Origin of the sequence: Microvirga arvi, assembly GCF_016892765.1 — a bacterium.
In the GTDB taxonomy this organism is placed as follows: Bacteria; Pseudomonadota; Alphaproteobacteria; order Rhizobiales; family Beijerinckiaceae; genus Microvirga; species Microvirga arvi.
On sequence record NZ_JAFEMD010000003.1, the window covers coordinates 1 to 56,276 of the forward strand.

Below are 56,276 nucleotides of genomic sequence, written 5' to 3' on the forward strand. Positions count from 1 at the left end.
GCCCTGTATGGCTCGCCTCAATCGGAAGCGCTTGCGCTTCCCACCCCACCCCGGCCTGACGGCCGACCCTCCCCCTCAAGGGGAGGGTAAATGATGGACCCCGCCTTCCTCGCCGTTCAGGCTCTCAGCGGCTTGTCCAGCGCCTCCTCGCTCTTCATCACCGCCTGCGGTCTGACGATCGTCTTCGGCGTCACGCGGATCGTGAACTTTGCCCACGGTTCGCTCTACATGATCGGCGCCTACACGGCCGCGACCCTGGTGCCGCGGTTGCTCGAACTCTCCTTCGGGCCCGTCACCTTCTGGGCCGGCATTCTGATCTCGGCCCTCATCGTCGGCCTCATCGGCGTCATCATAGAAGTTCTGCTCCTGCGGCGCATCTACGGCGCGCCGGAGCTGTTTCAGCTGCTTGCCACCTTCGGAATCGTGCTGGTGGTGCAGGATCTCGTGGTGCAGGTCTTCGGCCCCCAGGACATTCTCGGACCACGCGCGCCGGGATTGCGGGCGCCGGTGGAGATTCTCGGACGGCGATTTCCTTCTTATGAGCTCGTGCTGATTGCAGCCGGCCCCATCGTGCTGGGACTGGTGTGGCTTCTCCTGCGCAAGACCCGCTTCGGCGTTCTGGTGCGGGCCGCTACGCAGGACCGGGACATGGTGGCCTCGCTCGGCGTCAACCAGGCGATGCTGTTCACCGGCACGCTCTTTCTCGGCGCGTTCCTCGCAGGCCTCGGCGGCGCGCTCCAGATCCCGCGCGTTTCGGCCAACACGGGCATGGACCTTTCCATCATCGCGGAGGCCTTCGTCGTCACTGTGGTCGGCGGCATGGGCAGCGTGCCGGGGGCTTTTCTGGCTGCGCTCATCATCGGGCAGCTGCAGGCCTTCGGCATCCTGATCTTCCCGAAGAGCACGCTCATCGTCGTCTTCCTGCTCATGGCGGCGGTGCTGGCGATCCGGCCCTACGGCCTCTTCGGCCGCGCCGAAATCGTTGGCGGAACCCATGCGGTGGGCATTGCCAGCCGCCATCCACTGCCGGGTCGCTCCCTCTTCCTGCTCATCGTCATCGCGGTCCTCGCCTGCTTACCGCTGGTGGCGGATGCGTATCTCCTGAAGGTCGCGACCGAGATCCTGATCTTCGCGCTCTTCGCCTTCAGCCTGCAGCTTCTCATCGGTGTCGGCGGGCTCGTGAGCTTCGGCCACGCCGCCTTCTTCGGCCTCGGCGCCTATGGAGCGGCGCTCGCCGTCAAATGGTACGGCGCCTCGATGGAGGCAGCGCTGCCTCTCGGGCTTGCGCTGGCGGCCCTCGGCGCCGGGTTGGTCGGTGCCTTCGTGGTGCGCCTGTCTGGCATCTATCTCGCCATGATGACGCTCGCCGCCGCCCAGATCCTCTATGCGGTCGCGTTCCAGTGGGTGGACGTGACGGGCGGCGACAACGGCATCGTCGGCGTATGGCCCTCGAGCTGGGCCAGCGGCCCGATCCCTTATTATCTTCTGACCGCGGCGCTGACCCTGGTGACGGTGCTGCTCCTCAAGCGCATCATCGATGCGCCCTTCGGCTATGCCTTGCGCGCGGCCCGCGACTCGGAAGCCCGTGCGGAGGCCATCGGCCTGAACGTTCGTCAGCACCGCTGGATCGCCTTCATGATCGCCGGCGCTGCGGCTGGTCTTGCGGGCGGCCTCTACGCCTTTTCGCGCGGCTCGGTCGACCCGAGCCTGCTCGGCATCTCCACCTCGGTGGACGCGCTCACCATGCTGCTGCTGGGCGGCATCCAGACGATGATGGGACCGCTCGTCGGCGCCGCGGTCCTGCATGCCTTGCGTGACTGGATCATGCCGCTCACGCCGCTCTGGCGCCTGATGCTGGGCCTGAGCATCATCGCCATGGTGCTGATTTTCCCGCGTGGCCTTGTGGGAACCCTCCGGGACTGGCGGGAGGCGCGGGCATGACGCTTCTTGCAGTGAACGGCCTGCATAAATCCTTCGGCAGCGTCGTGGCGGCCCGCGACGTGACCTTCACCGTCGAGCGCGGCGAGATGCTGGCCATCATCGGTCCGAACGGCGCCGGCAAATCCACCGTGTTCAACATGGTCGGCGGCCAGCTCAAGCCCGACCGTGGCCAGGTTCTGCTCGATGGACAGGACATCACCCACACCTTGCCGCAGAAGCGCTTCCGCCGCGGCGTCGGCCGCACCTTCCAGGTGGCGCAGACGTTTCTCTCCATGAGCGCAGCCGAGAACGTGCAGATGGCCCTGATCAGCTGCACTCGCCAGAGCACCGGGCTGTGGATTCCGGCCCGGGAGCGTCATCGCGAGAAGGCGGTCGAGCTGCTCTCCCGGGTCGGCATGGCGGAGGCGGCGGATGTGCACTGCTCTGCGCTCGCCTATGGCGACGTGAAGCGGGTGGAACTCGCCATCGCGCTCGCCGGCCAGCCCAAGCTGCTTCTCATGGACGAGCCCACTGCCGGCATGGCCTCGCGCGAACGGGCGGCCTTGATGGGTCTGACTGTCTCCATCGCCGAATCCCAGGGCATCGGCGTTCTCTTCACCGAGCACGACATGGACGTGGTCTTCGGCCATGCGGCCCGTGTGCTGGTTCTCCTGCGCGGCCAGATCATCGCGGCTGGGACCCCGGACGAGATTCGCCAGGACGAGCAGGTCAGGCGCGCCTATCTCGGTGACGAGCGTGCCCTGGACCGTCCGAAAGGGATGAGCCCCGCATGAGTGGAGAACCGCTGCTCGACATCCGGAACCTGCGTGCCTTCTATGGCCGGGCGCAGGTGCTGTTCGGCCTGTCGATCCATCTCTATCCGGGCGAGGTGGTGGCGCTCGTCGGCCGCAACGGGGCCGGCAAGACCACGACCTTGAAGGCCATCATGGGGCTGATCTCGGCGAGCGCCACCCATGCCACCTTCAAGGGACACTCACTCGGCAAGCTCCCGACCTACAGGATCGCCCGCCTGGGGCTTGGCTATGTGCCGGAGGACCGGCGCATCTTCACCGATCTCACGGTCGAGGAGAACCTGGAGACCGGCCGCAGGCCGGCCGGAGCCAATCGCTCCCCCTGGACGCCGGAACGGCTCTTCCGTCTTTTCCCGAACTTGGCCGAGATGCGGGGGCGGCGGGGCAACCAGATGTCCGGCGGCGAGCAGCAGATGCTCGCCATCGCCCGCACCCTCATGGGCAATCCCGACGCGATCCTGCTCGACGAGCCCTCCGAGGGCATCGCCCCGGTGATCGTCCAGCTGATGGCCGAGGCAATCCGGGCCATGAAGGCGGAGGGCGTGGCGGTGCTGCTCTCGGAACAGAACTGGGCCTTTGCCGCAGGCATCAGCGATCGGGCCTGCGTCATCGAACGGGGAGAGATCCGGTTCCAGGGCTCCATGGCCGAGCTGATGGCGGACGAGGCCCTGAGGGCGGAGACGCTGGGGGTCTAGGACTGTCAAACCTCTGGAAACAAACGGAGCCCTTAAACCATTGACGGGGCGGGCCGAAAGGCCGATATGCAGCCCGTCCGGCGCACCCTCCCGCGCCATATCCCAGAATCCACGCAAAGGAATTCCCGCTTCATGGGCGTCATCCATGTGACCGACCGGGCCGGCCAGCGCCACACCCTCGAGGCCATCGAGGGCTGGCGGGTCATGGAGATCATCAGGGATTGGGGCCTGCCCATCGAGGGCCTGTGCGGCGGGGCCTGCGAATGCGCCACCTGCCACGTCTTCGTGGCCGAGGAGTGGCTGGGCAGGCTCTATCCTGCCACGGACGAGGAAGAGGACCAGCTCGACACCGTAGTGACGAAGCCTAATTCCCGCCTGTCCTGCCAGATCCTGTGGACCCCGGAACTCGACGGCCTGGAAGTCACCCTGGCGCCCACGGGGGCGTAATCCTCAACCTGTCACATTGCCAAGACGGAGAGACCGTGCTTTCGAAAGGTCTCTCGAAGGAGCCTGTTCATGACCGACCATATCGAAACCGACGTCGTCATCATCGGTGCCGGGCCCGTGGGCCTGTTCGCCGTGTTCGAGCTGGGTCTCCTCGACATCAAATGCCATCTGATCGACATCCTGCCGAAGGTGGGCGGCCAGTGCGCCGAGCTCTACCCGGAGAAGCCGATCTACGACATCCCGGGCTTTCCGATGGTCACGGGCCAGGGCCTCGTCGACAACCTCATGGCGCAGATCGAGCCGTTCAACCCGACCTTTCACCTCAACGAGATGGTGGAGAGCCTGGAATCCATCGGCACGCCCGAGGCGCCCCTGTTCCGGGTCAAGACCTCCGAGAACGGGACCACGTTCGTCTGCAAGTCGGTGATCATCGCGGCCGGCGGCGGCTCGTTCCAGCCCAAGAAGCCCCCGATCGACAACATCGAGGCCTACGAGGGCACGAGCGTGTTCTACGCCGTGCGCAAGATGGAGATGTTCCGCAACAAGAAGGTGCTCATCGTCGGCGGCGGCGATTCCGCCCTCGACTGGACCGTGAACCTGCAGCCCATCGCCAAGCGCCTCACCCTGCTCCACCGCCGCGATGCCTTCCGGGCCGCGCCCCATACGGTGGAGAAGATGCGCTCGCTGGTCGCCTCCGGCGACATGGACCTGCATCTCGGGCAGGTGAGCGCGCTCAAGGGCGACAATCACGTTCTGGAGGGCGCCGTGATCCGCAAGGACGACGGCTCGGAACACCTAGTCGAATGCGACGTGATGCTGCCCTTCTTCGGGCTCACCATGAAACTCGGTCCCATCGCCGATTGGGGCCTGAACCTGCACGAGAACCTGGTCCCCGTCGATACGGAAAAGTTCGAGACCAACGTTCCCGGCATCTTCGCCATCGGCGACATCAACACCTATCCGGGCAAGCTGAAGCTCATCCTCTCCGGCTTCCACGAAGGCGCGCTGGCGGCGCAGAAGGTGCATCGCTACGTGTACCCCGAGAAGAAGCTCCTGTTCCAATACACGACCTCGTCCACGAGCCTGCAGAAGAAGCTCGGCGTCGCGGCCTGATGCGGCCTCTCACAGACACCACCTCATCCTGAGGAGGATTGCGTGAGCAATCCGTCTCGAAGGAAGGTCCAGAGAGCACTGGAGCCTCCTTCGAGACGCAGACTGACGTCTGCTCCTCAGGATGGGGTTTTTGGATGAGCCCGACGGTGAATGCTTTTGGACCGTCCCGCTTCCCCTTGCGAAGCGGCCCGGTTCCTGAAACTCTTCGGCCCATGACAAACGCCACCGATCTCATCCTCGGCCGCCGCGTGATGACGATGATCGAGGATCTCGCCCAGCACACGGACGAACCCGGCCGCCTCACGCGCCTCTATCTTTCAAAAGCGCATCGCAAGGCTGCCGAAGCCACGCTCCGCCTGATGCAGGAGGCAGGGCTCGACGCTCATATCGATGCGCTCGGCTCGGTCGTCGGCCGCATCGATGGCAGCCATCCTGATGCCCCTGCCCTTCTCATCGGCTCCCACATCGATTCCGTGGTCGATGCGGGCCGCTATGACGGCAATCTCGGCGTGGTGCTCGGCATCGTCGTGGTCGAGGCTCTGCGCCAGCAGGGGCTTGCCCCCGCCTGCCCCATCGAGATCGTCGCCTTCGGGGATGAGGAGAACGTGCGCTTCCCGACCAACCTCTCCACCTCCCAGGCGCTGGCCGGACGCTTCAATCCGGCTTGGCTCGACGGCCGGGACCAGGACGGCATCGCGTTGCGCGATGCGCTGATCGCCTTCGGCGGCGATCCCGAGGGCGCAGCAGGGCTCGCCCGCGACCCGGCGCGCTATCGCGGCTATCTCGAGGTGCATATTGAGCAGGGCCCGCTGCTCGAGGCGAAGGACCTGCCGGTCGGCATCGTCTCCGCCATCAACGGCATCACGAGAGCCCGCTGCAGTGTGACCGGCGAAGCGGGCCATGCGGGCACCGTTCCGATGAGCATGCGCCGCGACGCGCTGGCGGCGGTCGCCGAGATGATCGGCATCGTGGAGCGTGCGGGCTCCACGCGCACCGACACGGTGGCAACGGTCGGCGTCGCCCAGGTGCAGCCCGGCGCCATCAACGTCATTCCGGCGCGCGTCGACTTCACCCTCGATGCGCGCTCGCCGGACGATGCGGTGCGCGAGGCCATGGTGCAGGACATCGTGACTGAATGCCAGGCGGCGGCCCAAAGGCGCGGCGTGGACTTCACCATTGAGCCGTTCATGGAATCGCCGGCGACCCCCATGGACAAGGAACTGATCGCGCGGCTCGAAGGCGCCGTGCGCAGCCTCGGCACGGAGCCGTTTCATCTGTCCTCCGGCGCGGGCCACGACGCGGTCGCGATGGCCATTCTCTGCCCCTCCGCCATGCTGTTCGTGCGCTGCAAGGGCGGCATCAGCCACAACCCGGCGGAGTCGATCACAGTCGAAGATGCGGATGCGGCAGCGCGCGTGCTGATCGAGGCCGTGAACAGGATCGCCGTTTAAGCCCGAATCCGGTCAGCCGCGCCACTCGTCCGCAAGCACGGCCCAGCGCTCGTGATCGCGCCAGTCGCCGTCGATCTTCAGGTAGCGGGGCGAGTAGCCTTCCAGGCGAAAGCCGAGGCGCTTGGCGAGGGCGCGGGAGGGTTCGTTGCCGGGCTGGATGTTGGCCTCCACCCGGTGCAGCCCGAGTTCGCGAAAGGCATGCGTGACCACCAGCCCCACGGCCTCGCTCATCAGGCCGCGTCCGCTCATGCCGACCATGCCGTAATAGCCCATATAGGCGCTCTGGAAGAAGCCGCGCACGATCTCGCTCAGGTTCACGACGCCGACGATCCGCCCGCTCTCCCGCTCGCGAGCGATGAAGCCCATGGAGCGATCCCCGTCGCAGCGATTGAGGTAGCCGAGAAAGCTTGCGTGATCGCGGCAGGGCGACACCCAGGGCTCGTGCAAGGCGATGCTCGCGAGGTTGGCGGTCACCAGCTCGGCGGCGTCGGAGGCATGGACGGGGCGGATCACAACGCGTGACAACATGGGGTTCATTCCGGCTTCAGGAACCATGGCATAGACCTGCCGTTGTCGTCAGCCCCTCCCAACAAAAGGAATGGACATGCGAGCCATCATTCTCCCCGCTTTCGCCCTTGCTCTCGGCGCCGGATTCTTTGCGGCTCCTCAGGAGGCTCACGCGCGTTTCAGCCCCGAGCAGATCCAGGCGCCGTCGCTCGTGGACGATGTGGCCTGCGTGACGCGGCGCGTGCGCAGCGTTCGTCCCAACGGCAGCGTGGTCTATCGCACCGTGCGGCAGTGCGGCGTAAGGCCAGGGTGGGCTGGTCCTAATCGCTGCCGCTGGGTGCAGGAGCGTGTCTATCGCCCGAACGGCAATGTGGTCGTGCGCAACGTCCGCCGGTGCCGCTGATCGGCCTCGACGCCAAGCGCTTCAGGGCCCGGGACACCGGGCCCTTTTCTTTTTACTCCAGCTCGCCGATGACGCTCTCCACGGCCGCGACGACGGCGCCGGAGCGCAAGAGGTCGAGGGCCTGGCGCATCTCGGTGGCATACCAGCGGTCGCCATCGAGGGCCGGCGGGATGACGGCGCGGATCGCCTCCATCGCGGCGCGCGAGCCTTTGCCGAGCGGATGATCCCCGGCGAGCGGCTCCACGAGGGACAGCGCCTGGGCCGCCATCAAGAGTTCGCCCGCCACGATCTGCTCCACGTTCTCCATGATGATGCGCGCCTTGCGCCCGCACCAGGTGGAATTGGAGACATGATCCTCGGCATTGGACTTGCCGGGAATCGAATCGACCGAGCCCGGCGTCGCAAGCCCGCGGTTCTCCATCACCAGCGCCGACATAGAGCATTGCACGGTGGCAAAGCCGGTGTTGAGCCCGCGCTTGCCCGCCAGCAGGTTGCGCGGCAGGCCGTAGGACATGGTGGGATCGATGAGGCGCGCGAGGCGCCGCTCGGAGATGGCGCCGAGATCCGCCATGGCGATGCTCAGGAAATCCATGGCCTGCGCCATGTACTGCCCGTGGAAATGCCCTCCTGAGATCGACACGTAGCCGCCCTGGCCGTCATCGAAGATGAGCGGATTGTCGGTGGCGGAGTTCATCTCCGTACCGACGATGCGCTCCACATATTCCACCGCCTCGACGGCAGGCCCGTGAACCTGCGGCGTGCAGCGCAGCGAATAGACATCCTGGACGCGGGGAGAAGCCGGCTGTCCGGGCTGGCGCGGCTCGTCGGGGAAGACGATGTCGCGGGCTGACTGCGAGCAGCGCCGCGTGCCGTCGAGAACCCGCAGCAGGTTGCGCGCCACGCGCGCCTGACCGGGATGCGGACGCGCCTTGTGCACGCGCGGGTCGAAGGCAGCGAGCTCGCCGCGCATGGCTTCCAGCGAGAGGCACATGGCGATATCGGCGTGCTTGAGCAGGCGGCGTGCGTCGTGGGTCGCGAGAGCGCCGAGCGCGAGCGACGTGGTGGAGCCGTTGATCAGCGCTGAGGCATCCTTCGCGCCGAGCTCGAAATCCGGATCGAAGCCCGCGGCGGCAATCGCCTCGCGCGCCGGCATGACGCGGCCCTGATAGATCATGTCGGCTTCCTCGAACCCGCACACGGCGCCGGCCATGTGCGCGAGCGGCGCGAGATCGCCCGAGGCGCCCACGGAGCCTTTCTGCGGAATCACCGGATGCAGGCCCGCATTGAGGAAGGCGAGCAGACGCTCCACCAGTTCGACCTGCGGGCCGGAATAGTTCGACGCGAAGGCATTGGCGCGCAGCAGCATCATGGCGCGCGTCACATCCTCGGCGAAGGGCTCGCCGATTCCGGTGGCGTGGGCGTACACGGTCTTGCGCTGATAGGCCGCCATGTCGGCAATCAGCACGCGCTGGTCCTTGAACAGGCCGACACCGGTGTTGAAGGCATACATCAGCGGGGCATCGTCATGCATCCAGGTGCGGTCGATGTAGGCCCGCGTCGCCGCGATCCGCTCGCGCGCCTCCGGGGCGAGGGCTGCTTGCGCGAAGGCCCCTTGAGCATCGCGGCGCGCCACGCGCACCACGTCCTGAATGCCGAGAGTGGCCCCGTCGAGCTTGACCGTCATCGCTGTTCCTCACGTTGAAGAAGAAGGGATACCGGGGCTTCCTGCGCGGTGCAACCGCCGCCTTGGGTTGATGTTTCGTGAGCGTCATCCCGGACGGCGTGAGCCGATCCGGGATCGGGCGCAAAACCAAGCGCCGGAACCTCGCCACTGTCATCCCCGCGCAGGCGGGGATCCATAACCACGACAGTTGGAGGAAAGGCGCAGCGGCCTCTGCTTTGCTCGTTCTGCACTGTCAGCGGCTATGGATCCCGGGCTCTGCTGCGCAGCCCCGGGATGACAGCGCTCTCCTCGTCCCGCGATCCCGGATCGCCTGCGGCGTCCGGGATAACGGCTGTGTCTGTCAAAGAGCCAGCGCCTTGGGGCCCGCAGCGTGAGCTGCGAGCCTTGCGGGGAGATCGAGGGTGGCGCGTCGGGCAGCCCGGCTCGATGGTGTGATTGGAAAGTGAGAGCCGGACTGCTCGTCACGCGCGGTTTGTTTCAGCGGACCTGGATCAAGCCAGGATCGGCCACCCGCGATCACAGGGTTGCGAGACCTGCGGCGGGACCGCTCCCTGCCCCACTCTTGCGACGCCTCGCGAGCGCGCCCCTCGAGGGCGGGGATAGGGAATGATATAGCCCAGCTTAGGACAACTGTCAAGAACAAAATGAGAACGCGCCACCTGCCCTCTCCCCTGTGCGGGAGAGGGTGGCCCTCGCGTCAGCGAGGGTCGGGAGAGGGGCGGTGCGAGACCGATGACGTCCCCTCTCCCGGCTCACTTTCGTTCGCCACCCTCCCCCGCAAAGGGGGGAGGGTTCGCGCGCCTCATCCTGCACGCGATCCCGGATTGTTGCTGCGCTGCGTCCAGGACGACGGCGGTGCTCCTTGCTCACAACAAGAAGGCCTCGGCTGCGCCGAGGCCCTTACTTCATATTGAACTGGTCGAAGCCGCAATCACACCCGACCCAACCGCTTCGTGGTCTGCGGGTCGAAGAGGTGGACGTTGGCGGGCTCGACTGCGAGGGCAAGCCTGCGGGTATCGGCGGGGAGCTGGCCGGTGGAGGCCTGCACGATGAATTCGGCGCCGGCCACCTTGCCGTGAAAGAGCTGGGTGGCGCCGAGTTCCTCGACGAAGTCCACATCCATGGAGAGGGAGCTCGTGCCCGTGCCGCCGGCCTGCACGTCCTCGGGCCGCAGGCCCACCTCGATGGCGGAGCCGGGGGTGAGGCCCTCGCGCATGTCGGTGACGGCGATCGACTGGCCGCCGATGGAGACGCGGCCGGGGGCTTCCACCGTTCCGGGCAGGATGTTCATGGGCGGGGAGCCGATGAAGGTAGCCACGAACCGGGTCTCGGGACGGCGATAGACCTCCGAGGGGGTGCCGACCTGCTCGATCTGTCCACCGGACATCACCACGAGCTTGTCGGAAAGCGTCATCGCCTCGACCTGGTCGTGGGTCACGTAGATCGAGGTCACGCCGAGCGCCCGCTGGAGGCGCTTGATCTCGACGCGCATCTGGACGCGCAGCTTGGCGTCGAGGTTGGAGAGCGGCTCGTCGAAGAGGAACACCTGGGGCTTGCGCACGATGGCGCGGCCCATGGCGACGCGCTGGCGTTGGCCGCCGGAGAGCTGGCGCGGCTTGCGGGCGAGGAACGACTCGATCGCGAGGATGCGGGCGGCTTCCTTCACGCGCTTCTCGATCTCGTCCTTCGGCGTGCCGCGGTTCTTCAGGCCATAGGCCATGTTGTCGTAGACGCTCATATGCGGATAGAGCGCGTAGTTCTGGAACACCATGGCGATGTCGCGGTCGGCGGGCTCGACTTGGTTCACAATCCGGTCGCCGATCTTCACCTCGCCGCCGGAGATCGTCTCGAGGCCGGCAATCATGCGCAGCAGCGTGGACTTGCCGCAGCCCGACGGGCCGACCAGCACGCAGAAGGAGCCGTCCTCGATGCCGAGCGACACGCCCTTCACGGCCTCCACATTGCCCGCGTAAACCTTCCTGACCGTATCGAGCGTCACCCCTGCCATCGTACTCTTCCTTTAATCGTGGCCCGCTCTGCTCAAGGCATCGGGCGAAAACAGTTCAAGCTTCTGAGAAGGAGCTCTCGCGGCTTTTCACCGCGAGGGCCGTGCGCAGGTCAGCGCGTCACTTCTCCGTTTCGACGAGACCCTTCACGAAGAGCCTCTGCATGAAGATCACCACCAGCACCGGCGGCAGCATCGCGAGCACCGCGGTGGTCATCGCAATCTGCCATTCGGTGAGCGCATCCGTCGTGGTGATCATCTTCTTGATGCCGATGACGATGGTCTGCATCGAGCTCTTGGTGGTGATCAGCAGCGGCCAGAGATACTGGTTCCAGCCGTAGATGAACTGGATCACGAAAAGCGCCGCGATCGTCGTCATGGAAAGCGGAAGCAGCGTGTCCTTGAAGAAACGGAACGCGCCGGCGCCGTCGATTTTTGAGGCTTCGAGCAGCTCGTCCGGGATCGTCATGAAGAACTGCCGGAAGAGCAGCGTGCCCGTTGCCGAGGCGATGAGAGGCATGACGAGACCGGTATAGGTATCGAGCAGCCCCAGATCCGCGACGATCTTGTAGGTCGGATAGATGCGCACCTCGACCGGAAGCATCAATGTGATGAAGATGATCCAGAACGCGGTCTTGCGGAACGGGAATTTGAAGTACACCACCGCAAAGGCTGATAGGATCGAGATCAGGATCTTCCCGATCGCGATTCCGAGCGCCATGATCATCGAGTTGAACATCATGCCGGCGACGGGCTCGCGCGCATGCACGCCGCCGTAGAACAGCGCCCGCGGATAGTTCACGGCGGCCTGATCCCCCGGCACCAGCGGCATGTTGCCGTTAATGATGGTGGCGGCATCGAAGGTCGAGGCCATGATCGCCAGATAGACCGGGAAAGCCACGATGACGACGCCCAGGGCGAGTGTCAGATAGGCCATGAATTGGGCGAAGGGACGATTCTCGACCATCAGTACTGCACCTTGCGCTCGACATAACGGAACTGGATGGCGGTGAGCGCGATCACGATGATCATCAGGATCACCGACTGGGCGGCCGAGCCGCCGAGATCGCCGCCGAGACGGCCGTCCGCATAGACCTTGTAGACGAGAGTCGTGGTCTGCCCGGCGGGACCGCCGCCCGTCACGGCATCGATGATGCCGAAGGTGTCGAAGAACACGTAGACGATGTTGACCACGAGCAGGAAGAACGTGGTGGGCGACAGAAGTGGGAAGATCACCGTCCAGAAGCGGCGCAGGGGGCCGGCGCCGTCGATGGCGGCCGCCTCGATCACACTCTTCGGGATTGCCTGAAGGCCGGCCAGGAAGAACAGGAAGTTGTAGCTGATCTGCTTCCAGGTGGCGGAGAGAACCAGGAGCGTCATGGCGTGATTGGCATTGAGCATCGGATTCCAGTCGATGCCGACTGCCTTGATCGGCTTCGAGAGCGTGCCCAATGTCGGGTGGAACATGAAGATCCACAACACGCCCGCGATGGCGGGAGCCACCGCATAGGGCCAGATCAGCAAGGTCTTGAAGACATGCCCACCGCGGATGTTCTTGTCTGCCTGGGTGGCCAGAAGCAGCGCGCAGCCGAGCGAGAAGAAGGCGACGAGCGACGAGAAGATCGCCGTCGTGGTCATCGCCCGGTAATATTCGGGCTGCTCGAACAGGCTCACGTAATTCTCAAAGCCGACGAATTCGGACGCGAGGCCGAAGGCGTCTTCCCGTAGGAAGGATTGCCAGATGGCCTGGGAAGCCGGCCAGTAGAAGAAGATGACGGTGATCGCCATCTGCGGAAGGATCAGCAGGAGCGGCAGCGTCCAGCCTGAAATGTGAGCTCGTTTTTCCATCGCTTTTACGGCTGTCCGGGGATGGGGCAGATGCGGCAGCAACCGGTCTGCGAAGGTTATCTATAAGATCATCCCGGACCGCTTATCGAAGCCGTCCGGGATGAAGGTAAGCACAGATCGGTTCAGTTTAGCGGACGGTGCGCTCGAACTGACGCAGGATCTGGTTGGAGCGGTTCACGGCGGAGTCGAGAGCGTCCTTGGCCGACTTCTGGCCGGCGAGAGCAGCCTCGATCTCCTCGGAGACCACGTCACGGATCTGGACCATGTTGCCGAAGCGCAGACCGCGGGAATTCTCGGTCGGCTCCTTGTTGGTCAGCTCGATGAGCGCCGTCTGGAGAGGGGGGTTCTTCTCATAGAAGCCCGAAGCCTTGGTCTTCTCGTAGGCTGCCTTGGTGATCGGGAGATAGCCCGATTCCTGGTGCAGCTTCGCCTGGCGGTCCGTGTCCGACAGGAAGGTGAAGAACTTGGCCACGCCCTTGTACTCGTCAGGCTTCTTGCCGCCCATGACCCAGAGCGAAGCACCGCCGATGATCGAGTTCTGCGGAGCGCCCTGGATGTCCGGATAGTACGGCATCGGCGCATTGGCCCAGTCGAACTTCGCGTTGGCCTTCACGTTGCCGTAGAAGCCCGACGAGGTGAGGAAGATCGCGCATTCGCCGGAGGTGAAGCGGCCTTCCGAGCGGCTGTCGCGGCCGGAATAGTCATAAGTTTTGTCCTTCTGCAGATCGACGAGGTTCTGCAGGTGCTTCACATGGGCCGGAGAGTTGAACTTCATCTCCGTGTCGAAGCCGTCGAGACCGTTGGCCTTGGTGGCCATCGGGATGTTGTGCCAGGCGGAGAACTGCTCGACGTTCGCCCAGGGTGCCCAGGCGTTCGAGAAGCCGCAGGTCTCATGGCCGGCGGCCTTGAGCTTCTTGCCGGCTTCGAACACCTGCGGCCAGGTCTTCGGAATCTCGGTAATGCCGGCCTTCTTCAGCTCGTCCTTGTTGATCCACATGACCATCGAGGAGGAGTTGAACGGCATGGAGAGCATCTCGCCCTTCGCCGTGGAGTAGTAGCCGGTGATCGCCGGGAGATAAGCCTGCGGATCGAACTTCTCGCCTGCTTCCTTCATCATCTCCTGGACCGGCTTGATCGCGCCGCGGGCGCCCATCATGGTCGCCGTGCCGACTTCGAACACCTGCAGGATGTGGGGAGCGTTGCCGGCGCGGAACGCGGCGATGCCGGCGTTCAGGGTATCGGCGTACTGGCCCTTGTAGCTGACGACGACCTTATAGTCTTTCTGGGAAGCGTTGAACTCTTCAGCCAGCTTGTTGACGACGTCGTTGTTGGCACCGGTCATGGCGTGCCACCACTGGATCTCCGTCTGGGCGAAGGCGGAGGTGCTCGTCGCAAGGCCGAGGGCCAGCGCGCCGAGAAGGGACTTCTTCATCATACTTGTCTCTCCCATGTCATCCCGTCCGGGACGTTCTTGTCGTTCATCATCCCTGCGTTAAGCCCGGATGACGTTACTATGACGAAAACATGACAATCATAGCCGGCTTCAAAATGGAAGCCCTTTCATCCAAAAGGCTTAATGCGCGGCACCGGGAACAGGCCGGAGCGCCTCTTCGTTGAGGGAGTATCCCAACGGAAGAGCTCCATGCCCCAGATGATCGCAGCCCTGTTCGGAGATCCCGCCCAGGCCCGTCAGGCCCTCCAGTCCCTGCTCGAGACAGGCATTGCCCAGAGCCGAATCGTTGCCGTCGGCAACCGGGATGCCCGCGAGATCTCCTCCATCTCCGGCTTCCGCAGCCTCGCCGTGCCGGACGATTCCATGGCAGTCCTCCACGACCTGAACCTGCCCGAATCCGACTTGCGGGTGTTCGAGCAGGGCCTTCGCAGGGGGCTGACCCTGATCGCAGCCCGGGTCGACCGGGAGAATGCCGAGGAGGCCGCGCGCGTGCTGGAGATGTTCGACCCTGTCGATCTCGACGGCAGCAGCCGCGAATGGCTCGGATCAGGCGGGTCGGATCAGGCAGGCGTCGATGTGGGTGCGCCGCTCGGCGCCGGGATCACCGGCGGCTCCGGCGGCGGAACGACCAATACGGGCACCCTGCCCGGCATGGGCCTCATGGCGGAAGGCGCGGACGATCTCGGCACTACGGATCTGAGGACGGGCGAGTTCGCGCAAGGCAACCAGGGATCGGGCACGACAACCGGCACCGGCGCGCGCCGCAGCGACGAACGGTCCGACCGGGAAGGCGTCAACGAACTGGCCGTCGACACCCAGCCTTCTCCGGACCAGCCCGGCCTGATGCAGCGCCACATGAACCGGGGCGGCCGGATCTGGGCCTACCGCACGAGCGACGAAGGCGGCCTTTAGATCACATTCCGCTCAAGAAGCGGCCGGTTGGCGAGAACGCGCTCGTAGCCGAGGTCCGCGAGATCGAGCGTGCGGTAGCCGCCGTGGACGATCAGCTCGGCCAGCCCCCGTCCGATGGCCGGAGCCTGCTGCAGGCCGTGGCCCGAAAAGCCGTTGCAGAGGTAGAAGTTCTTCAGCTCGCCCGCCCGGCCGACGATGGCGTTGTGGTCGAGCAGGCACATGTCGTAGGGACCCGACCAGGCGCGACCCGGCCTGATCGCCTCGAAGGCCGGCACACGGTGGGCGAGAGACGGCCAGATGAACTCCTCGAAGAACGCGTGATCGATCTCCTGGCTTGCGGGATCCGCATCGAACCAGTCGGGATCCAGGTCCGCTTCCGGCGAGGCGCCGCAGATGAAGTGGCCCTCGCCTTCCGGACGGACATAGGCGCCCGACGTATCGATGAGCAGCGGGCAGTTCTCCACCGGATCCTTGCAGGCGAAGGTGAAGACATAGCGCCGCTTGGCCTGGACCGGAATGTCGAGCCCCGCCATGGCGGCGAGGGCCCGCCCGCCCGAGCCGGCGCAGTTGACGAGCGTGCCGCAGGCGATCCGCGTGCCGTCCTTGAGACGCACCGCCGTGATGGTGCCGCCGTCCCGCTCGATCTCAGCCACTTCGCCCTTCACGTATTCGGCGCCGAGCGAGCGCGCCTTCTTGCGGAAGGCCTGGAGCAGGCCCCAGCCGTCGAACCAGCCCTCGCCTGAACGACCCCAGGTGCCGGCCGCGAGATCCTCCACGTTGAGCCAGGGAAAGCGGCTTTTGAGCTCGTCCGGCTTCAGGAACAGGATGTCGGCGCCTTCCGCCGCCTGCAGCGCCTGGTTCTCGCGCAGAACCTGCTCGCCGGCGTCCGACGCGCAATAGAGATAGCCGCCCTCCTTCAGCCCGATCTCCGGCCGCTCGCCCTCGACCGCCAGATGATCGCCGATGCCGCGCAGGAACTGGATTCCATAGAGCGAGATGCGGATGTTCACGGCACTCGAATATTGCTGCCGGATCGAGGCGGCTGAGAGGGCCGAGGCCGAGAGCTGATAGGTCGGATCCTTCTCGACCACGATGACGCGCCCCTTGAAGCCGGAATCGGCGAGCAGGTGATAGGCCGCGGAAGAGCCCATGACGGCGCCGCCGACGATCACGATATCGGCTGAATGGGAGGCTGCAGAGGTCATCGTTCGAATTTCGTTGAGAGGATGATGGAAGACTGAGTGCGCTCGACTCCCTCGACCGCACCGATCCTGTCGATGGCGGCGTCCAGGGAGGGAACGTCCTGTGCCTCTACCACCGCCAGGAGATCGAAGACACCCGCGACCGAATGAAGCGCGCGCAACTCAGGCATGCGCTGAAGCGCCGACACGACACCGCCCGACGCCTTCGGCGCCACCACGATGGTCACATGCGCCCGCACCATACGGCTGGTGACCTCCTCCGCGAGCCGCAGGGTGTAGCCGGCGATGACGCCCCGGCGCTCCAGGCTTTCGACCCGCGCCTGCACCGTGGTGCGGGAGAGCTTCAGGCGGCGGGCGGCCTCGGCATGGCCGATCCGGGCGTTATCCCGCAGCAGGGCAATCAAGGCGCGATCCGTGGCATCCAGCATCACAATGACCAGTCACGATGGCAATATGCCGAAAGCTACTCGGCTTTACGTCAGCTTGTCTATGGCGCTTTGCAGCGATTTGCCTTTTTCTCGAGGGATCACAGGGAGGTTTGAATGCACTCGATTCTCGTCATCGGCGCCGGCAAGATCGGCTCTACCATTGTCGATATGCTCCGTGAGACCGGCGATTACAGCGTCACCGTTGCGGACGCCTCCGCCGCCGCCCTTGAAGCGATTGCCAAGGATGGGGTCCGGACGATTCAGCTCGACTTCAGTGACGCGGTCGCCCTGCAGAATGCCCTGAAAGGCCATTACGCGGTCTTAAGCGCCGCCCCCTATCACCTGACCAGCCATGTGGCCAAGGCAGCGCGCCTTGCGGACGTCAACTATTTCGACCTGACCGAGGACGTCGCCACCACCCGCATGGTGAAGGAGTTGTCCGAGGGCGCCACGACCGCCTTCATTCCGCAATGCGGCCTCGCTCCGGGCTTCATCTCCATCGTGGCGCATGACATCGCGAGCCGGTTCGACAAGCTCGACACGGTGCGCCTGCGCGTCGGAGCCCTGCCGCAATATCCCTCGAACGCCCTGTCCTACAATCTCACCTGGAGCACGGACGGCGTCATCAACGAATACATCGAACGCTGCGAGGCGGTGGTCGACGGCAAGATGCGCGAAGTTCCGGCCATGGAGGAGCTCGAAGAGTTCTCCCTCGACGGCACCCGCTACGAGGCCTTCAACACCTCCGGCGGTCTCGGCACCCTGTGCGAGACGCTCGAAGGCAAGGTGCGCAACCTGAACTACAAGACCATCCGCTATCCCGGCCACTGCGCCCTGATGCGGGTGCTGCTCAACGACCTGCAGCTGCGCAACCGCCGCGAGGTCCTGAAGGATATCCTGGAGAACGCCGTGCCGGCCACCATGCAGGACATGGTCATCGTCTTCGTAACCGTCACCGGCGAGCGCGGCGGGCGCTTCGTGCAGGAGACCTATGCCCGCAGCGTCTACGGCCAGAAGGTCGCCGGAACCCAGCGCACTGCGATCCAGGTGACCACCGCCGCCGGCATCTGCGCCATGCTCGACCTGCTCGTCGCGGGCAAGCTGCCGAAACAGGGCTTCGTGCGCCAGGAGGAGATCGATCTCGACACCTTCCTGGCCAACCGCTTCGGCCGCGTCTATGCGGGCGAGCGCCTGGACGAGGGCCACGAGCCGGCGGTCAAGAACATCCGTCTCGACGCGGTGGCATGACGATCAGGACTAGGCTCCCGCTTCCTTCAATGGGAGAACGGCCAAGTTCTTGACCAAACCGAATGATCCTATTCGGGAAAAGCAGTTCCCTGCTTGTCCCGAAATGTTTTAAGACGGTGGCCTGACAGCCGCCGTCGTTTCATTCCAAGGACAAACGACGGCAAAGGGCTTCATGCTGAGCCCTAAGCCCGCATCGAGGGAGATTAGCCATGACCGCGAGCCTGAAACCCGTATCCTCCGCTTCCGTTGCGGACGAGGCCCGCGCCATTCTCGCGCGCCTCGGCGTGCCGGACAGCGCCTTCGCCGCCGGCGGCCGCCCGGCCCGCTCCCCAATCACCGGCGAGGTGATCGCCCATGTGTGCGAGACCACGCCGGAGGAAGCCAAGGCCGCCATCGGCCGCGCCGACGCCGCCTTCAAGGCTTGGCGCAAGATCCCGGCGCCCCGGCGCGGCGAGTTCATCCGGCTGCTGGGCGAGGAGCTGCGCGCCGCCAAGGACGACCTCGGCCGCCTCGTGACCCTGGAAGCCGGCAAGATCGTCTCGGAAGGCCTCGGCGAGGTGCAGGAGATGATCGACATCTGCGACTTCGCGGTCGGCCTCTCCCGTCAGCTCTACGGCCTCACCATCGCCACCGAGCGCGCCGACCACCGCATGATGGAGACCTGGCATCCGCTCGGCGTCTGCGGCGTGATCTCCGCCTTCAACTTCCCCGTAGCCGTGTGGTCGTGGAACGCGGCGCTCGCGCTTGTGTGCGGCGACAGCGTGGTGTGGAAACCCTCCGAGAAGACCCTTCTGAGCGCGCTTGCCACCCATGCCATCGTCGAGCGCACCGCCAAGCGCTTCGGCGGTGTGCCGGAAGGCCTGTGCGAGGTGCTGCTCGGCGGCCGCGAGGTCGGCGAGATTCTTGTGGAAGACACCCGTGTGCCGATTCTCTCCGCCACCGGCTCCACCGCCATGGGCCGTCAGGTCGGCCCGAAGCTCGCCGAGCGCTTCGCCCGCGCGATCCTGGAGCTCGGCGGCAACAACGCCGCCATCGTCGCGCCCTCGGCCGATCTCGATCTTGCCCTGCGCGGCATCGCCTTCGCGGCCATGGGCACGGCCGGCCAGCGCTGCACGACCCTGCGTCGTCTCTTCGTGCATGAGAGCGTCTACGACCAGCTCGTGCCGCGTCTCGTCAAGGTCTATGGCAGCGTGAAGATCGGCGATCCGCGCGCCGAGGGTACGCTGGTCGGTCCGCTGATCGACAAGGCTGCTTTCGATGGCATGGAGCGCGCACTCGATGAGGCCCGCGCCGCCGGCGGCAAGGTCCATGGCGGCGGACGTTTCACAGATGTGGCGAATGAGGGCATCTATGCCCGTCCCGCGCTCGTCGAGATGCCGAGCCAGACCGGCCCGGTGACGCGCGAGACCTTCGCGCCGATCCTCTACGTGATGCGCTACTCGGATTTCGACGAGGTGATCGAACTGCACAACGCGGTTGGCGCCGGCCTCTCCTCCTCGATCTTCACCGTCAACCTGCGCGAGGCCGAGGCCTTCGTGTCGGCCGTGGGCTCCGATTGCGGCATCGCCAACGTGAATATCGGCCCCTCGGGCGCCGAGATCGGCGGAGCCTTCGGCGGGGAGAAGGAAACGGGCGGCGGCCGCGAATCCGGCTCCGATGCCTGGAAGGCGTACATGCGCCGCGCCACCAACACGATCAATTACGGCAACACGCTTCCCCTCGCCCAGGGCGTGAAGTTCGACGTCGACGCCTGATCGTTGCATACTCACTCGACGGAGGGCCTTGGCCCTCCGTTTTGTTATCGGCCCTCTTAACAACGCGAGCCTTCCATGACAGCGCCCTCCCGCACCGGCGGCCAGATCCTCGTCGATCAACTTCTCGTCCATGGAGTCGATCACATCTTCTGCGTTCCGGGCGAGAGCTATCTCGCGGCACTCGATGCGCTGCATGACGCGAGCATCAATGTCACGGTCTGCCGGCAGGAGGGCGGTGCCGCGATGATGGCGGAGGCCTACGGCAAGCTCACGGGCCGCCCCGGCATCTGCTTCGTCACGCGCGGCCCCGGCGCGACGAACGCCTCGCCGGGCATCCACATCGCCAAGCAGGATTCCACGCCGATGATCCTGTTCGTCGGCCAGATCGAGCGCGGCATGCGCGAGCGCGAGGCGTTCCAGGAGCTCGACTACCGCGCCGCCTTCGGGCCGCTGGCCAAATGGGCGACGGAGGTGGACGATCCGGCGCGCTTTCCGGAGATCATATCCCGTGCTTTTCATGTGGCGACGTCGGGACGTCCCGGCCCGGTCGTGATCGCGCTGCCGGAAGACGTGCTCACCGAGATAGCCGCCGTCACTGATGCGCCGCGCTATCAGGTCATCGAGACCCATCCGGGCCTGACGCAGATGGCGGAGCTGCAGAAGCTCCTGCACGGCGCGAAGAAGCCGGTGGCTCTGCTCGGCGGCAGCCGCTGGTCCGAGGTCGCGGTGCAGCGCTTCGTGCGCTTCGCCGAGCGTTTTCAGCTTCCGGTCGCCTGCACTTTCCGCCGCCAGATGCTGTTTCCCGCCGATCACGCCTCCTATATCGGCCATCTCGGCCTCGGCGTGGATCCGAAGCTGCTTGAGCGCATCAAAGAAGCGGACCTCGTTCTGCTTGTCGGTGGACGCCTCTCGGAGGTTCCGAGCCAAGCCTATACGCTGCTCGACATTCCCGCGCCGCAGCAGAAACTGGTGCATGTCCATCCCGATCCGAGCGAGCTCGGCCGGGTCTACTCTCCGCACCTTGCCATCAACGCCTCGCCCATCGCCTTCACGGCAGCGTTGGAGGGTGTGCATCCGCCGGCCTCGCTGCCCTGGAGCGAGAGCACCAGAGAAGCGCATGCGGATTATCTGCACTGGAGCAACCCGGCACAGATCCGCGTTCCCGGCAACCTGCAGATGGGCGAAGTGATGGCACACCTGCGGGAGGCGATGCCCTCCGACACGATCTATTGCAACGGCGCGGGCAACTTCGCCACCTGGGTGAATCGCTTCTGGCCCTTCAAGCACTATGGCACGCAGCTTGCGCCCACCTCGGGCTCCATGGGTTATGGCGTGCCCGCTGCCGTCGGCGCCAAGCGCATTCAACCCGACAGTCCTGTGGTGGTGTTCGCCGGCGACGGCGACTTCCTCATGAACGGGCAGGAATTCGCCACCGCCGTGCAATACGATCTGCCCATCCTGGTGATCCTGCTCGACAACGGCATGTACGGCACGATCCGCATGCACCAGGAGCGCGAATATCCCGGTCGCGTCTCCGCGACGATGCTGCAGAACCCGGATTTCTCCGCCTATGCGCGTGCGTTCGGCGGCTATGGCGAGCGCGTCGAGATGACGGAGGATTTCGCCCCCGCCCTCCAGCGGGCGCTCACATCCGGCAAGCCCGCGATCCTGCACTGCATCCTCGACCCGGAGGCAATCACGCCGTCGATGTCGCTGTCGGCGATCCGCGAGAAGGCGCTGGCGGGGAAGAAGTGATACTGCGCTGACACGAGCGCGTCATCCCGGACGAGCAAAGCGAGATCCGGGATCGGGTGCAGGATGAGGCAATTCCTTGTCCGTCATCCCCAGACTTGTTCCGGGGATCCACGTCTTTGAGTCGCTTAAAACGTGGATGGCCGGGACAAGCCCGGCCATGACGAAGAGAAGTCGGAAAGCGATCCCGGGTTCTGCTGCGCAGCCCCGGGATGACGTTTCTGCGATTTACGCCGCCTTAGCCTCGTCGAGCCGCTGCGCTACAAGCGAACGCAGGCTGCGCAGGTCCTTCACGAAGGAACGGATGCCCTCGGAAAGCTTCTCGGTCGCCATCGCGTCCTCATTGAGCGCAAAGCGGAAGCTCTTTTCGTCCATGCGCGGCAGAGGCTGAATTTTCTCAACGCTCTCAGCCGACAGCTTGCGCGGCAGCTCGCCTTGCGCCTTCGCCAGCTCGTCGAGGAGCGCGGGCGAGATGGTCAGCCGGTCGCAGCCGGCCAGCGCCTCGATCTCACCGATGTTGCGGAAGGAGGCGCCCATCACCACGGTCTTGATCCCTTGCGCCTTGTACGACGCATAGATCTTTCGCACGGAGAGCACGCCCGGATCGGTCTCGCCCGTATAGGGACCGCCGCCCGCCTTCACGTGCCAGTCGAGGATGCGGCCGACGAAGGGCGAGATCAGGAACACGCCCGCTTCCGCGCAGGCCTGGGCCTGCACTTGGCTGAAGAGAAGCGTGAGGTTGCAGTCGATGCCTTCTGTCTGCAGCACTTCCGCCGCGCGGATGCCCTCCCAGGTGGAGGCGATCTTGATCAGGATCTTTTCACGCCCGATGCCGCGCGCCTCGTAAGCCTTGATGATGGCGCGCGCCTTGGCGACGCTCGCCTGCGTGTCGAAGGAGAGGTCCGCATCCACCTCCGTCGAGACGCGGCCCGGCACGATGCCGGCGAGTTCGGCGCCGAAGGCCACCGCCAAGCGGTCGCAGATCGCCGCCACCACGCCCTCGCGGGAGCCGCCCTGGCTCCGGCCCCAGGCCAGGGCCTCTTCGATGAGGTGGCCATAGGCCGGGGTCTCGACCGCCTTCAGGAGCAGGGTCGGGTTGGTGGTGCAGTCCTGGGGTTTCAGGCGGCGCACCGCATCGAGGTCGCCCGTATCGGCGACGACGACCGTCATGGCGCGCAATTGGTCGAGCTTGGAGGGCATCGGGTTCTCCATGGGTTTCGTTTGATATCTGACTTAGTCCCTCAAGGCACCCGCGTGAAGGGCAAAGCCTCAGACAAACAGTCCCCGGTTGGCCCTTACGCGGCTCAGGATGAAGGAATAGACCTCCTCCACCCGCCGTAAGGACCGGACATCCGCATGGGTCACGAGCCAGTAGGTGCGAAGATACGAGACCTCGGGCAGAACCACCTCGAGTTCCGAGAACTGCCGTACCGCGTAGTCGTGCAGGATGCCGATGCCGACCCCCGCGCGCACCGCCTCGGCTTGCGCCATCACGCTGGCGCATTCGAAGCGGCGGGCGGTGTATTTCTCCAGGCCTGAGAAATAATCGAGCACCGGGCTGTAGAGCAGGTCGGCCACATAGGTGACGAGGGTCTGGCCCGTCAGGTCCGACAGCTCCGTCACGGGTCCGTGGCGCTTCAGATAATCCTTCGAGGCGTAGAGCCTGAGGCGGTAATCCGTGAGCTTGCGCGACACGAGGCGTCCCTCCGTCGGCTGCTCCAGGGTGACGGCGATGTCGGCCTCGCGCTTGGAGAGGGAGAAGGTGCGGGGGAGCGCCACGAGCTGCAGGGTGAGGCCGGGATGCCGTTCGGCCAAGGCTCCCAGCTCAGGTGCCAGAAAATACGTGCCGATTCCGTCCGGCGCGCCGATGCGTACAGTGCCCGAGAGCGCGAGATCCGCGCCGCCGAGCTCGCTCGCCACCGCGAGCGCCTGGGTCTCCATGCTCTCCGCGTGCCTGAGCAGCCGCTCGCCGGACTCAGTCAGGGTATACCCTTGCGGGCTGCGCTCGAAAAGCTTGGTCTTGAGCGATGCTTCGAGCGCCGAGATGCGGCGCGAGACGGTGGTGTGGTCCGCCTCCAGCTGGCGGGCGGCCGCCGTCAGCCGGCCGGCGCGGGCAACGGCCAGGAAGAAGCGGAGATCGTCCCAATCGAATGCGCTCATGATATTGGCATTTTCGCACAACGGTGCTTTGGTTTCACCCATAGTCGTGCGATTTCAACAATGATAGAAGAAGGGCACGAAAAACATCCCTTGAGGAGGAGAGACGCCATGCGTGAGGTCGGACATTTCATCGGCGGCAAGCAGGTCCCCGGCAAATCGGGACGCACCACCGAATTCTTCCAGCCCATGACCGGCGAGGTTTTGGGCCGGGTTGCGCTCGCCTCCAAGGACGAGCTGCGTCAGGCGGTGGAGAACGCCAAGGCCGCGCAGCCGGCCTGGGCCGCCACCAACCCGCAGCGCCGCGCCCGCGTGATGATGAAGTTCCTCGAGCTCATCGCCAAGGAGATGGACTCGCTCGCCGAGATGCTGGCCCGCGAGCACGGCAAGACCATCGTCGATGCCAAGGGCGACATCCAGCGCGGCGTCGAGGTGGCGGAATTCTGCACCGGCATCCCGCACCTCTTGAAGGGCGAGTTCACGGAAGGCGCCGGCCCCGGCATCGACATGTATTCGATCCGCCAGCCGCTCGGCGTGGTCGCCGGAATCACGCCGTTCAACTTCCCTGCCATGATCCCGCTGTGGAAGCTCTCGCCGGCTATCGCCTGCGGCAACGCCTTCATCCTGAAGCCCTCCGAGCGCGATCCGGGCGTGCCGATGCGTCTTGCGGAGATCATGATGGAGGCGGGCCTGCCGGCCGGCATCCTCAACGTGGTCAACGGCGACAAGGAAGTGGTGGACGCGATCCTCGACGATCCGGACATCAAGGCGGTGGGCTTCGTCGGCTCCTCGCCGATCGCGCAATACGTCTATTCCCGCGCCACCGCCAACGGCAAGCGCGCCCAGTGCTTCGGCGGCGCGAAGAATCACATGATCATCATGCCCGACGCCGATCTCGACCAGGCGGCGGATGCGCTCATCGGCGCCGGCTACGGTTCGGCGGGCGAGCGCTGCATGGCGATCTCGGTCGCGGTGCCGGTCGGCAAGGCGACCGCCGACGCGCTCATGGACAAGCTGATCCCGCGCGTGGAGACCCTCAAGGTCGGCCCCTCCACCGATCCTTCCGCCGATTTCGGCCCGATGATCACCAGGGCGCATATGGAGAAGGTGCGCTCCTACGTCGATCTCGGCGTCCAGGAAGGGGCGAAGCTCGTGGTCGACGGCCGCGACTTCAAGATGCAGGGCTACGAGAACGGCTACTACATGGGCGGCTGCCTCTTCGACGAGGTGCGCTCCGACATGCGTATCTACAAGGAAGAGATCTTTGGCCCCGTCCTCTCCGTGGTCCGCGCCAAGGACTACGAGGACGCGCTTCGCCTTCCTTCTGACCACGAATACGGCAACGGCGTCGCGATCTACACCCGCGACGGCGACGCCGCCCGCGACTTCGCCTCCCGGGTGAACGTGGGCATGGTCGGCATCAACGTGCCGATCCCGGTGCCGCTCGCCTACTACACCTTCGGCGGCTGGAAGGCCTCCGGCTTCGGCGACCTGAACCAGCACGGCCCCGACGCGGTGCGCTTCTACACCAAGACGAAGACCGTCACGTCCCGCTGGCCATCGGGCATCAAGGAGGGCGCGGAATTCTCCATTCCGACGATGAAATAAGAGAACAAGATCATGGCCGGGGGCTCGCTCCTGGCCATTTCGTTTCTAGATCCAAAGTCGGGGTGCACAATCTCCCCCACCATGACGATTTAGGACCATGACCCAGTTCTCTCTCACAGACGATCAAATCGCCGTCCGCGACATGGCCCTCGCCTTCGCGGCGGACAACCTCGCCCCCCACGCCCTCGAATGGGACGAGACAAAGCATTTTCCCGTGGACGTGATGCGGGAAGCCGCCGCCCTCGGCATGGCCGCGATCTACACCCGCGACGATGTGGGCGGGTCGGGGATGACGCGGCTCGATGCGGCCTTGATTTTCGAGGCCCTCGCTACCGGCTGCCCGGCCGTCTCGGCGTATCTGTCGATCCACAACATGGCGACCTGGATGATCGACCGCTATGGTTCCGAGGAGCAGCGCCAGCGCTATATCCCACGCCTCGTGACCATGGAGCTGATCGCGAGCTATTGCCTGACCGAGCCGGGATCGGGCTCGGATGCGGCGGCGCTCAAGACCAGGGCGGTGCGCGACGGCGATCATTACGTCGTCAACGGCGTCAAGCAGTTCATCTCCGGCGCCGGCACCTCGGACATCTACGTGACCATGGTGCGCACCGGCGAGGAAGGAGCATCCGGCATCTCGACCCTCGTGATCGAGAAGGGCATGCCCGGCGTGTCCTTCGGCGCGCAGGAGAAGAAGATGGGCTGGAACGCGCAGCCCACCGCCGCCGTGATCTTCGAGGACGTGCGCGTGCCGGTCGCCAACCGGCTCTCGGACGAGGGCATGGGCTTCAAGATCGCCATGTCGGGCCTCGACGGCGGGCGAATCAATATCGGCGCCTGTTCGCTCGGTGGCGCGCAATCCGCCCTCGACAAGGCGCTCGCCTACAGCAATGACCGCAAGGCCTTCGGCAAGCGCATCGCCGATTTCCAGGCGCTGCAGTTCAAGCTCGCTGACATGGCGACCGAACTCGAATGCGCGCGCACCTTCCTGTGGCGCGCGGCCTCGGCGCTCGATGCCAAGGCGCTCGATGCGACAAAGCTCTGCGCCATGGCCAAGCGCATGGCCACCGATGTGGGCTTCCAGGTGGCGAACGACGCTCTGCAGCTGCACGGCGGCTACGGTTATCTCGCCGATTACGGCGTCGAGAAAATCGTGCGGGATCTTCGCGTGCACCAGATCCTGGAGGGCACCAACGAGATCATGCGCCTGATCGTGGCGCGCGATCTGGTGGGACGCGGCAATCGATGAGGATGAATGACATGCGCTCCCCAACCGCGCGTGTTTCCCTCCCCCTTGCGGGGAGGGATGAAGGGTGGGGGTCGCAAAGTCAAAACTCAGAGCTGGATTCAGAAAGCCTGAAAGCTGCTACAGCGTTCAACTGGGTGGCTCCCCCACTCAATCGAACTACCCCCACCCCCACCCCTCCCCGCAAGGGGGAGGGGAAAAGGCAGCGAATGATTTGTATGACCCAGGCTCTCAAATCGCTCGGCCTCGGTTTCGGCCTGACCGCCGTCATCTTCGCGCTGTTCCACTTCGCAGGCCCATGGTTCTTCCTGGATGGGCGCCGGTCTTTCCAGATCAACTTCACCGCAGGCGCCGCACTTGGTCTGGGCTTTGGCCTGCTGGTCGATCGCATTCTGCGCTTGTCGCGCAAGAAGGCGATTCACGCCATGGCCTTGGTTGCCGTTCCCGGCATGCTGCTCATGGCGGCCATCGGTTCGCATTTCGCTGTCTTTTTCCCACGGCTCGATCCTGCCCTCGACAAGGTGTTCGGCTCGCTCATGCTGTGGTTCTATGGCTTCGCGCTCGCCGGATCGCTCTGGACCGCGCGCAACGCGTGATAGCAGCCTTCATCGAAGAATCGGTCTAAGCATTGCACGACAAAATGGGAGGATACTCATGACCAGCATCGCCTTCATCGGCCTCGGCAACATGGGCGGCCCCATGGCGGCCAATCTCGTCAAGGCCGGGCACAGGGTCACCGGCTTCGACCTGTCGCCGGCCTCCTGCGATCAGGCGCGCAGCGACGGGGCGAGCATCGCCGCCTCGACCGTCGCAGCCGTCAAGGATGCCGAGATCGTCATCACCATGCTGCCCGCCGGCAAGCACGTGCTCTCGGTCTGGGCCGACATCCTGCCCTCGGTGAAGGAAGGTACGCTCCTCATCGACTGCTCCACCATCGACGTCGAGAGCGCGCGCAAGGCCCATGGCATGGCGCGCGAACAGGCGCGCAACCTCACGAGCCTCGACGCCCCGGTTTCCGGCGGCGTCGGCGGCGCGAAGGGCGCGACGCTGACCTTCATGGCAGGCGGCGCGAGGGAAGCCTTCGACCGCGCCGAGCCGATCCTGTCGAAGATGGGCAAGAAGGTCGTGCATTGCGGCGAGGCCGGCGCGGGCCAGGCGGCGAAGATCTGCAACAACATGATCCTCGGCATCTCGATGATCGGCGTCTCGGAAGCCTTCGTTCTGGCCGAGAAGCTCGGGCTCGCGCATCAGGCGCTGTTCGATGTCGCCTCTACTTCTTCCGGCCAGTGCTGGTCGCTCACCACCTATTGCCCCGTGCCGGGCCCGGTGCCGACATCGCCCGCCAACAACGACTACAAGCCGGGCTTCGCGGCAGCTTTGATGCTGAAGGATTTGAAGCTCGCCCAGGAGGCGGCGCTGGCCTCGGGCGCCTCAACGCCGATGGGCGCGGAGGCCGCACAGCTTTACGCGCTGTTCGCCAATGCCGGCCACGACGGCGACGACTTTTCCGGCATCATCAATTTCATCCGCGGGCAGAAGGGATGATCAATACACCTGCAGAGCATTTCTTTGGCAACACTCTTCCCTCATCCTGAGGAGGTGCGAAGCGCCGTCTCGAAGGAGAGTCCAGAGCACACTGGAGTCTCCTTCGAGACGCAGACTGACGTCTGCTCCTCAGGATGAGGTCCGAGAAGGTCATGCGAACCGGCGCATGAAGCGACGGTCGATGAAATCTTTGAGACGCCAAGCAAGGCGTCCCTCGAAGGCAAGAAACCGGCCGCGCCCGCCGATGGCACGGCCGTCGCCGGTGGCGATCAGCATCAGGTGATCGCGCTGCGGGATGGTGCGCTCCAGGGCTTCGCCCCGGATAGCCCGTCGCAAGTTGCGGGCCAGCACCGGCCCCTGCCGCACAGCGAAGACACCGGCCTTCGGACGCGGATGCGCGACCATGGTCGCACAGTCGCCGGCGGCGAAAACGGCATCGTCGTTCAGGATCTGGAGCGTGGGACGAATGGCGAGGAAGCCGTTTCCGTCCTTGGCCCAGCCCGTCCCGGCAAGCACGGGCGGCGGTGCGCCATGGGTCGACACCAGCACCGCATCGGCCGGTACATGCTGTCCGCTCGCGAGCGTCACCCCGTCCTCGTCGATGCTGACCGCGGAATCCCCGGTGTGGACTGCGATCCTGCGGCGCTTGAGCGCCCGTGCGATGCGTTCGCGCATGCCCGGATTGATGCCGGGCGCCCCGGATTCCCCGATCAGCGAAACATGGAGAGGATCGCTCATCCGCGTCCTGAAAAAGGCCGAGACCGCGAAGGCGAGGCAGATCCCCGCAGCCCCGCCCCCGACGATGGCGAAGCGGCGCGGACCGTCCGGCCCAAGCGCGCGCTCCACGAGCCGGTCCCAGCGCTCCAGCAGGCTGCCGATGGGCTTGACGACGAGCGCATGCTCGGTCGCCCCGGCGATGCCGCTCAGATCCGGCGTGATGCCGATGTCGATGGAAAGGATGTCGTAGGACAGCACCTGACCGCCCTTCAGCCGCACCCGCCGGTTCCCCGCATCGAACCCGACGGCCTCGCCCCGAATCAGCCTTGCGCCGCCGGCGCGGGCGAGGCGTTCCAGATCGATGTGGATCTCGTCTCTCGCATAGGTCCCGGCCAGATGCCCCGGCAGCATGCCCGAATAGGGGGTCAGGGGATCCTTGCTGACCAGGGTGATGTGAAGGCGCGGCTCAGGATTGCGGGCAAAAGCTTCCAGCACCAGGACATGAGCATGTCCCCCGCCGACGAGGAGGAGCTGCTTGCCAGCGTTGTCGGCACCCGGTGTCATGGGGTTGTGCTCTCCCGAGGGGACGCAGAGGAACGGGATGTGTTGCAAGACACCTACAGCTTTTGGTGTTGCCGTCCATTAGGCTCCCCGTCCCTGAATGCAAGAAAGTCGAATGCCAGCCCGCATGGTTCGCTCCGTTTCCCCGACGGCCCATCCTTCCGCTGACGCCGCCGCCGTGCTGCGGCGCATCGGCTATGCGATCCTGTTTTTCGCCGTTCCCCTGGCAGCCCTGTTCACCCGGCGTGCGCTCGTGGTGATGGCGCCTCTCGCGGTCATTCTCCTCGTCCTCGCCTCGGTGCTGGACGGGAGCGCGAAACATGCGCGGGAGAAGCTGCTCGTGCTCGCGACCTCCACCGGCGGCATGGCCGGATTGGTCCTGCTGTTCTGGGCCGCGCTGTCGCTGGTCTGGACTCCCTTTCTGCCAGAGGCTTCGGAGCGCCTGTTCAACATCACGGGCATGGTTCTCATGGGCCTGGGCGGCTATCTCGCCGTTCCCGAGCGGATGCGCGCGGCCAATCTCTATCTTCTCCCGGTCGGCGTGGGACTGGCGGCCCTGATCAGCATTCCCCTGGCAATCCAGGGCGGCAGCCGATTCGACCCGGAGGGCTTGAGCCTCGAGCGCGGCATGCTCATGCTGGCGCTGCTGCTCTGGCCCGCCCTGGCCTGGCTCCATTCGCGCGGAAGAAACCTGGAGGCCGTCGGAGTGGCGCTGGCCGTTGCCGTGGCAGCCCTTCTCACGCGGGGAGGACTGCCCCTCTACGGACTCGTCGCAGGCGCCGTCGTGTTCGTCCTGACCGCCTCCAGCCCCAATCTGGGCCCCCGCCTCACCGGGCTGCTCATAGCCGGTCTCCTGCTGCTGGCACCGCTCCTGCCCTTTCTCCTGAAGCCTCTGGCCGCAGGTCTGCTCGGCGCGAAATCCTCTGTCACCGTCAGCCTCGAAGTCTGGTGCCAGATCATCCTCAACGACCCGCTGCGCCTCCTGACCGGACACGGGCTGGAGACAGCCCTGCGCGGCCGGCTCTTCGGGCTGGTTCCGGCCAACGCTCCCTCCACCCTGCTGTTCGAGATCTGGTACGAACTCGGATTGGTGGGGGCCGTATCGGCAAGCCTACTGCTCTATCGGGCTGTCGTCGGCATCCGGAGCCACCGCGCCACCGTCGCGCCCGGCATCATGGCTGCCTTTGCCTGCGCCTATACGCTCGGCTGCCTCGGCATCGGCACGACGCAGGTCTGGTGGTTCACGGCGCTCGTGGTCCTCGTGCTGATCTTCGTCGCCATCGAGCGTGGGCAGTTCCGCACCACGCGGCCCAAGGCCGTCTTCCGCAGGAAGCCCTGAGCTTTCATAAACGGCCATATTGTAACGGTTGACGGAGTGCCCCCGCCTCTGCTTGGCTGAGAGTTCTTGAAATCTCTGCTCGAGGATTGCTTTATGCCGATCATCAACCGCGTCGCCGACCTTGCCGACGAAGTCACCGCCTGGCGCCGCGACTTTCACGAAAACCCGGAGCTTCTGTTCGACGTTCACCGCACCGCGGGGATCGTGGCGGACAAGCTGAAGAGCTTCGGTTGCGACGAGGTCGTGACGGGCCTCGGCCGGACCGGCGTCGTAGGCGTGATCAGGGGCCGCACGAACAACTCGGGCAAGGTGATCGGCCTGCGCGCCGACATGGATGCGCTTCCCATCGAGGAGGCGACGAACGTTCCCCACAAGTCCAAGGTTCCCGGCAAGATGCATGCCTGCGGCCATGACGGCCACACCGCCATGCTGCTGGGCGCCGCGAAGTATCTGGCCGAGACGCGCAATTTCGATGGCACCGCGGTGGTGATCTTCCAGCCGGCGGAGGAAGGCGGCGGCGGCGGCAACGAGATGGTGAAGGACGGCCTCATGGAGCGCTTCGGCGTGCAGGAGGTCTACGGCATGCACAACATGCCGGGCGTACCCGTCGGCCATTTCGCCATCCGCCCCGGTCCGATGATGGCGGCCGCCGACCGTTTCACGATCACCATCGAAGGCAAGGGCGGCCACGCGGCGCGCCCGCATGACTGCATCGATCCGGTGGTGATCTCCGCCCACGTGATCACGGCCCTGCAGACCATCGCCTCGCGCAACGCCGACCCGCTCGAATCCGTGGTGGTTTCCGTCTGCACCGTGAAGGCGGGCGAGGCCTTCAACGTGATCCCGCAGACGGCGATGCTGCTCGGTACCGTGCGCACCCTCTCCCCGGAGGTGCGCGACCTCGCCGAGAGCCGCATCCGCGCCATCGTCGAGAACGTGTGCGCCGCCTTCGGAGCCAAGGCCGAGATCGACTACGACCGCGGCTATCCGGTCACCATGAACGATCCCGACAAGACCGAGTTCATGGCGGGCGTCGCCCGTGCGGTTGCCGGCGAGACGGCGGTCGACACCACGGTCCCGCCTCTCATGGGCGCGGAGGATTTCTCCTACATGCTGGAGCAGCGGCCGGGCGCCTACATCTTCCTCGGCAACGGCGACACGGCCGGCGTCCATCATCCGGCCTACGACTTCAACGACGAGGCGAGCCCCTACGGCGTCTCGCTCTGGGCGAAGATCGTCGAAACCGGCATGCCGGCGCGATAAGCAATACGCGAAATGGGAAAAGGGATTGAGGCTTCAGGCCTCAATCCTTGTTCGAGCAGGCGAGCATGCCCTCGATATCGATGTAATGCCCCGCCCGGTCGCGCTTGGCGGCGAGGTAGCTGACGTTTTCCGCCGTGGGGCGGCCCAGCACGCGGTGATCCGAGATCACCTCGAGCCCGGCCTTGGCGAGGGCTGCGATCTTCTCGGGGTTGTTGGTCATCAGGCGGACCTTGCCGACGCCGAGCTCTTTGAGCATGACGGCCGCGAAATCGAACCGGCGCTGATCGGCCTCGAAGCCTAAGACTTCATCGGCGTCGTAGGTGTCATACCCTTGAGACTGGAGCTTGTAGGCGCGGATCTTGTTGGCGATGCCGTTCCCGCGCCCTTCCTGATCGAGATAGAGCAGGATGCCACCCTCGGACTGCGCCATGAAGCGCACGGTCTCGCGCAGCTGGTCGCCGCAATCGCATTTGAGGCTGCCAAAGAGATCCCCCGTGAGGCACGCAGAATGCAGCCGCACGGTGACGGGCTTGGAGAGGTCCGGCCTGCCGACGATGATCGCCACCTGATCGCGCAGACCCTCGCCGCCGCGGAACACCACGAACTCGCTCGTCGGCGCGCCATCCAGGGGAACCGGTGCGCGGCTGACGATCTTCAAGTCGGCCGCCTTGGCGCGCCGGTAGCCCCGGAGCGCCTCGCCCGGGACGCGAGCCAGGGAGCCATCGATCGCGATCCCTTCCGCCAGCGGCACCACCAGCACAGCCGGCAGCACGAGGGAGAGGCGGGCAAGTTCCAGCGCCTCCTCATCGAGGCTGTCGACAGAACGGACAGGCGCGTCGATTCGGCCGTCGACCTTAAGCGCCAACGATTCCACGCGGCTGCGATCCACCAGAGGCAGGGCCACGCGCCCCGGAACGTCCCGATCGAGCCCGAGCCGCCGAAGCCTTGCCGCGGGCAGGACGAGATGGGCATGGCCACCGGCAACGGCCCCGATCTCGGCGCTCATCGCCTCGTCCAGATCCTCGACCCCGACCACGAGCGCGCTGCCCGCAAGCCCGTCGATCACGACGGGGCGGGCGCTGCGGAATTCCATGATCGCCCGCTCGACCAGGGTCGTGGCGGGATTGTCGGACAGGCTCAAGGTCAGGCGCATCATCGAAAACTCAGGCAAACAGCCTCACATCTGGCGAAGAATCGAGCGTATTGGGGCCATAGGCCCTTGAAGCCAAGCTTCAGGACTGATTGCACCCTAGCACAGGCATGGCTCGATCCATAATGCCAGAGATGTGACATCTGCCATGCTCGATCAACAGGCCGCGACGCAAAGATCTCTTGGCTCGACGGCATAGTCGGCACGCGCTATCTCTGCGCCTCGATCGGCCACGCTTCCGTAAAGAAAACCCGGATGACGCTCATGCTCCTTTCCCGGCTCCTTGCCCTCGGCTTCCTCGGTCTGACCTCTGCGGTGAGCGCCGCCACTCTCGACGGCCTGGCGGTCGAGGTGACGAACGCAAGCGAGCCGGTGCTCTGCGCGGAAAAGGACAACGTAGCCATCAACTTCGCCTCGCCCGAGGTGAGGCACTTCCAGATCGAGGCCGTGCATCCGGCCTATATGGGCTCGCTGCGCCAGGACCGCTGGGAGCCGGACTGGACGGCCTGCGAGGACATCTCCGAGGAGACCTCGGCCAAGCCGCATCCGACCATGAGCACACTCTACGAGGACGGGAAGGTGCGGATCATGGGACTGTCCTTCACCGAGTTCTGGCGGCCGAGCGACGTGACGGTGACCATCGGCGATAAGGTCGCGCACAAGATCCACCTCCTCCAGCTCCTGAAGAAGCGGGCCGACAAGGCGATCGAAGTGCTCGTGATCTATCCGGGCGACGGATACTGGCGCATCAAGCCGTTGCCGCCTGAGCATCTGGACTGGACCTCCTATGGATCCTCCTTCCTGGTCGGCCCCGTGGAGTTCGACCAGCGCCCCGTCGTGAACCTGAAGGACGTGGCCTTCGACCCGATGAGCATGACCTTCACGCTCACTCTCGCGACCGGCGGCAAGGCGAGTGTCGCGGTCAAGGCTCTCAATGAGGAGCGGATGACACTCGACGTCACGTTCGATCAGGCTGTCTCCGGCGTGCCCTTCGCAGGACTGCGCTCCATGTACGTGACCGAGTTCAATGCGGACGTGGCGCGCCTCGCCGTTCGGGAGGAAGGCGCCCGCTCGTGGCGCGAGGAGCCGATCATGAACTTCCGGGGCGTCAAGGCGACGGATGCGTGGATGGGACGGCTCGTTCCCTCACGCCACAACACCAGCGCCCCGGACATGATGTTCAACCGTTTCCGCGCGACGCCAGCCCCCTCGCGCTAAACCTGGCATTCAGCGCGGATACGAGACGCCCATCGATCAGGATGAGCCCTGCGCCGATGAGGACCATCCCGGCCACATGACGGACCGCGAGCGTCTCGCCGAGGATGAACACGCCGAGCAGAATGGCGCTGACCGGAATGAGGAAGGTCACGAGCCCCACATTCGTCGCTCCCGCCCGCGCCAGCAGGCGGAAGAAGATCAGATAGGCGAAGGCCGTTGAGACGAGGCCGAGCGCAGCCAGGGACAGAACCGTCCCCGTGCTCGGCATGGTCAGGGTCCACGGCCGGTCGACGATGAGCGCCGCCGGCAGCAGCAGCGCGCTCGAGACCGTCACCTGCCCGGCAGCCGTCGCCAGCGGCGGGATGCCCATCGTCTTGAAGCGCCGCCCGAAAACGCCGGAGAAGCCGTAGGACAAGGCCGCACCGAGAACCGCCAGCTGCGCCAGGATGCTGGCATCCCAGGAGGCGAGAGCCGCGGCTCCGATCATCACGGCGACGCCGATGAAGCCCACGACCACGCCCGCAAGCCGCTGCCCGGTGAGGCGCTCGTCGTCGGTGAGGTAATGCGCGACGATGACCGTGAAAAGCGGCGTGGTGGCATTGAGGATGGATGCGAGACCGCTGGCGATGTGGCCCTGCCCCCAGACGATGAGCGTGAAGGGAATGACGTTGTTGAGGATCGACATGCCGAGGAAAGCCGCCCAGGCCTGACGGGTGCGCGGCAGATCCACGCGCATCAGCTTCAGGACGAGCAGCAGGGCGAGAGCGGCCGTCACCACGCGGATCGCCACGATGGTCAGCGGCGGCAATTCACGAACTGCGACGCCGATGAAGAGAAAGGAGCCTCCCCAGATGATGGAGAGGATCGCCAGCAGCGCCCAATCGGACGCCGCCATGGTTTTCTGGATGGAGGCCTGTGTCATTCAATGAATCCGTTTCGGCGCATTGAATGACACGAAGCGGGGCGTCGAGCGACCCGTTTCCTGCGATCAGGAGAGATCGTACCACTCACCGCCGGACTGGCAGGCGATCATGTCGCCGCGGCGCGATTTGCCGCCGCCGCGCCATTCGCGCTGTACCAGGCGGCATTCAAGACCCTTGAAGGCGCCTTTGGCGACGGGCCGGATGGTGACCTTGCCGGAGGAGCCCGTTTGCGGGTTCTGCCATGCGGCGCTGCTTCCGTAAGCTTTCCGGATGACCGACAGAATGGCCTGTGCCTCCGGCGGGCGGTCGGCATCAGGAATGAGCTGGTTAGCGGCGCGCTCTGCCTGCGCCCTTCGCATATCGGCACTGACCTGAGCACCCGTGCTGGCCATCTGGCCTGCTGCAACACCTTGCATCGCCATGTGTGGGATAGAGGTCAGGAGGCTCGATCCTCCTGACAGAACCCCGCTGATCGCTGCCTCCCCAGCGGTCATCCCCATGGTGGCAGCCTGGCTGGCCATTGCCTGACCCATCTGCCTGTCATAAGCGCCCGCGGTATCAGGCTTGTTTGTCTGGCCCGCTGCGATGGCCGAGAGGCGCGGAGCGAATGCAGCGAAGTTGATGGCGTGCGCTCCCCTGGAGGATGGCGCGGTCCTGGGCCTCCCTGACACGGCGGCACGCTCTTCTGCAGGCTCTGCTTCCGAGGGATCATCAGCCATGGAAGAGCCTGTCTGGCTGCAGAGCGCCAGCGCTATTCCAAACACGAACGGAGCTGCAGATTTCAAAAACTTGATTATCGGGAGCTTCAATGTTCCTGCAGCGCTACCAAGCATGAGCCACGACGGTAGAACGGCTGCTGGAATCGAATCCGACCACATTCTTGGAATTGTTTGCCTGGACTTGTTTATCCGGCGCCGATCACGAGAAATCATACCATTCGCCCTTGTTGCGACAGGCCAGCATGTCTCCCTTGCGAACGGTTCCGCCGCCATTCCACTCACGCAGGAACATGCGGCAATCGAGGCCGCCGAACATTTTCTTGTCCATCGCTTTGAAGGTGACTTTTCCGGAGGCTCCGGTCGCCGGATTCTGCCAGGCCATGCTGTTTCCTGCCCCTCCTTCGAGGATTGCCAGCACTGCCTGGGCCTCGAACGGACGATCCGCGTCGGGGACGAGCTGCGTCGCCTTGCGTTGCGCCTCGGCCTTTGCCACATCGGCGCTCGCCTGCGCCCTTGCACTGGCCATCTGGCCCGCCAGCATGGCATTGCCGGCCCCCTGCACGGCCAGACTGTAGGCGGAGCCCGACAGGCTCATACCGCCGGTCAGGGCAGCGTCGATGCCAGCCTGAGCGGCCGACCGGGCCATCTTGGCCGATTGCTTGGCCGTCATCTCCGCGAACCGCTGGTCAATGGGAGCCATATAGTTCGGGCCAGACGTATTGCCGGCGGCGATATCCTTGAGGCGGGGGGCAAGAGCGCTGAAATCGACCCGTGAAGAACCGGATGCGGTCTCGGCGGTTTCAGCCACATCCATGGCAGCGCCCGAAAGCCCTGTCGGGTCCAAACCCGCGGCAACTCCCAGGGCCGTTGAGTCAACCCCTGTCTGGTTGCAGGCCGCCAGCATCAATCCCGCCGCTGCAACTCCAATCCATATCGAGGTTTTACGCATGATTCCCTCAGCCTCACTGACGATACGTAGTATCGTAAAGATCACTCACTGAAAAGGCAGAGATATGACCAGGCGATGCCGCAGTCCGGGAAATGGCCAAGCGGTTAGAAACCTTTCATTTACAATGATGTAAGGAAGTTCGGCGTTTTTACCCGTCCTTCACCGGCGCCGGGCGAGCCTCCTGCTTCCGATCTCGTCCCGCATAGCGTCAGACCATGAACCCGCAGCTGTCCCGTGATTCGTCCGTCAGCCTCCGCCAGCAAGCGGTCAGGTCAAGCTTCTGCGTAATGCCTCACGATCCGCGCCCGGCGCGAAATACCAGCTTCATCTTCGGGCACTCGGATTCGCGCTACCGTCCCCTGCTCAACCAGGAGGAGCGGGACCGGCTGCATATCTGGTCGATGATCGTCGCCCTCTCGACCTCTGCGGCAGGCACGACCCTGCTACTCACCGCCTTCCTGCGCTGACTCAGTTCAGCGGCCAGACCAGCATGATCAGCGGGACGCCAATCACCACCACCAGGACCGACAAGGGCAGGCCGAGCCGCCAGTAATCGCCGAAGCGATAGCCTCCGGGCCCCATGACCAGGGTGTTGCACTGGTGCCCGATGGGCGTGAGGAAATCGCAGGCCGCCCCGATCGCCACCGCCATGAGGAAGGCATCCGGCCGGAAGCCGAGCTGAGTGGCGAAGCTCGCCGCGATGGGGGCCATCACGAGCACCGTCGCGGCATTGTTGAGGAACGGCGTCACCGCCATGGCAGCCACCATGATGAGCACGAGGGCGCCTGTCGGCGGCAGCATGTTGGCGGCCGATGAGAGCCAGCCGGCGATCAAGTCCGTGCCGCCGGTCGTGCGGATCGATTCGCTCACCGGAATCAGGGCGCCGAGCATCACGATGATCGGCCACTCGATGGTCTCGTAGGCCTCGCGCAGGGTGAGCGAGCCGAACAGCACGAGCAGGATGCCGGCCCCGAAGAAGGCGATGGCGACGGGCAGGATGTTGAGGGCGACGAGCACCATGGTAACCGCCAGGATCGCGGCTGGCAGGAGGCTCCGGCGCGCGCTGCCGAGGCGGATTTCACGCGCAGCTAGGGGCAGGCAGCCGAGATCGCGTAAGGTGTCGGGCAGCCGCTTGAAATTGCCCTGGAGCACGATCACGTCACCGGTCCGCAGGGTGATGGTGCGAAGCCGCTCCTTGAATCGCTCGCCGCTGCGGCTCACCGCAATGAGATTGACGCCGAAGCGCTCATAGAGACCGATACGCTCCGCCGAGAGCCCGGCCAGGATCGAGTTCGGTCCGACGATCGCCTCGATGGCGCCGATCTCGTCCGTGGCCTCATCTGTCTCGGGCTGCCGATGCTCGCGGCTGAGCTTCAGTCCCGCCCGGACCACGGCGCTTTCGAGCGCATCCGACTCGCCCTCCAGCATCAGGACGTCGTTTTCGCGGATGGTCGCATCCGGAAGGGGGCTCGAGCTGCGGGTCTCGTTGCGGATGATGGCCGCGACCTTCACCTCGCCGTTGGCGAGCCTGTGCAGATCCGCCACCGTCTGACCAATCACGTCGGATTCCGGGGTCACCCGCGCCTCGGTGACGTAATCCTTGATGTCGAGGGCTGCATCGAGGGACGCGGCCCCTTTTCGGCCCTGCGGCAGCAGGCGATAGCCGAAGGCCAGGAAGGCCACGCCCGCGAGCGCGATGCCGATGCCCACAGGCGTGAAGTCGAACATGCCGAAGGGCTCGCCCAGCAACTCCTCCCTCACGCGCGATACGATGATGTTGGGCGAGGTGCCCACCAGGGTCACGATGCCGCCGAGCAGGGAGCCGAAGGCCATCGGCATGAGGAAGCTGGAAGGCGGGGTGTTGGTGCGCCGGGCGATCTGGAAGGCTACCGGGATCATCATCGCCAGCGCGCCGATGTTCTTCACGAAGGCGGAGAGGACCGTCACCACGCCCACCAGCACGACGATCTGGATCTGCGTGGTACGCAGATAGGGGCCGACACGGTTGAGACCCGCCTCGAGAATCCCGGACTTCGCCACCGCGGCGCTGACCAGCAGGGCACTCGCCACGATGATGACGATGTCGTCGCTGAAGCCTTCGAAAGCCTTGTCGGCCGGCACGACGCCGACCAGCACGGCTACCAGGAGAGAGAGGACCGCAACGAGATCGTAGCGGAAGCGACCCCAGACGAAGAGAACCATCATCCCGGTGACGATGGCGAAGGAAAGCATTTGCTGATGGGTCATAAGGGGCGCAAGCGAGAGGAACCGGAGTCCTAACGCGTCACGCTCCTGTTAGTGCCCAGATTACTGCCCGAGGACGAGCGCCCAGTAGCGACCGTAGCGGTTGTTGGCGTCCGCGCGCGCAAGCCCGATCTTGCGGGCCTGGGGCATCAGGAGGTTGCTGTTGTGGCCGGGCGAGGCCTTCCAGCGGCTGATGGCGCCATCGACGGAATCCGAGCCGGCCGAGAGGTTCTCGGCCGAGTAGCCGATGACGCCGTACTCATTCATGCGGCTGACAAAGCTGCCATGGCTGAGACGGCCAGCGGCCGCCACGGCACGGGCCTGATGCTCCGCCGCCTTGTTGAGGGAGGAATCCACCGTCACCGGGCTCAAGCCCTGCGACACGCGATAGGCCGAGATCAACCGCGCGGCGGCCGCCGCATCGGTCGTCGAGCTCGCCAGGACGGCATCCTTGGGGGATAAGGCCGAATCACCCGCGCAGCCGGCCAGCCCCAGCGCGATCAGGGCCGAGATGAAAAGTGCACGCATCGCATTCCCCTTTCGGGCGGCGTTCAAGCGCCGCTCCTCTTGAAAAAAGAGCCTGTGGCGTTCATGTGCTTCGAGCCATGAACCCGATGCCGCTGCATGCCATGTTGCTGCCCGAGGGTCCAGATTCCCCGCCCTCCCGCGTCAGCTGACCGCATGCCCCCGAGCCCCTCCGCCCACGAAGTCGCCATTATCGGCGGCGGCCCTGCCGGTCTGATTGCGGCGGAGATGCTGGCGCGCGCGGGCGCTGCGGTCACCGTCTACGACCGGATGCCGTCGGTGGGCCGCAAGCTGCTCATGGCGGGACGGGGCGGGTTGAACCTGACCCATTCGGAAGAGCTCGAGCGGTTCATGGCCCGCTACGCCGAGGCCCGGCCGCAGCTTGAGCCCCTGATCGAAGCCTTTTCCCCCGCGGACCTTCGCGCCTGGTGCGAGGGATTGGGGCAGGAGACCTTCGTGGGCTCGAGCGGACGCGTCTTCCCGAAAGCCTTCAAGGCCTCGCCGCTGCTGCGCGCCTGGCTTGCGCGGCTGGAAGAGCGCGGCGTCCGCCTCAGTCTGCGTCACCGCTGGCAGGGCTGGGACGAGGAGGGCCGCCTGGTCTTCACCGATGCCACCGGCCAGCCCGTCAGCGTCACGCCGGCCGCCACGATCCTGGCGCTGGGCGGGGCCAGCTGGCCCCGGCTCGGCTCCGACGGGGGCTGGGTGGAGATCCTGTCCCGGCGCGGCATCGCCATCTCCCCCCTGCGCCCGGCCAATATGGGCTTCACCTGCGCCTGGTCCGAGATCATGCGCAGCCGGTTCGCGGGCGAGCCCCTGAAGCGGATCGCCCTCACCTTAAAAGGCGCCACTGTGAAGGGCGAGGCGGTCGTCACGGCGGATGGGATCGAGGGCGGCGCGGTCTATGCCCTCTCGGCGAAGCTGCGGAATGCCATCGAGCAAGAGGGCGGCGCCCTCCTCCGAATCGACCTCAGGCCCGATCTCTCCCTTGAATCCCTGCAGGGGAGGCTCGGAGCGCCGCGAAAAGGACAATCCGCCTCCAATTTCCTACGCAAGAGCGCGGGCTTGAGCCCCGTGGCCATCGCCTTGCTGCGGGAGGCCTCCCCCGCCCTGCCCGCGGAGCCCGAGGCCCTCGCCCGCCTGATCAAGGCTCTGCCCCTGATGCTGACGGGCACGAAATCCCTCGACCGGGCCATTTCCAGCGCTGGCGGCGTGCCGTTTGCGGAAGTCGACGGGCACCTGATGCTGCGCCGGATGCCCGGAATCTTCGTGGCGGGCGAGATGCTGGATTGGGAGGCTCCCACCGGCGGCTACCTGCTCCAGGCCACCTTTGCCACGGGCCTCGCCGCCGCCAAGGGGGTGCTGGACTTCCTGCAGATTCCCGATGCCGCATTGACGGAAGGCCTCTCCTCGGCCACACGGCAGACGTGATCGACCCCGCCAAGATTCTCCACGACGTATTCGGCTTCCCCTCCTTCCGCGAAGGACAGGAGGAGATCGTGCGCGCGGTGCTGGCCGGCGAGGATGTTCTGGCCGTCATGCCCACGGGCGCGGGCAAGTCCCTCTGCTTCCAGCTGCCCACATTGGCGCGAGAAGGGCTGACCCTCGTGGTCTCGCCGCTCATCGCGCTCATGCGCGACCAGGTGGCCGCTCTTCGCCACTTCGGCATCGAGGCCGGAAGCCTCAACTCCGCCAACGACCCTGAGGAGAACCGCCGCGTGGTCGATGCGGTGCGCGATCGCCGCATGCGCATCCTCTACGCCTCGCCGGAGCGCCTCGCCAATACCGGCACCACCGAGTGGCTCGGCCGCGCGGGCGTGAACCTGCTCGCCATCGACGAGGCGCATTGCGTCTCGCAATGGGGCCATGATTTCCGGCCCGAATACGCCATGCTCGGCGAGGTGCGCCAGCGCCTCGGCAATGTGCAGACCATCGCGCTCACCGCCACCGCCGATGTGGCGACGCGCAGCGACATCATGCACCGGCTGTTCGAGCAGGAGCCGCGCCTCTTCATCCACGGCTTCGACCGGCCGAACCTGCGGCTTGCCATGCAGGCGAAGGAAAACTCCAAGCGCCAGCTCTTCTCCTTCCTCGACAAGCACCGGCACGAGAGCGGTATCGTCTACTGCTCGTCACGCGATGCGACTGAGAGGCTGGCGGATTCCTTGAGCCAAGCGGGCTATCGGGCGCTGCCCTACCACGCAGGCATGCATCAGCAGGACCGCTCCAAGAACCAGGACATCTTCCTGCAGGAGGACGGCGTGGTGATGGTGGCCACCGTCGCCTTCGGCATGGGCATCGACAAGCCGGACGTGCGCTTCGTGGCGCACGCGGCCCTGCCGAAATCCATCGAAGCCTATTACCAGGAGATCGGCCGCGCGGGCCGTGACGGCGCGCCCGCCGACACGCTCACACTCTACGGTCTCGACGACATGCGCCTGCGCCGCCTGCAGATTGAGGAGAGCGATGCCGCCGACGAGCAGAAGCGCGTCGAGCGTCAGCGCCTCAATGCGCTCGTCGCCCTGTGCGAAGCCCCGCGCTGCCGGCGCCAGACCCTGCTCGCCTATTTCGGCGAAACCACCGAGCCTTGCGGCAACTGCGATTTGTGCATCGACGGCGTCATGTCTTTCGACGGCACCATCGAAGCGCAAAAGATTCTTTCCGCCATCGTGCGCACGGGCGAGCGCTTCGGCACGGAGCATCTCATCAGCATTCTCGTGGGCGAGGACACGGATTCCATTCGCCGCTTCGGCCACAACAAGCTGAAAACCTTCGGGGTCGGCAATGACCGCTCGAAGCAGGAATGGCGCTCGCTGCTGCGCCAGATTTATGCGGCAGGCCTGATCGGCCTGGAGCTGGCGGAATACGGTCGCTGGACCCTCACCGACAGGGGCGTCGCCGTGCTCAAAGGCCAGGAGCGGATCGAGCTGCGCTCCGACGTGCTCATGAAGCCGGCCGAGCGGCGGCGCCGGCGCGGACGGATGGAAGCAGAGTCGGTCGTGCCGTCCGACGATCCTCTGCTCCTCGACCTCAAGGCCTTGCGCACGCGCCTTGCCAAGGAAGAGGGTGTACCGGCCTACGTGATTTTTTCGGACCGCAGCCTCATCGACATGGCCGTCAAGCGGCCGGTTACCGTGCGCGCCTTCGGCGAGATCCATGGCGTGGGCCAGGCCAAGCTCGACCGTTATGCGGATGCGTTTCTTGAGGTGGTGAAGGCACACGCGGCGTAAGAGCAGGCATATGCCCTGATCCCAGACGCCGCAGGCGATCCGGGATCAGGTACAGGATGAAGCACAATTCTCGTCCAACGATCCCGGGTTCTGCTCCGCAGCCCCGGGATGACGTGAGAAGGTCACACCTCCACCCACCGCCCCTCATGCGCGCTGCGCGCAATCGCATCCACCGTGCGCTCGATGCGGATGCCATCTTCGAAGTCGATTAGATGTGCATGCTCCCCGCTGATGCAGCGGATCAGCTCGCGGCACTCAATAATCTTCAGGTCGTTGAAGCCGAGCCCATGACCCGGGGCCGGAATGAACTTGTCATAGGGCGGATGTTGCGGGCCGGTGAGGATGGTGCGGAAGCCTTGGGTCTCCTTGGGGCCGTCAATCGCGTAGAGCTGCACCTCGTTCATGCGCTCCTGATCATAGACGATGGTGCCTTTCGCGCCGAAGAGCTGCACGGCAATGCGCCCCTTGCGACCCCAGGCGGACCGGTTGAGGGCGATTGCGCCGGAGGCGCCGTTCTCCAGCTCGATCAGGGTGGTGGCGATATCGTAGGTCTCGACCGCGCGGCGCCCGCCGCCGGGCACCGGGCGATCCGCATAAGGCTTCGCCATGTGACCGCAGACGCGGCGCACGCCGCCGAACAGAACCCGGATCAGGCTCAAGGCATGGACGCCGAAATCGTCGAGCGCGCCGTGGCCCGAACTCGCCTCGCTCTTCCAATAGAAGAGCGCCTCCGGGTCGGCCATGAAATCCTCATCCATCTCGAGGCGCACATGGTTGACTTCGCCGATCTCGCCTTCGTCAAGAAGCCGCCGGATCAGGCGGATGATCGGGTTCTGGATGTAGTTGTAGCCGAGCGCCGCCACCTTGCCCGAGGCGCGGGCGGCGGCAAGCATGCGCTCGGCATCCTCCAGCTTCGTCGCCATGGGCTTCTCGCACCACACATGCTTGCCCGCTTCCAGCGCTGCAATCGCCATCTCGGGATGGAAGGCATTCGGCGTCGTGATCGACACCACATTGACGGCCGGGTCGGTGACGAGGGAACGCCAGTCGCCGGTGGCGCGCGCGAAGCCGAGCTCCTGCGCTTTTCGCTCGGCCAAATCCTGCGAGTGCTCAGCCAACACCGCAAGGCGCGGCCGTGCCACATCCCCGAATACGGCCGCGACGGCATTCCAGGCCAGCGCATGGCACTTGCCCATATAGCCGGTGCCGATGAGACCAATGCCCAGTGCGGTCATATCTCGTGCTCCTAATCCGATGAGCGATTCTCAGCCCTCATCCTGAGGAGCAGACGCAGTCTGCGTCTCGAAGGAGGATCCAGAGTGCACGGGAACCTCCTTCGAGACGGTCGCTACGCGACCTCCTCAGGATAAGGGCAGTGAGAATCAAGTTTTTTTAGACCATCCCACCCAGCTCTTCCGATACAGCCTGCAATTCCTTGCCGCCGGCCATCAGATTCTGCAGCTCCTCAATCTGGATCTCAGTCTTGCTGTAGGTCCCCAGCGTCTTGCCGCGATTGAGCACCGTGAAGCGGTCACCGACCGCATAGGCATGGCGCACGTTGTGGGTGATGAAGATCACGCCAAGGCCCTTCTGACGCACCTGATGGATGTATTTCAGCACCATGGAGGTCTGCGCCACGCCGAGCGCCGAGGTGGGCTCGTCGAGGATCAGCACCTTGGCGCCGAAATAGACCGCGCGGGCAATCGCCACGCATTGCCGCTCGCCGCCGGAGAGCGTGCCGACCGCCTGATGCGGATCGCGCACGTCGATACCGATCCTGTGCATCTCCTCGCGCGTGACCTCGTCGCAGCGCTCGAAGTCGACGCGCCGGAAAGGCCAGACGCCCTTCACCGGCTCGCGCCCCATGAAGAAGTTGCGCGTGACCGACATGAGCGGGATCATGGCGAGATCCTGGTACACCGTCGCGATGCCGGCATCGAGCGCATCGCGCGGGCTGGAGAAACTGACCGGCCGTCCCTCGACCAGGAAATCGCCCGAGGTGGGACGATGGACGCCGGCCAACGTCTTGATCAGCGTCGACTTGCCGGCGCCATTGTCGCCAAGCAGACACATGACCTCGCCGCGATTGACGGTGAGCGACACGCCCGAGAGCGCGATCACGGAACCGAAATGCTTGACGAGGTTGCGGATCTCGATGAGCGGAACATTTTTGTCCATCAGCGCTCTCCCGTCACCTTGCGGCGGATGAAGTTGTTGAACAGCACCGCGAGCAGCAGCATGGCGCCGAGGAAGACCTGGAACCAGTCGGAATCGAAGCGGGTGTAGGTGAGGCCGATGGAGACCATGCCGAAGATGATCGCGCCGAAGAACGCGCCGATGGCCGAGCCGTAGCCGCCGGTGAGCAGGCAGCCGCCGATCACCGCCGCAATGATGGCCTCGAACTCCTTCTGGAAGCCGCGCCGCGCGTCGGTCGAGCCGGCATCGAGCACCGTGAGGATCGCCACCAGCGCCGCCGCACAGGCGGTCAGCATGAAGAGCCCGGTCTTCACCCGGTCCACCGGCACGCCGGAATTGCGCGCCGCATTGGGATCGCCCCCTGCCGCGAAGATCCAGTTGCCGACGCGCGTGCGCAGGAGGATCCATGTCGCCAGAAGAGCAAACCCGATGAACCAGACGATCGAGACCGGCATGCCCGTCACCGTCGGCGTTCCGTTCGGGAATTTGGCAATGACGTCATGGGCCGCCAGCCACGAGAAGACGCCCTCGAAGGCAACGCCGGAGAAGAGTTCGCGGATCAGCCCCTCTCCGGCCTGATCGCCGATGCCGCGCATCTGGGTCGAGCCGCCGGTGGCCCATTTCAGACCGACGAGCGAAAGGCCGCGCAGGATGAACAGGAAGGCGAGCGTGACGATGAAGGAGGGCAGCCTCGTGCGGATCACCATCTGCCCGTTCAAGCCGCCGAGCACGGCCGCCACAATGAGCGTTGCGGCGATGGCGAGCAGCAACGGCCAGCCGCTCAGCGTAATGAAGGCGCCGAAAACGAGACCGGTGAAGGCCACCATCGATCCGATGGAGAGATCGAACTCACCGCCGATCATCAGCAAGGCCGCTGCAATGGCGAGGATGCCGAGCTGTGCCGCAGGAGAGAGGATGTTCATGATACCGGCCAGCGTGAACATCGACGCATCGGCGGTGGAAAAGAAGAAGATGGCCACGAGGATCAAGCCGGCGAGGGCGCCAAGTTCTGGACGCCGCATGATCTTCGTAACGAGGGAGACCTCCCGCAGCCGCTCATCCTGGATCTTCTTGACGGTCGGAGCCGGAGACAGATCTGCGGTCGGCTGAGTGGTGTTCACCATGAGCGCCTCCCCGAATGTATGCATGGAAATGAGAAGCCCGCGGACATATGGACCGCGGGCTTTGAGTGTTGGTTAGCGAATGCCCTTGGCGGACAAATCAACCACCTGAGCGGCCTTCTCCTTGGTGATCAGGTTAGGGCCGGAGGCAACGTCGCCACCCGGCATAAGGCCGTACTTGGCGTAGTTGGCCAGAAACACCACCGGCAGATAGCCCTGGAGGTATTGCTGCTGGTCGATGGCGAAAACCGCCTCGCCGGCAGCAACCGACTTGAGGAAGCCCGCCGACATGTCGAAGGTGGCCACGCGGATTGCGCCCGTCTTGCCGGCTTCCTTCACGGCCGCCACCGATGGCTCGCCCGCCGTGCCGGCACCGAGCGCCAGGATGGTATCGATAGAGGCGTCCGCCGCAACCGCTGCCTTCACCTTGGCGCGGATATCCGCCGGATCGTTGGAGACCGGCAGCACCGTCACCTTGCCCCCAAAACCTTCCGTGAAGCCCTTGCAGCGCAGATCGAGGGAGACGTTGCCGACCTCCTGATTCACGCACAGGCCGACCTTGCCGCCCATCTCCTTAAGCTTCGCGCCGGCGATGCGGCCGGCCACGACCTCGTCCTGCCCCACATGGAGCAGCGCGCCGAGCTTCTTCGACACGTCGGACCCGGAGTTCATGGAGATCACCGGAATGCCGGCGGCCACTGCCTTCTGGATCGCGGGGCCGAGCGCCGAGGAATCGGGGATCGAGACGATCAGCCCGGCGGGCTTCTGATTCACGGCTGCATCGATGAGCTGGCTCATGGCGACCATGTCGAAGGTCTCGGGCGCACGATAATCGACCTGCACCTTCATGTCCTGGCCCGCGGCCGCGACGCCGTTCTTCACCACCGACCAGAACGGATCGTTGGCTTGGCCATGGCTGACGACGATGATGCGGGAATTCTGCTGGGCTGAGGCGGGGGCTGCGGTTGCGAGCGTCAGGGCCGCTGCGGCGGCCAGACAAGTAACGAATGCTTTCATAGGCTTCCTCCCAAATGGTTTCTCATTCGATCATCGCGGCAGACTTTGAGGCCGCGACGACAAGAGCGGCCGATGTGCCGCTTGCCTGGGGAGGCAGAGAAAACAAATGATCCGGAGCGCGAATCACCCTTTGGCGGGGCGTTCCCTCTGCCGATCCGATCGTCCGTCGAAACGGAACGTCAGAACCTTTTTTGTTTCACTATTGGAATTTTTATTCCATTTTTGTAGGATCGGGTCAAGGCCCGATCTGGGGTTGGCGCCCGGGCGCATGGAGACTGAGGGCAGCATGACCAATGTGGATGCAGGCGTGACGGTACTCCCTGATGACTACGATGGTCTCAGAACGCTTCTGCTCAACCGCCGCGATGGGATGCCCAAACGCCTGAAGCAGCTTGCCGCCTTCGCCTTGGCACATCCGGAAGACATGGCTTTCGGAACGGTGGCGGGCATTGCCGAGCATGCCGGCGTGCAGCCCTCCACCCTGGTGCGTTTTGCCAAAAGCCTCGGCTATGACGGCTTCTCCCATCTGCAGCAGATCTTTCGCGATCGCCTGCGGGAACGCTTCCCGGATTACCGCGAACGCCTGAAAGGCCTGCGCGATGCGGAGGGGCATCACGTTCACGCCGCGTCCCTGCTCGAAGGCTTCATCACCGCCGCTGCCGTCTCGCTGGAGCGGATGCGCGACTCTGTGCGCCTGGAGGAACTGTCCCGCGCCATCGAGACGCTCGCAAAAGCCGACACGATCTACCTGCTCGGCGCGCGCCGGGTCTTTCCCGTCATCGCCTATTGCGCTTATGCCTTCGGCAAGCTGGGGATGCGGGCCATCCTCATCGACCATGTGGGCCAGCTCGGCCCGGAGCAGCTCGCCACCGCGACGAAGCGCGACGCGGTTCTGGCCATCAGCTTCACCCCCTATGCGCCGGTGACTGCCGACCTTGCGGCAGCGGCGGCGCAGCGCGACGTTCCGGTGGTCGCGATCACCGATTCGGCCTTCAGCCCGCTGGTGACGAGCGCCGATGTGTGGCTCGAAGTGGCCGAAGCCGATTTCGGTGCCTTTCGCTCCCTCTCCGCATCCTTCGCGCTTGCGATGGCGCTCGCTGTCGGCACGGCGGAGAAGCGGGCGGAAGGGTAAGGGCAGGAATCATCCCGGACGGCGGAGCCGATCCGGGATTGGTAGGCTAGAGAAGAGCGCTATCATTCCGGGGCGGCATAGCCGAGCCCGGAATCCATAAACACGACATCTGCGGACAAGGCGAAATGCGTTGCACCGCTCTCTAGACTGTCAGCGGACATGGATTCCCGCCTGCGCGGGAATGACAGTGTTGAGTTTTCCGCATCCTTTACTGCACGCGATCCCGGATCTGCGCTGCGCTCCGTCCGGGATGACGCTTGTGATTACACCCGCACCGGCTTCCCGCTCTGCGCCGACTCGGTCGCCGCATCAGCGAGGCGCTGAGCCATCAGACCGTCGCGGCCGGTGGGGTTGCACGGCGTGCCGTCGCGAACGGCGTTGAGGAACGTGGCAAGCTCGTCGCGATAGGCATCCGCATACCGCTCGAGGAAGAAGTCCTGCACCGGGTCGGCGGTGATGCCCGAGGCGTTCGCCACTTCCACCGTCGTGCGATGGATGTTGCCGGCGCGGATCATGCCCTTCGAGCCGTGCACTTCGATGCGCTGGTCGTAGCCGTAAGTGGCGCGGCGGGAATTGGAGATCTGCACGATCCGGCCCTTGGCCGTCTTGAGCATCACGGCCGCCGTGTCCACGTCGCCCGCCTGTCCGATGGCCGGGTCCACGAGGGAGGAGCCGACCGCATGGACCTCCACCGGCTCGTCGCCGAGGAGCAGAAAGCGGGCCATGTCGAGATCGTGGATCATCATGTCCCGGAACAGGCCGCCGGAGGTGGCGATGTAGCTCACCGGCGGCGGGCCGGGATCGCGGGAGAGAATGGTCACGAGTTCGACCTCGCCCACCTCGCCGTCGGCGAGGCGGCGGCGCAGGGACGCGAAGTTCGGGTCGAAGCGGCGATTGAAGCCGATCATCAGCGGCGTGCCGGCCTTCTCCACCGTGGCAAGGCAGGTCTCGATGCGGGCGCTCGAGAGATCGACTGGCTTCTCGCAGAACACCGCCTTGCCGGCGCGCGCGCCGCGCTCGATGAGATCGGCGTGCGTGGTGGTCGGCGTGCAGACGAGAATGGCATCCACATCCGAGCGCTCGACGACCTCGTCCAGCGCCGCGACCTCCGCGCCCGTCGCCGCCGCCAGCTCCTGCGCGGAGGGGGCGTGCGGATCGGCGACCGCCACGAGGCGGGCATCCGGATGGCTGGCGGCGTTGCGCCCGTGAATGCGGCCGATTCGGCCTGCGCCCAGAACGGCGATCCTGATCATTCTGTCCCCCTGATCCTTTGCCGGCTACGGCAATATTTGGAATTGATATTCCAGCATAAGCTGCTAATAGAATAAACGTTCTATAACTGCAAGGGCCGCACGCAGCCCTCACACGGTTCTACAAGGCCGGAAGCGGGAGGAATAGCATGAAGCCAGCCCTCGATGTCATCACCATCGGCCGCTCCTCGGTCGACCTCTACGGCCAGCAGGTGGGCGGGCGACTTGAAGACATGGCTTCCTTTTCCAAGGCCGTCGGCGGATGTCCTGCGAACATCGCCATCGGCACGGCGCGCCTCGGATTGAAGTCGGGCCTCATCACCCGCGTCGGCGACGAGGCCATGGGCCGCTTCATCCGCGAGCAGATGGAGCGCGAGGGCGTTTCGACGCAAGGCATCGTCACCGACAAGCAGCGTCTCACCGCCCTCGTGATCCTCGGCGTGCGCGACGAGGATTCCTTTCCGCTCATCTTCTATCGCGACAACTGCGCCGACATGGCGCTGACGGAAGACGATATCGACGAGAGCTTCATCGCCTCAGCCGCGGCGATTGTCGTGACGGGCACGCATTTTTCACGTGAAACAACCGCCGCCGCGCAAAGGAAGGCGATCCGCATCGCTAAAGAGCATGGCCACAAGGTGGTGCTCGACGTGGATTACCGCCCCAATCTCTGGGGCCTCCTCGGCCACGGCGCGGGCGAATCGCGTTACGTCCGCTCGGACGCAGTAACGGAACACCTGAAGCCCATCCTCGCCGACTGCGATCTCATCGTCGGCACCGAGGAGGAACTGCACATTGCCGGCGGGTCGGAGGATACGCTGGAAGCCATCCGCGCCATCCGCGCGATCTCGAAGGCCACCATCGTGTGTAAGCGCGGCCCCATGGGATGCGTGGTGTTTCCCGGCGAGATTCCCGCTTCACTCGATGACGGCGTGAAGGGCCCGGGCTTCCCGGTCGAAGTCTACAACGTGCTGGGTGCCGGCGACGCCTTCCTGTCCGGATTCCTGCGCGGATGGCTCAAGGGCGAACCGCTCGAAACCTGCTGCGCCTACGCCAATGCGAGCGGCGCCTTCGCGGTCTCGCGCCTGCTCTGCTCGCCCGAGATCCCGACCTTCCCCGAGCTGCAGCACTTTCTCAAGACCGGCAGCCGGCACAGGGCCCTGCGATTTGATGAAGAGATCAACCACATCCACTGGGCGACGACGCGAAGGCCGCAATCCGACACGCTCATGGCGCTCGCCATCGACCACCGCATGCAGCTGGAGGCGATGGCGAAGGAGGTCGGCGCACCGGTCGAGCGCATCCCCGACTTCAAGGTTCTGGCCGTCGAGGCTGCGGCGCGGGTGGCCGATGGCCGCTCCGGTTTCGGCATGCTGATCGACGGCACCTATGGCCGCGAGGCCCTGTTCCGCGCCGCCGATCATCCGTTCTGGATCGGCCGTCCGGTAGAGCTGCCGGGTTCGCGCCCGCTCGATTTCGAGGGCGGCGGCTCGCTTGGCGCGAAGCTCGTGGAATGGCCGGTAGGACACACCATCAAGTGCCTGTGCTTCTACCATCCCGACGATCCGCCGGCGCTGAAGGAGCGCCAGGAGCGCGACCTGCTGCGCCTCCATGATGCCGCACGCCGCATCGGACGCGAGCTCCTGGTCGAGATCATCGCCGGCAAGCATGGCGCGCTCAAGACCGACACCGTCGCAGGCATCCTGCAGCGCCTCTACGATCTCGGAATCAAGCCGGATTGGTGGAAGCTCGAGCCGCAGCGGGATGAGGCGGCCTGGCACGCCATCGGCGCGGTGATCACGCAGAACGACCCCCTTTGCCGCGGCATCGTGCTGCTGGGCCTCGAAGCGCCGGAGAACGAACTGGAGGCCGCCTTCGCCGCCGCCGCCAAGGAACCGCAGGTGAAGGGCTTTGCCGTCGGCCGCACGATCTTCAACGACGCCGCGCGACGCTGGCTGAAGGGCGAGATCACGGACGAGGCCGCCATCAGCGACATGGCCTCCCGCTTCCAGCGTCTCGTCGATGCCTGGCAGCGGGTCTCCAGCCGCGCGAAGGCAGCGTGAGTTCTTTGGAGCGATCCCATGACAGGAACGCTCCTGTTATCCTGAAGACCAACTTGAGAAGGCTGCGCCCCTCCTCCAAGGTCGGCGCCATTCGAGGGGAACACGCATGAGCACGATCCGCCTGACCATGGCGCAAGCCGTCGCCCGATTCCTGACGGCGCAGAAGACGGAGATCGACGGGCAGGTGATGCCGCTCTTCGGCGGCGTCTGGGCCATCTTCGGCCACGGCAACGTGGCGGGCATGGGCGAGGCGCTGCACGGGGTTCGCGAGCAGCTGCCGACCTACCGCGCCCATAACGAGCAGGGCATGGCCCATGCGGCGATCGCCTTCGCCAAGGCCTCACGGCGGCGGCGCATGATGGCCTGCACCACCTCCATCGGCCCTGGCGCCACCAACATGGTGACGGCCGCAGCCGTGGCCCATGTGAACCGCCTGCCTGTTCTGCTGCTCCCCGGCGATGTTTTCGCCAACCGCAGGCCCGATCCGGTGCTGCAGCAGATCGAAGGCTTTTCCGACGGCACCGTCTCGGCCAACGACTGCTTCAAGCCCGTGTCACGCTACTTCGACCGCATCGCGCGGCCGGAGCAGATCATTCCCGCGCTCCAGCGCACCATGGCCGTGCTCACCGACCCTGCGGATTGCGGCCCGGTGACGCTGGCGCTCTGCCAGGATACGCAGGCCGAGGCCTACGATTATCCGGAAAGCTTGTTCGCGGAAAAAATCTGGACGCCGCGCCGCATCCGCCCTGACGAGGCGGAGCTTGCGGCAGCCGCCGACCTCATCCGCAAGGCGAAGAAGCCTTTCATCGTCGCCGGCGGCGGCGTGCTCTATTCCGATGCCGAAAAGGCGCTGGCAGATTTCGCCGGGAGGCATGGCCTCTTCGTCGGCGAGACGCAGGCCGGCAAGTCGAGCCTGCCTCACGATCACCAGGCCAATCTCGGTGCGGTCGGCGTGACCGGCACGGGCGCCGCCAACGCGCTCGCCGAAGAGGCCGACGTGGTGATTGCGGTCGGCACGCGCCTGCAGGACTTCACCACCGGCTCCTGGGCCCTGTTCAAGAACCCGGACCGCCGCATCGTCGGCCTCAATATCCAGGCCTTCGATGCGATGAAGCACAACGCGCTGCCGCTCGTTGCCGACGCTCGCGTGGGCCTCGAGGAACTGAGCCGCGCGCTCGGCGGCTGGAAGGCGCCCGACGCCTGGACGGCGAAGGCGCGTGAGGAGAAGACCCGCTGGTTCGACAAAGCCGCCCGCTACACGGATCCGACCAATGCGGAACTGCCCTCCGACGCACAGGTGATCGGCGCGGTGCAGCGCACGTCCCAGCCGAGCGACGTGGTGGTCTGCGCGGCCGGCGGCCTGCCGGGCGAATTGCACAAGCATTGGAAGGCGAGCACTGCGCTCGGCTACCATATGGAATACGGCTATTCCTGCATGGGCTACGAGATTGCCGGCGGGCTCGGCGTGAAAATGGCGGATCCCTCGCGCGAGGTGATCGTGATGGTGGGCGACGGCTCCTATCTCATGATGAATTCCGAACTCGCCACCTCGGTGATGCTGGGCCAGAAGCTCACGGTCGTGCTGCTCGACAATCGCGGCTACGGCTGCATCAACCGCCTGCAGCGCGCCACCGGCGGTGAGAGCTTCAACAACCTCCTGCAGCACACGAACCACGTCACTCTGCCCGACATCGATTTCGCAGCGCATGCGGCAAGCCTCGGCGCGCAGGCGATCAAGGTGAAGGGCATCGGCGAGCTGGAAAACGCCTTGAAGAAGGCACGTGGTGCCGAGCGCAGCACCGTGATCGTCATCGACACCGATCCTCTCGCCTTCACCGACGAAGGCGGTCATTGGTGGGATGTGGCGGTGCCGGAGGTTTCGGTGCGCGATCAGGTGAAGGCCGCCCGCAAAAATTATGAAACAGCCCTCGCCGCGCAGCGGGTGGGTGACTAACAAGATAGAAGGATAAGAACATGACGATCCGCATCGGGGCGAATCCCATCGGCTGGTCCAACGACGACATGCCGGAGCTCGGCGGCGAGACGCCGCTGGAGGTGTGCCTGGCCGAGGCCAAGGAAGCGGGCTTCGAGGGCATGGAGCTCGGCAACAAGTTTCCGCGTGAGCCCGAGGCGTTGAAGAAGGCGCTCGCGCCATTCGACATGGCCTGCGTGTCGGGCTGGTACTCTGCCGAACTCCTGAAGCGCGACGCCGACGCGGAAATGAAGGCGCTGCGCCCCCATCTCGATCTGCTCAAGGCCATGGGCTCGAACGTGCTCGTCTTCGCCGAGACCTCGAACGCCATCCACGGCGACCGCTCCAAGCCTCTGTCACAGCGCCCCGTGATGAAGGAGAGCGACTGGGCCGAGTTCGGCCGCCGCATCACGCAAGTTGCCGAGCGTACGCTGCAGGAAGGCGTCCGCGTGGTCTATCACCATCACATGGGCACCATCGTGGAATCGGAGGCCGACATCGACGCCTTCATGCGCTCCACAGGCGAGGCCGTTCACCTGCTCCTCGATACCGGCCATGCAACCTGGGGCGGTGCCGATCCCGCAGCGCTTGCCCGCCGCTATCGCAGCCGCATCAGCCATGTGCACACCAAGGACGTGCGCAAGGCCGTGATGGAGAAATCGAAGGCGGAAGGCTGGAGCTTCCTCGATTCCGTCATCGAAGGCGTCTACACGGTGCCGGGCGACGGCATGGTGGATTTCGTCTCCGTGTTCAAGGAACTGCCGGGATATAGCGGCTGGGTGGTGATCGAGGCGGAGCAGGACCCGAAGAAGGCGCATCCGCTGACCTACGCCAAGATGGGCTATGCCAATCTCACCCGCTACCTCAAGGAAGCCGGCCTGCGATAAGGGAGAGTGCGATGTCCAAGCTTCTCGTCAAACCGTCGAAGCCCGGCGACAACGGGCGCATCCACGCCATCACGCCGCAATCGGCCGGGTGGACCTATGTGGGGTTCGAGGTCTACCAGCTCAAAGGCGGGCAGAGATTGAAGCAAGCGACAGGTGACCGGGAGGCCTGCATCGTCATGCTCTCCGGCAAGGCCCGCGTGGCGGCTTCCGGCCAGGATTTCGGCGTCATCGGCGGGCGAGCCTCGCCGTTCGAGCCGGATCCGTGGTCGCTCTATGCGCCGGCCCGCTCCGAATGGTCGCTGCAGGCCGAGACGGATTGCGAAATCGCAATCTGCACCGCTCCCGCCGAGGGCAAGCTGCCCGCGCGGGTGATCGGTCCGGATCAGGTCGGACAGGAGTCGCGCGGCAAGGACACCAACACGCGTCACGTGCGCAATATCCTGCCTGAGACGGAAGCGGCGGAAAGCCTGCTCGTGGTCGAGGTCATCACGCCCTCGGGCCATTGGTCGAGTTATCCGCCCCACAAGCACGACCGGGACATGCTGCCTCACGAGTCGCTGCTGGAGGAGACCTATTACCACCGCCTCAACCCGCCCTCGGGCTTTGCCCTGCAGCGGGTCTATACCGACGATCGCTCCCTCGACGAGACCCTGGCGGCCGCCAACGGTGACGTGGTGCTGGTCCCGAAGGGCTATCATCCGGTCGGGGCGCCCCACGGCTACGAGCTCTATTATCTCAACGTAATGGCCGGCCCGAAGCGGATCTGGAAGTTCCACAACGACCCGGATCACGAGTGGATGCTGAAACAGGCCTGAGACCGTCTGTCGCTTGATCCTGCCTGACCTTTCAGGCATGAGGCGAGCATTGTTTCCTGAAGAGGCCCCATGTTCTGGTCGGATCTCGCCTCGCGCGCCTTCAAGACCGCGATCGCGCTCACGAGCGCGATCGTGATGGACTACGCGTTCCTGGACGGGCGCATGACGCGTCAGGCCGTGAAGGGGATCGAGCGCATGGCCGCCGATGCACCGGTCCTCATCGACCGTCTCGTCACGAGCGCCCTCAACATCAAGTGGGACCGCTGACAACCTCCAGCGCCATTCCGGCCATCATCGGCACGGCCTCGCCCATGCGGCGGGCGCGCTCCGGGTTGGAGGCATTGCCGTCGAGGGAACGCTTGTAGACGCCTTGGAGAATGGCGGCGAGGCGGAAGAAGCTGAAGGCGAGATAGAACGGCCAGTGGCCGATCACCTCGGTTCCGGTCCGCCGGCAATAGAGCTCGACATATTCGGCCTCCGTCGGAATGCCATGAGCCTTCCTGTCGATGCCGCCCAGGCCGCGGAACGCTCCCTCAGACGGGAGTCGCCACTGCATGCATTGATAGGCGAGATCGGCCAGGGGATGGCCCAGGGTGGACAGCTCCCAGTCGAGCACCGCCAGGATGCGCGTTCCTGCCGGCTCGAAGATCATGTTGTCGAGGCGGTAATCGCCATGGACGAGGCTCACGCGGCCGTCATCCTCCGGCATGCTGCGCTCGAGCCAGGTGATCAGTTCGTCCATCGCAGGAATCGGGTGGGTCTCGGAGGCGCGATACTGCCCGGTCCAGCGGGCGATCT

50 protein-coding genes (1 of these 50 running past the window's edge) are annotated in these 56,276 nt (G+C 65.3%); 27 read left to right on the forward strand and 23 right to left on the reverse strand.

Annotation, left to right across the window (positions count from 1 at the left end):
* The first annotated feature begins 93 nt into the window (after positions 1 to 93).
* The 6 genes from ILT44_RS02400 (at position 94) to ILT44_RS02425 (ending at position 6,438) form a co-directional block, all read left to right on the forward strand.
* A complete protein-coding gene (locus ILT44_RS02400) occupies positions 94 to 1,941 on the forward strand; it encodes an ABC transporter permease (RefSeq protein ID WP_204237966.1) in 1,848 nt (615 codons plus the stop codon).
* Positions 1,938 to 2,714, forward strand: coding sequence for an ABC transporter ATP-binding protein (locus ILT44_RS02405; RefSeq protein ID WP_204238150.1), 777 nt, complete (start codon positions 1,938 to 1,940; stop codon positions 2,712 to 2,714). Before ILT44_RS02400 ends, ILT44_RS02405 begins: the two co-directional genes overlap by 4 nt.
* Entirely contained in the window at positions 2,711 to 3,427 is a 717-nt protein-coding gene (locus tag ILT44_RS02410) for an ABC transporter ATP-binding protein (RefSeq protein WP_204237967.1), read from the forward strand. The genes ILT44_RS02405 and ILT44_RS02410 overlap by 4 nt, the downstream gene beginning before the upstream one ends.
* 132 nt (positions 3,428 to 3,559) lie before the next feature.
* Positions 3,560 to 3,874 (forward strand): 2Fe-2S iron-sulfur cluster-binding protein, encoded by a 315-nt coding sequence (locus tag ILT44_RS02415; RefSeq protein WP_204237968.1) that lies wholly within the window; start codon positions 3,560 to 3,562, stop codon positions 3,872 to 3,874.
* A gap of 69 nt (positions 3,875 to 3,943) precedes the next feature.
* Complete coding sequence (locus ILT44_RS02420) at positions 3,944 to 4,987, forward strand: NAD(P)/FAD-dependent oxidoreductase (RefSeq protein ID WP_204237969.1); 1,044 nt, start codon at positions 3,944 to 3,946, stop codon at positions 4,985 to 4,987.
* A 212-nt stretch (positions 4,988 to 5,199) separates the two neighbouring features.
* Entirely contained in the window at positions 5,200 to 6,438 is a 1,239-nt protein-coding gene (locus ILT44_RS02425; protein ID WP_204237970.1) for an allantoate amidohydrolase, read from the forward strand.
* A 12-nt stretch (positions 6,439 to 6,450) separates the two neighbouring features.
* On the opposite strand, the gene ILT44_RS02430 is transcribed toward ILT44_RS02425, so the two are convergent.
* Positions 6,451 to 6,966: a GNAT family N-acetyltransferase gene (locus ILT44_RS02430; RefSeq protein WP_204237971.1), complete on the reverse strand. Its 516-nt coding sequence runs from the start codon at positions 6,964 to 6,966 to the stop codon at positions 6,451 to 6,453.
* Positions 6,967 to 7,042: 76 nt separating this feature from the next.
* Here ILT44_RS02430 and ILT44_RS02435 point away from each other — a divergent pair, with 76 nt between their 5' ends.
* Positions 7,043 to 7,348 carry a hypothetical protein gene (locus tag ILT44_RS02435; protein ID WP_204237972.1) on the forward strand — a complete coding sequence of 102 codons (306 nt, stop codon included), beginning with the start codon at positions 7,043 to 7,045 and terminating at the stop codon, positions 7,346 to 7,348.
* Positions 7,349 to 7,400: 52 nt separating this feature from the next.
* Here the strand turns inward: ILT44_RS02435 and ILT44_RS02440 are convergent, their stop codons facing one another.
* From ILT44_RS02440 to ugpB, 5 genes are all read right to left on the reverse strand, one after another.
* Positions 7,401 to 9,032 carry an HAL/PAL/TAL family ammonia-lyase gene (locus tag ILT44_RS02440; protein ID WP_204237973.1) on the reverse strand — a complete coding sequence of 544 codons (1,632 nt, stop codon included), beginning with the start codon at positions 9,030 to 9,032 and terminating at the stop codon, positions 7,401 to 7,403.
* A 931-nt stretch (positions 9,033 to 9,963) separates the two neighbouring features.
* Entirely contained in the window at positions 9,964 to 11,040 is a 1,077-nt protein-coding gene (locus ILT44_RS02445) for a sn-glycerol-3-phosphate import ATP-binding protein UgpC (RefSeq protein ID WP_204237974.1), read from the reverse strand.
* A gap of 118 nt (positions 11,041 to 11,158) precedes the next feature.
* Complete coding sequence (ugpE, locus tag ILT44_RS02450; RefSeq protein ID WP_204237975.1) at positions 11,159 to 12,004, reverse strand: sn-glycerol-3-phosphate ABC transporter permease UgpE; 846 nt, start codon at positions 12,002 to 12,004, stop codon at positions 11,159 to 11,161.
* Entirely contained in the window at positions 12,004 to 12,885 is an 882-nt protein-coding gene (ugpA, locus tag ILT44_RS02455; RefSeq protein WP_204237976.1) for a sn-glycerol-3-phosphate ABC transporter permease UgpA, read from the reverse strand. Before ugpA ends, ugpE begins: the two co-directional genes overlap by 1 nt.
* Before the next feature lie 127 nt (positions 12,886 to 13,012).
* Positions 13,013 to 14,320 (reverse strand): sn-glycerol-3-phosphate ABC transporter substrate-binding protein UgpB, encoded by a 1,308-nt coding sequence (gene ugpB / locus ILT44_RS02460; RefSeq protein ID WP_204237977.1) that lies wholly within the window; start codon positions 14,318 to 14,320, stop codon positions 13,013 to 13,015.
* Between the two features lie 207 nt (positions 14,321 to 14,527).
* On the opposite strand from ugpB, the gene ILT44_RS02465 reads away from it, so the two are divergent.
* Positions 14,528 to 15,250 carry a hypothetical protein gene (locus ILT44_RS02465; protein WP_204237978.1) on the forward strand — a complete coding sequence of 241 codons (723 nt, stop codon included), beginning with the start codon at positions 14,528 to 14,530 and terminating at the stop codon, positions 15,248 to 15,250.
* Here ILT44_RS02465 and ILT44_RS02470 read toward each other — a convergent pair.
* Both ILT44_RS02470 and ILT44_RS02475 read right to left on the reverse strand, forming a co-directional pair.
* Positions 15,247 to 16,455, reverse strand: a complete 1,209-nt coding sequence (locus ILT44_RS02470) for an NAD(P)/FAD-dependent oxidoreductase (RefSeq protein WP_204237979.1) — start codon at positions 16,453 to 16,455, stop codon at positions 15,247 to 15,249. The two genes, ILT44_RS02465 and ILT44_RS02470, sit on opposite strands and share 4 nt — an antisense overlap.
* The gene (locus ILT44_RS02475; RefSeq protein ID WP_204237980.1) at positions 16,452 to 16,880 is read right to left on the reverse strand and encodes an Lrp/AsnC family transcriptional regulator; all 429 of its coding nucleotides are present in this window, start codon (positions 16,878 to 16,880) and stop codon (positions 16,452 to 16,454) included. Before ILT44_RS02475 ends, ILT44_RS02470 begins: the two co-directional genes overlap by 4 nt.
* Before the next feature lie 114 nt (positions 16,881 to 16,994).
* Here ILT44_RS02475 and ILT44_RS02480 point away from each other — a divergent pair, with 114 nt between their 5' ends.
* From ILT44_RS02480 to ILT44_RS02490, 3 genes are all read left to right on the forward strand, one after another.
* Positions 16,995 to 18,128 carry a saccharopine dehydrogenase family protein gene (locus ILT44_RS02480; RefSeq protein WP_204237981.1) on the forward strand — a complete coding sequence of 378 codons (1,134 nt, stop codon included), beginning with the start codon at positions 16,995 to 16,997 and terminating at the stop codon, positions 18,126 to 18,128.
* Positions 18,129 to 18,337: 209 nt separating this feature from the next.
* On the forward strand, positions 18,338 to 19,882 hold the full coding sequence (gene amaB / locus ILT44_RS02485) for an L-piperidine-6-carboxylate dehydrogenase (RefSeq protein ID WP_204237982.1): 1,545 nt from the start codon (positions 18,338 to 18,340) through the stop codon (positions 19,880 to 19,882).
* Between the two features lie 75 nt (positions 19,883 to 19,957).
* Positions 19,958 to 21,637, forward strand: a complete 1,680-nt coding sequence (locus ILT44_RS02490) for a thiamine pyrophosphate-binding protein (RefSeq protein WP_204237983.1) — start codon at positions 19,958 to 19,960, stop codon at positions 21,635 to 21,637.
* Positions 21,638 to 21,862: 225 nt separating this feature from the next.
* On the opposite strand, the gene tal is transcribed toward ILT44_RS02490, so the two are convergent.
* Together tal and ILT44_RS02500 are read right to left on the reverse strand one after the other, a co-directional pair.
* Complete coding sequence (gene tal / locus ILT44_RS02495) at positions 21,863 to 22,834, reverse strand: transaldolase (protein ID WP_204237984.1); 972 nt, start codon at positions 22,832 to 22,834, stop codon at positions 21,863 to 21,865.
* A gap of 69 nt (positions 22,835 to 22,903) precedes the next feature.
* A complete protein-coding gene (locus tag ILT44_RS02500) occupies positions 22,904 to 23,794 on the reverse strand; it encodes a LysR family transcriptional regulator (protein ID WP_204237985.1) in 891 nt (296 codons plus the stop codon).
* 108 nt (positions 23,795 to 23,902) lie between these two features.
* Between ILT44_RS02500 and ILT44_RS02505 the strand changes: the two genes are divergently transcribed.
* From ILT44_RS02505 to mmsB, 4 genes are all read left to right on the forward strand, one after another.
* Complete coding sequence (locus tag ILT44_RS02505; protein WP_204237986.1) at positions 23,903 to 25,399, forward strand: CoA-acylating methylmalonate-semialdehyde dehydrogenase; 1,497 nt, start codon at positions 23,903 to 23,905, stop codon at positions 25,397 to 25,399.
* Positions 25,400 to 25,496: 97 nt separating this feature from the next.
* The gene (locus ILT44_RS02510) at positions 25,497 to 26,648 is read left to right on the forward strand and encodes an isobutyryl-CoA dehydrogenase (RefSeq protein ID WP_204237987.1); all 1,152 of its coding nucleotides are present in this window, start codon (positions 25,497 to 25,499) and stop codon (positions 26,646 to 26,648) included.
* Positions 26,649 to 26,863: 215 nt separating this feature from the next.
* On the forward strand, positions 26,864 to 27,241 hold the full coding sequence (locus tag ILT44_RS02515) for a DUF5367 family protein (protein WP_204237988.1): 378 nt from the start codon (positions 26,864 to 26,866) through the stop codon (positions 27,239 to 27,241).
* 58 nt (positions 27,242 to 27,299) lie between these two features.
* Positions 27,300 to 28,190 (forward strand): 3-hydroxyisobutyrate dehydrogenase, encoded by an 891-nt coding sequence (gene mmsB / locus ILT44_RS02520; protein WP_204237989.1) that lies wholly within the window; start codon positions 27,300 to 27,302, stop codon positions 28,188 to 28,190.
* A 150-nt stretch (positions 28,191 to 28,340) separates the two neighbouring features.
* Here the strand turns inward: mmsB and ILT44_RS02525 are convergent, their stop codons facing one another.
* Positions 28,341 to 29,471: an FAD-dependent oxidoreductase gene (locus ILT44_RS02525; RefSeq protein WP_204237990.1), complete on the reverse strand. Its 1,131-nt coding sequence runs from the start codon at positions 29,469 to 29,471 to the stop codon at positions 28,341 to 28,343.
* Between the two features lie 112 nt (positions 29,472 to 29,583).
* Here ILT44_RS02525 and ILT44_RS02530 point away from each other — a divergent pair, with 112 nt between their 5' ends.
* Entirely contained in the window at positions 29,584 to 30,807 is a 1,224-nt protein-coding gene (locus ILT44_RS02530; protein ID WP_204237991.1) for a hypothetical protein, read from the forward strand.
* 93 nt (positions 30,808 to 30,900) lie between these two features.
* Positions 30,901 to 32,070 (forward strand): M20 aminoacylase family protein, encoded by a 1,170-nt coding sequence (locus ILT44_RS02535; protein ID WP_204237992.1) that lies wholly within the window; start codon positions 30,901 to 30,903, stop codon positions 32,068 to 32,070.
* 40 nt (positions 32,071 to 32,110) lie between these two features.
* On the opposite strand, the gene ribA is transcribed toward ILT44_RS02535, so the two are convergent.
* Positions 32,111 to 33,223, reverse strand: a complete 1,113-nt coding sequence (ribA, locus tag ILT44_RS02540; RefSeq protein WP_239467862.1) for a GTP cyclohydrolase II RibA — start codon at positions 33,221 to 33,223, stop codon at positions 32,111 to 32,113.
* A gap of 252 nt (positions 33,224 to 33,475) precedes the next feature.
* Between ribA and ILT44_RS02545 the strand changes: the two genes are divergently transcribed.
* Complete coding sequence (locus ILT44_RS02545; protein WP_204237994.1) at positions 33,476 to 34,438, forward strand: hypothetical protein; 963 nt, start codon at positions 33,476 to 33,478, stop codon at positions 34,436 to 34,438.
* Here the strand turns inward: ILT44_RS02545 and ILT44_RS02550 are convergent.
* From ILT44_RS02550 to ILT44_RS02560, 3 genes are all read right to left on the reverse strand, one after another.
* Positions 34,401 to 35,360, reverse strand: a complete 960-nt coding sequence (locus tag ILT44_RS02550; RefSeq protein ID WP_204237995.1) for a DMT family transporter — start codon at positions 35,358 to 35,360, stop codon at positions 34,401 to 34,403. The two genes, ILT44_RS02545 and ILT44_RS02550, sit on opposite strands and share 38 nt — an antisense overlap.
* Before the next feature lie 66 nt (positions 35,361 to 35,426).
* Entirely contained in the window at positions 35,427 to 36,080 is a 654-nt protein-coding gene (locus ILT44_RS02555; RefSeq protein WP_204237996.1) for a hypothetical protein, read from the reverse strand.
* A 199-nt stretch (positions 36,081 to 36,279) separates the two neighbouring features.
* Positions 36,280 to 37,029, reverse strand: a complete 750-nt coding sequence (locus ILT44_RS02560; protein ID WP_204237997.1) for an RT0821/Lpp0805 family surface protein — start codon at positions 37,027 to 37,029, stop codon at positions 36,280 to 36,282.
* A 287-nt stretch (positions 37,030 to 37,316) separates the two neighbouring features.
* Between ILT44_RS02560 and ILT44_RS02565 the strand changes: the two genes are divergently transcribed.
* Entirely contained in the window at positions 37,317 to 37,496 is a 180-nt protein-coding gene (locus ILT44_RS02565) for a hypothetical protein (RefSeq protein ID WP_204237998.1), read from the forward strand.
* Position 37,497: 1 nt separating this feature from the next.
* Here ILT44_RS02565 and ILT44_RS02570 read toward each other — a convergent pair whose 3' ends face one another.
* Both ILT44_RS02570 and ILT44_RS02575 read right to left on the reverse strand, forming a co-directional pair.
* Entirely contained in the window at positions 37,498 to 39,276 is a 1,779-nt protein-coding gene (locus ILT44_RS02570) for an SLC13 family permease (RefSeq protein WP_204237999.1), read from the reverse strand.
* 60 nt (positions 39,277 to 39,336) lie between these two features.
* Positions 39,337 to 39,801, reverse strand: coding sequence for a CAP domain-containing protein (locus ILT44_RS02575; protein ID WP_204238000.1), 465 nt, complete (start codon positions 39,799 to 39,801; stop codon positions 39,337 to 39,339).
* Positions 39,802 to 39,954: 153 nt separating this feature from the next.
* Here ILT44_RS02575 and ILT44_RS02580 point away from each other — a divergent pair, with 153 nt between their 5' ends.
* Entirely contained in the window at positions 39,955 to 41,226 is a 1,272-nt protein-coding gene (locus tag ILT44_RS02580) for a BaiN/RdsA family NAD(P)/FAD-dependent oxidoreductase (protein ID WP_204238001.1), read from the forward strand.
* Entirely contained in the window at positions 41,223 to 43,025 is a 1,803-nt protein-coding gene (gene recQ, locus ILT44_RS02585) for a DNA helicase RecQ (RefSeq protein ID WP_204238002.1), read from the forward strand. Before ILT44_RS02580 ends, recQ begins: the two co-directional genes overlap by 4 nt.
* A gap of 122 nt (positions 43,026 to 43,147) precedes the next feature.
* Here recQ and ILT44_RS02590 read toward each other — a convergent pair whose 3' ends face one another.
* From ILT44_RS02590 to ILT44_RS02605, 4 genes are all read right to left on the reverse strand, one after another.
* Positions 43,148 to 44,260 carry a Gfo/Idh/MocA family protein gene (locus tag ILT44_RS02590; RefSeq protein WP_204238003.1) on the reverse strand — a complete coding sequence of 371 codons (1,113 nt, stop codon included), beginning with the start codon at positions 44,258 to 44,260 and terminating at the stop codon, positions 43,148 to 43,150.
* A gap of 157 nt (positions 44,261 to 44,417) precedes the next feature.
* Complete coding sequence (locus ILT44_RS02595) at positions 44,418 to 45,203, reverse strand: ATP-binding cassette domain-containing protein (protein WP_204238004.1); 786 nt, start codon at positions 45,201 to 45,203, stop codon at positions 44,418 to 44,420.
* Positions 45,203 to 46,345, reverse strand: a complete 1,143-nt coding sequence (locus ILT44_RS02600) for an ABC transporter permease (protein WP_204238005.1) — start codon at positions 46,343 to 46,345, stop codon at positions 45,203 to 45,205. The genes ILT44_RS02595 and ILT44_RS02600 overlap by 1 nt, the downstream gene beginning before the upstream one ends.
* A 72-nt stretch (positions 46,346 to 46,417) precedes the next feature.
* Entirely contained in the window at positions 46,418 to 47,359 is a 942-nt protein-coding gene (locus ILT44_RS02605; RefSeq protein ID WP_204238006.1) for a sugar ABC transporter substrate-binding protein, read from the reverse strand.
* A 286-nt stretch (positions 47,360 to 47,645) separates the two neighbouring features.
* Here ILT44_RS02605 and ILT44_RS02610 point away from each other — a divergent pair, with 286 nt between their 5' ends.
* Positions 47,646 to 48,491 (forward strand): MurR/RpiR family transcriptional regulator, encoded by an 846-nt coding sequence (locus tag ILT44_RS02610; RefSeq protein ID WP_204238007.1) that lies wholly within the window; start codon positions 47,646 to 47,648, stop codon positions 48,489 to 48,491.
* 263 nt (positions 48,492 to 48,754) lie between these two features.
* On the opposite strand, the gene iolG is transcribed toward ILT44_RS02610, so the two are convergent.
* Positions 48,755 to 49,744 carry an inositol 2-dehydrogenase gene (iolG, locus tag ILT44_RS02615; RefSeq protein ID WP_204238008.1) on the reverse strand — a complete coding sequence of 330 codons (990 nt, stop codon included), beginning with the start codon at positions 49,742 to 49,744 and terminating at the stop codon, positions 48,755 to 48,757.
* 146 nt (positions 49,745 to 49,890) lie between these two features.
* Between iolG and ILT44_RS02620 the strand changes: the two genes are divergently transcribed.
* From ILT44_RS02620 to ILT44_RS02640, 5 genes are all read left to right on the forward strand, one after another.
* Positions 49,891 to 51,804 (forward strand): bifunctional 5-dehydro-2-deoxygluconokinase/5-dehydro-2-deoxyphosphogluconate aldolase, encoded by a 1,914-nt coding sequence (locus ILT44_RS02620; protein ID WP_204238009.1) that lies wholly within the window; start codon positions 49,891 to 49,893, stop codon positions 51,802 to 51,804.
* Between the two features lie 106 nt (positions 51,805 to 51,910).
* Complete coding sequence (iolD, locus tag ILT44_RS02625; RefSeq protein ID WP_204238010.1) at positions 51,911 to 53,758, forward strand: 3D-(3,5/4)-trihydroxycyclohexane-1,2-dione acylhydrolase (decyclizing); 1,848 nt, start codon at positions 51,911 to 51,913, stop codon at positions 53,756 to 53,758.
* Between the two features lie 20 nt (positions 53,759 to 53,778).
* On the forward strand, positions 53,779 to 54,663 hold the full coding sequence (gene iolE / locus ILT44_RS02630; RefSeq protein ID WP_204238011.1) for a myo-inosose-2 dehydratase: 885 nt from the start codon (positions 53,779 to 53,781) through the stop codon (positions 54,661 to 54,663).
* 11 nt (positions 54,664 to 54,674) lie between these two features.
* Complete coding sequence (gene iolB / locus ILT44_RS02635; RefSeq protein WP_204238012.1) at positions 54,675 to 55,478, forward strand: 5-deoxy-glucuronate isomerase; 804 nt, start codon at positions 54,675 to 54,677, stop codon at positions 55,476 to 55,478.
* A gap of 69 nt (positions 55,479 to 55,547) precedes the next feature.
* Complete coding sequence (locus tag ILT44_RS02640) at positions 55,548 to 55,745, forward strand: hypothetical protein (RefSeq protein WP_204238013.1); 198 nt, start codon at positions 55,548 to 55,550, stop codon at positions 55,743 to 55,745.
* On the opposite strand, the gene ILT44_RS02645 is transcribed toward ILT44_RS02640, so the two are convergent.
* Positions 55,729 to 56,276: the 3' portion of a phosphotransferase family protein gene (locus tag ILT44_RS02645; RefSeq protein WP_204238014.1), read on the reverse strand. It continues 487 nt past the right edge of the window; 548 of the gene's 1,035 nt are visible here — the last part of the coding sequence; its start codon lies off the right edge, out of view; the stop codon is at positions 55,729 to 55,731. The genes ILT44_RS02640 and ILT44_RS02645 overlap by 17 nt on opposite strands.

Bases quoted from the DNA above. Each gene is read 5' to 3' on its own strand.
- ILT44_RS02400 (WP_204237966.1), top strand. From the start codon at position 94: ATGGACCCCGCCTTCCTCGCCGTTCAGGCTCTCAGCGGCTTGTCCAGC.
- ILT44_RS02405 (WP_204238150.1), top strand. From the start codon at position 1,938: ATGACGCTTCTTGCAGTGAACGGCCTGCATAAATCCTTCGGCAGCGTC.
- ILT44_RS02410 (WP_204237967.1), top strand. From the start codon at position 2,711: ATGAGTGGAGAACCGCTGCTCGACATCCGGAACCTGCGTGCCTTCTAT.
- ILT44_RS02415 (WP_204237968.1), top strand. From the start codon at position 3,560: ATGGGCGTCATCCATGTGACCGACCGGGCCGGCCAGCGCCACACCCTC.
- ILT44_RS02420 (WP_204237969.1), top strand. From the start codon at position 3,944: ATGACCGACCATATCGAAACCGACGTCGTCATCATCGGTGCCGGGCCC.
- ILT44_RS02425 (WP_204237970.1), top strand. From the start codon at position 5,200: ATGACAAACGCCACCGATCTCATCCTCGGCCGCCGCGTGATGACGATG.
- ILT44_RS02430 (WP_204237971.1), bottom strand. From the start codon at position 6,966: ATGTTGTCACGCGTTGTGATCCGCCCCGTCCATGCCTCCGACGCCGCC.
- ILT44_RS02435 (WP_204237972.1), top strand. From the start codon at position 7,043: ATGCGAGCCATCATTCTCCCCGCTTTCGCCCTTGCTCTCGGCGCCGGA.
- ILT44_RS02440 (WP_204237973.1), bottom strand. From the start codon at position 9,032: ATGACGGTCAAGCTCGACGGGGCCACTCTCGGCATTCAGGACGTGGTG.
- ILT44_RS02445 (WP_204237974.1), bottom strand. From the start codon at position 11,040: ATGGCAGGGGTGACGCTCGATACGGTCAGGAAGGTTTACGCGGGCAAT.
- ugpE (WP_204237975.1), bottom strand. From the start codon at position 12,004: ATGGTCGAGAATCGTCCCTTCGCCCAATTCATGGCCTATCTGACACTC.
- ugpA (WP_204237976.1), bottom strand. From the start codon at position 12,885: ATGGAAAAACGAGCTCACATTTCAGGCTGGACGCTGCCGCTCCTGCTG.
- ugpB (WP_204237977.1), bottom strand. From the start codon at position 14,320: ATGATGAAGAAGTCCCTTCTCGGCGCGCTGGCCCTCGGCCTTGCGACG.
- ILT44_RS02465 (WP_204237978.1), top strand. From the start codon at position 14,528: ATGCCCCAGATGATCGCAGCCCTGTTCGGAGATCCCGCCCAGGCCCGT.
- ILT44_RS02470 (WP_204237979.1), bottom strand. From the start codon at position 16,455: ATGACCTCTGCAGCCTCCCATTCAGCCGATATCGTGATCGTCGGCGGC.
- ILT44_RS02475 (WP_204237980.1), bottom strand. From the start codon at position 16,880: ATGCTGGATGCCACGGATCGCGCCTTGATTGCCCTGCTGCGGGATAAC.
- ILT44_RS02480 (WP_204237981.1), top strand. From the start codon at position 16,995: ATGCACTCGATTCTCGTCATCGGCGCCGGCAAGATCGGCTCTACCATT.
- amaB (WP_204237982.1), top strand. From the start codon at position 18,338: ATGACCGCGAGCCTGAAACCCGTATCCTCCGCTTCCGTTGCGGACGAG.
- ILT44_RS02490 (WP_204237983.1), top strand. From the start codon at position 19,958: ATGACAGCGCCCTCCCGCACCGGCGGCCAGATCCTCGTCGATCAACTT.
- tal (WP_204237984.1), bottom strand. From the start codon at position 22,834: ATGCCCTCCAAGCTCGACCAATTGCGCGCCATGACGGTCGTCGTCGCC.
- ILT44_RS02500 (WP_204237985.1), bottom strand. From the start codon at position 23,794: ATGAGCGCATTCGATTGGGACGATCTCCGCTTCTTCCTGGCCGTTGCC.
- ILT44_RS02505 (WP_204237986.1), top strand. From the start codon at position 23,903: ATGCGTGAGGTCGGACATTTCATCGGCGGCAAGCAGGTCCCCGGCAAA.
- ILT44_RS02510 (WP_204237987.1), top strand. From the start codon at position 25,497: ATGACCCAGTTCTCTCTCACAGACGATCAAATCGCCGTCCGCGACATG.
- ILT44_RS02515 (WP_204237988.1), top strand. From the start codon at position 26,864: ATGACCCAGGCTCTCAAATCGCTCGGCCTCGGTTTCGGCCTGACCGCC.
- mmsB (WP_204237989.1), top strand. From the start codon at position 27,300: ATGACCAGCATCGCCTTCATCGGCCTCGGCAACATGGGCGGCCCCATG.
- ILT44_RS02525 (WP_204237990.1), bottom strand. From the start codon at position 29,471: ATGACACCGGGTGCCGACAACGCTGGCAAGCAGCTCCTCCTCGTCGGC.
- ILT44_RS02530 (WP_204237991.1), top strand. From the start codon at position 29,584: ATGCCAGCCCGCATGGTTCGCTCCGTTTCCCCGACGGCCCATCCTTCC.
- ILT44_RS02535 (WP_204237992.1), top strand. From the start codon at position 30,901: ATGCCGATCATCAACCGCGTCGCCGACCTTGCCGACGAAGTCACCGCC.
- ribA (WP_239467862.1), bottom strand. From the start codon at position 33,223: ATGCGCCTGACCTTGAGCCTGTCCGACAATCCCGCCACGACCCTGGTC.
- ILT44_RS02545 (WP_204237994.1), top strand. From the start codon at position 33,476: ATGACGCTCATGCTCCTTTCCCGGCTCCTTGCCCTCGGCTTCCTCGGT.
- ILT44_RS02550 (WP_204237995.1), bottom strand. From the start codon at position 35,360: ATGACACAGGCCTCCATCCAGAAAACCATGGCGGCGTCCGATTGGGCG.
- ILT44_RS02555 (WP_204237996.1), bottom strand. From the start codon at position 36,080: ATGGCTGATGATCCCTCGGAAGCAGAGCCTGCAGAAGAGCGTGCCGCC.
- ILT44_RS02560 (WP_204237997.1), bottom strand. From the start codon at position 37,029: ATGCGTAAAACCTCGATATGGATTGGAGTTGCAGCGGCGGGATTGATG.
- ILT44_RS02565 (WP_204237998.1), top strand. From the start codon at position 37,317: ATGCCTCACGATCCGCGCCCGGCGCGAAATACCAGCTTCATCTTCGGG.
- ILT44_RS02570 (WP_204237999.1), bottom strand. From the start codon at position 39,276: ATGACCCATCAGCAAATGCTTTCCTTCGCCATCGTCACCGGGATGATG.
- ILT44_RS02575 (WP_204238000.1), bottom strand. From the start codon at position 39,801: ATGCGTGCACTTTTCATCTCGGCCCTGATCGCGCTGGGGCTGGCCGGC.
- ILT44_RS02580 (WP_204238001.1), top strand. From the start codon at position 39,955: ATGCCCCCGAGCCCCTCCGCCCACGAAGTCGCCATTATCGGCGGCGGC.
- ILT44_RS02590 (WP_204238003.1), bottom strand. From the start codon at position 44,260: ATGACCGCACTGGGCATTGGTCTCATCGGCACCGGCTATATGGGCAAG.
- ILT44_RS02595 (WP_204238004.1), bottom strand. From the start codon at position 45,203: ATGGACAAAAATGTTCCGCTCATCGAGATCCGCAACCTCGTCAAGCAT.
- ILT44_RS02600 (WP_204238005.1), bottom strand. From the start codon at position 46,345: ATGGTGAACACCACTCAGCCGACCGCAGATCTGTCTCCGGCTCCGACC.
- ILT44_RS02605 (WP_204238006.1), bottom strand. From the start codon at position 47,359: ATGAAAGCATTCGTTACTTGTCTGGCCGCCGCAGCGGCCCTGACGCTC.
- ILT44_RS02610 (WP_204238007.1), top strand. From the start codon at position 47,646: ATGACCAATGTGGATGCAGGCGTGACGGTACTCCCTGATGACTACGAT.
- iolG (WP_204238008.1), bottom strand. From the start codon at position 49,744: ATGATCAGGATCGCCGTTCTGGGCGCAGGCCGAATCGGCCGCATTCAC.
- ILT44_RS02620 (WP_204238009.1), top strand. From the start codon at position 49,891: ATGAAGCCAGCCCTCGATGTCATCACCATCGGCCGCTCCTCGGTCGAC.
- iolD (WP_204238010.1), top strand. From the start codon at position 51,911: ATGAGCACGATCCGCCTGACCATGGCGCAAGCCGTCGCCCGATTCCTG.
- iolE (WP_204238011.1), top strand. From the start codon at position 53,779: ATGACGATCCGCATCGGGGCGAATCCCATCGGCTGGTCCAACGACGAC.
- iolB (WP_204238012.1), top strand. From the start codon at position 54,675: ATGTCCAAGCTTCTCGTCAAACCGTCGAAGCCCGGCGACAACGGGCGC.
- ILT44_RS02640 (WP_204238013.1), top strand. From the start codon at position 55,548: ATGTTCTGGTCGGATCTCGCCTCGCGCGCCTTCAAGACCGCGATCGCG.